Source organism: Pseudomonas sp. CHM02 (genome assembly GCF_000612585.1).
GTDB lineage: Bacteria > Pseudomonadota > Gammaproteobacteria > Pseudomonadales > Pseudomonadaceae > Aquipseudomonas.
This window is the reverse complement of the sequence record NZ_JFCA01000011.1, coordinates 1-57,671: the sequence shown is the minus strand read 5'-3', so window position 1 is coordinate 57,671 and position 57,671 is coordinate 1. Positions and strand designations below refer to the sequence as shown.

47 protein-coding genes, 1 tRNA gene, 1 rRNA gene and 1 pseudogene are annotated in these 57,671 nt (G+C 61.1%); 12 read left to right on the top strand and 38 right to left on the bottom strand.

What is annotated here, in order from left to right:
- Nucleotides 1-26: 26 nt before the first annotated feature.
- The gene (locus BM70_RS0107785) at nucleotides 27-1,028 is read left to right on the top strand and encodes a sensor domain-containing diguanylate cyclase (RefSeq protein ID WP_025855481.1); all 1,002 of its coding nucleotides are present in this window, start codon (nucleotides 27-29) and stop codon (nucleotides 1,026-1,028) included.
- A 91-nt stretch (nucleotides 1,029-1,119) separates the two neighbouring features.
- Here the strand turns inward: BM70_RS0107785 and BM70_RS0107780 are convergent, their stop codons facing one another.
- The 3 genes from BM70_RS0107780 to gabD all read right to left on the bottom strand — a co-directional run bounded on the left by BM70_RS0107780 (nucleotide 1,120) and on the right by gabD (nucleotide 5,386).
- Complete coding sequence (locus tag BM70_RS0107780) at nucleotides 1,120-2,328, bottom strand: HDOD domain-containing protein (RefSeq protein WP_025855479.1); 1,209 nt, start codon at nucleotides 2,326-2,328, stop codon at nucleotides 1,120-1,122.
- A gap of 139 nt (nucleotides 2,329-2,467) precedes the next feature.
- Nucleotides 2,468-3,745 carry a 4-aminobutyrate--2-oxoglutarate transaminase gene (gene gabT, locus BM70_RS0107775; RefSeq protein ID WP_025855478.1) on the bottom strand — a complete coding sequence of 426 codons (1,278 nt, stop codon included), beginning with the start codon at nucleotides 3,743-3,745 and terminating at the stop codon, nucleotides 2,468-2,470.
- Nucleotides 3,746-3,943: 198 nt separating this feature from the next.
- Entirely contained in the window at nucleotides 3,944-5,386 is a 1,443-nt protein-coding gene (gene gabD, locus BM70_RS0107770; RefSeq protein WP_025855477.1) for an NADP-dependent succinate-semialdehyde dehydrogenase, read from the bottom strand.
- Nucleotides 5,387-5,757: 371 nt separating this feature from the next.
- On the opposite strand from gabD, the gene BM70_RS0107765 reads away from it, so the two are divergent.
- Nucleotides 5,758-5,834, top strand: a tRNA-Arg gene (locus BM70_RS0107765).
- A gap of 56 nt (nucleotides 5,835-5,890) precedes the next feature.
- Here BM70_RS0107765 and BM70_RS0107760 read toward each other — a convergent pair.
- The 24 genes from BM70_RS0107760 to BM70_RS0107640 form a co-directional block, all read right to left on the bottom strand.
- The gene (locus BM70_RS0107760; protein ID WP_025855476.1) at nucleotides 5,891-6,484 is read right to left on the bottom strand and encodes a hypothetical protein; all 594 of its coding nucleotides are present in this window, start codon (nucleotides 6,482-6,484) and stop codon (nucleotides 5,891-5,893) included.
- On the bottom strand, nucleotides 6,481-7,053 hold the full coding sequence (locus BM70_RS0107755) for an RNA polymerase sigma factor (RefSeq protein ID WP_025855475.1): 573 nt from the start codon (nucleotides 7,051-7,053) through the stop codon (nucleotides 6,481-6,483). Before BM70_RS0107755 ends, BM70_RS0107760 begins: the two co-directional genes overlap by 4 nt.
- 151 nt (nucleotides 7,054-7,204) lie before the next feature.
- Nucleotides 7,205-8,845, bottom strand: coding sequence for a VWA domain-containing protein (locus BM70_RS0107750; RefSeq protein ID WP_025855474.1), 1,641 nt, complete (start codon nucleotides 8,843-8,845; stop codon nucleotides 7,205-7,207).
- Between the two features lie 291 nt (nucleotides 8,846-9,136).
- Nucleotides 9,137-9,787: a DUF799 domain-containing protein gene (locus BM70_RS0107745; RefSeq protein WP_025855473.1), complete on the bottom strand. Its 651-nt coding sequence runs from the start codon at nucleotides 9,785-9,787 to the stop codon at nucleotides 9,137-9,139.
- Nucleotides 9,784-10,146, bottom strand: a complete 363-nt coding sequence (locus BM70_RS0107740; protein ID WP_025855472.1) for a DUF4810 domain-containing protein — start codon at nucleotides 10,144-10,146, stop codon at nucleotides 9,784-9,786. The genes BM70_RS0107745 and BM70_RS0107740 overlap by 4 nt, the downstream gene beginning before the upstream one ends.
- A gap of 29 nt (nucleotides 10,147-10,175) precedes the next feature.
- Entirely contained in the window at nucleotides 10,176-10,856 is a 681-nt protein-coding gene (locus BM70_RS0107735) for a CsgG/HfaB family protein (protein ID WP_025855471.1), read from the bottom strand.
- 38 nt (nucleotides 10,857-10,894) lie between these two features.
- Entirely contained in the window at nucleotides 10,895-11,476 is a 582-nt protein-coding gene (locus BM70_RS0107730; protein ID WP_025855470.1) for a hypothetical protein, read from the bottom strand.
- Between the two features lie 453 nt (nucleotides 11,477-11,929).
- Complete coding sequence (locus BM70_RS0107720; RefSeq protein ID WP_025855468.1) at nucleotides 11,930-12,811, bottom strand: tetratricopeptide repeat protein; 882 nt, start codon at nucleotides 12,809-12,811, stop codon at nucleotides 11,930-11,932.
- 58 nt (nucleotides 12,812-12,869) lie between these two features.
- Complete coding sequence (locus BM70_RS0107715) at nucleotides 12,870-13,565, bottom strand: hypothetical protein (protein WP_025855467.1); 696 nt, start codon at nucleotides 13,563-13,565, stop codon at nucleotides 12,870-12,872.
- A 79-nt stretch (nucleotides 13,566-13,644) separates the two neighbouring features.
- Complete coding sequence (locus BM70_RS0107710) at nucleotides 13,645-14,037, bottom strand: DUF2846 domain-containing protein (RefSeq protein ID WP_025855466.1); 393 nt, start codon at nucleotides 14,035-14,037, stop codon at nucleotides 13,645-13,647.
- Nucleotides 14,038-15,000: 963 nt separating this feature from the next.
- The gene (gene pgaD, locus BM70_RS0107705) at nucleotides 15,001-15,483 is read right to left on the bottom strand and encodes a poly-beta-1,6-N-acetyl-D-glucosamine biosynthesis protein PgaD (protein WP_025855465.1); all 483 of its coding nucleotides are present in this window, start codon (nucleotides 15,481-15,483) and stop codon (nucleotides 15,001-15,003) included.
- Between the two features lie 2 nt (nucleotides 15,484-15,485).
- Nucleotides 15,486-16,826 carry a poly-beta-1,6-N-acetyl-D-glucosamine synthase gene (gene pgaC / locus BM70_RS0107700; RefSeq protein WP_025855464.1) on the bottom strand — a complete coding sequence of 447 codons (1,341 nt, stop codon included), beginning with the start codon at nucleotides 16,824-16,826 and terminating at the stop codon, nucleotides 15,486-15,488.
- A 2-nt stretch (nucleotides 16,827-16,828) separates the two neighbouring features.
- Entirely contained in the window at nucleotides 16,829-18,826 is a 1,998-nt protein-coding gene (pgaB, locus tag BM70_RS0107695; RefSeq protein ID WP_025855462.1) for a poly-beta-1,6-N-acetyl-D-glucosamine N-deacetylase PgaB, read from the bottom strand.
- Between the two features lie 12 nt (nucleotides 18,827-18,838).
- Entirely contained in the window at nucleotides 18,839-21,319 is a 2,481-nt protein-coding gene (gene pgaA, locus BM70_RS0107690) for a poly-beta-1,6 N-acetyl-D-glucosamine export porin PgaA (RefSeq protein WP_025855461.1), read from the bottom strand.
- 298 nt (nucleotides 21,320-21,617) lie between these two features.
- On the bottom strand, nucleotides 21,618-23,114 hold the full coding sequence (locus tag BM70_RS0107685) for a YdgA family protein (protein WP_025855460.1): 1,497 nt from the start codon (nucleotides 23,112-23,114) through the stop codon (nucleotides 21,618-21,620).
- Nucleotides 23,115-23,260: 146 nt separating this feature from the next.
- Nucleotides 23,261-23,893: a hypothetical protein gene (locus BM70_RS0107680; protein WP_025855459.1), complete on the bottom strand. Its 633-nt coding sequence runs from the start codon at nucleotides 23,891-23,893 to the stop codon at nucleotides 23,261-23,263.
- An 81-nt stretch (nucleotides 23,894-23,974) separates the two neighbouring features.
- Complete coding sequence (locus tag BM70_RS0107675; RefSeq protein ID WP_025855457.1) at nucleotides 23,975-25,417, bottom strand: efflux transporter outer membrane subunit; 1,443 nt, start codon at nucleotides 25,415-25,417, stop codon at nucleotides 23,975-23,977.
- Complete coding sequence (locus BM70_RS0107670) at nucleotides 25,414-26,304, bottom strand: efflux RND transporter periplasmic adaptor subunit (RefSeq protein ID WP_025855456.1); 891 nt, start codon at nucleotides 26,302-26,304, stop codon at nucleotides 25,414-25,416. The genes BM70_RS0107675 and BM70_RS0107670 overlap by 4 nt, the downstream gene beginning before the upstream one ends.
- Nucleotides 26,301-26,510 carry a DUF1656 domain-containing protein gene (locus BM70_RS0107665; protein ID WP_025855455.1) on the bottom strand — a complete coding sequence of 70 codons (210 nt, stop codon included), beginning with the start codon at nucleotides 26,508-26,510 and terminating at the stop codon, nucleotides 26,301-26,303. The genes BM70_RS0107670 and BM70_RS0107665 overlap by 4 nt, the downstream gene beginning before the upstream one ends.
- Entirely contained in the window at nucleotides 26,507-28,585 is a 2,079-nt protein-coding gene (locus BM70_RS0107660; RefSeq protein ID WP_025855454.1) for an FUSC family protein, read from the bottom strand. Before BM70_RS0107660 ends, BM70_RS0107665 begins: the two co-directional genes overlap by 4 nt.
- A complete protein-coding gene (locus BM70_RS0107655; protein WP_025855453.1) occupies nucleotides 28,582-28,992 on the bottom strand; it encodes a MarR family winged helix-turn-helix transcriptional regulator in 411 nt (136 codons plus the stop codon). The genes BM70_RS0107660 and BM70_RS0107655 overlap by 4 nt, the downstream gene beginning before the upstream one ends.
- Nucleotides 28,993-29,346: 354 nt before the next feature.
- Nucleotides 29,347-30,819, bottom strand: a complete 1,473-nt coding sequence (locus tag BM70_RS0107650; RefSeq protein WP_025855452.1) for a Fic family protein — start codon at nucleotides 30,817-30,819, stop codon at nucleotides 29,347-29,349.
- A gap of 101 nt (nucleotides 30,820-30,920) precedes the next feature.
- Nucleotides 30,921-31,166 (bottom strand): DUF2789 domain-containing protein, encoded by a 246-nt coding sequence (locus BM70_RS0107645; RefSeq protein WP_025855451.1) that lies wholly within the window; start codon nucleotides 31,164-31,166, stop codon nucleotides 30,921-30,923.
- A 33-nt stretch (nucleotides 31,167-31,199) separates the two neighbouring features.
- The gene (locus BM70_RS0107640) at nucleotides 31,200-32,804 is read right to left on the bottom strand and encodes a glycosyltransferase family 39 protein (protein ID WP_025855450.1); all 1,605 of its coding nucleotides are present in this window, start codon (nucleotides 32,802-32,804) and stop codon (nucleotides 31,200-31,202) included.
- A gap of 168 nt (nucleotides 32,805-32,972) precedes the next feature.
- Here BM70_RS0107640 and BM70_RS0107635 point away from each other — a divergent pair, with 168 nt between their 5' ends.
- Nucleotides 32,973-35,141 carry a hypothetical protein gene (locus BM70_RS0107635; protein ID WP_025855449.1) on the top strand — a complete coding sequence of 723 codons (2,169 nt, stop codon included), beginning with the start codon at nucleotides 32,973-32,975 and terminating at the stop codon, nucleotides 35,139-35,141.
- Nucleotides 35,138-35,842, top strand: coding sequence for a DUF3142 domain-containing protein (locus BM70_RS32210; protein WP_081782045.1), 705 nt, complete (start codon nucleotides 35,138-35,140; stop codon nucleotides 35,840-35,842). The genes BM70_RS0107635 and BM70_RS32210 overlap by 4 nt, the downstream gene beginning before the upstream one ends.
- On the opposite strand, the gene BM70_RS0107625 is transcribed toward BM70_RS32210, so the two are convergent.
- The 9 genes from BM70_RS0107625 to BM70_RS0107585 all read right to left on the bottom strand — a co-directional run bounded on the left by BM70_RS0107625 (nucleotide 35,742) and on the right by BM70_RS0107585 (nucleotide 45,406).
- Entirely contained in the window at nucleotides 35,742-37,292 is a 1,551-nt protein-coding gene (locus BM70_RS0107625) for an efflux transporter outer membrane subunit (protein WP_025855447.1), read from the bottom strand. The two genes, BM70_RS32210 and BM70_RS0107625, sit on opposite strands and share 101 nt — an antisense overlap.
- Entirely contained in the window at nucleotides 37,289-38,347 is a 1,059-nt protein-coding gene (locus tag BM70_RS0107620; protein ID WP_025855446.1) for an HlyD family secretion protein, read from the bottom strand. The genes BM70_RS0107625 and BM70_RS0107620 overlap by 4 nt, the downstream gene beginning before the upstream one ends.
- A 15-nt stretch (nucleotides 38,348-38,362) precedes the next feature.
- Nucleotides 38,363-39,898: an MFS transporter gene (locus BM70_RS0107615; RefSeq protein WP_025855445.1), complete on the bottom strand. Its 1,536-nt coding sequence runs from the start codon at nucleotides 39,896-39,898 to the stop codon at nucleotides 38,363-38,365.
- A gap of 162 nt (nucleotides 39,899-40,060) precedes the next feature.
- The gene (locus BM70_RS0107610; protein ID WP_025855443.1) at nucleotides 40,061-40,981 is read right to left on the bottom strand and encodes a LysR family transcriptional regulator; all 921 of its coding nucleotides are present in this window, start codon (nucleotides 40,979-40,981) and stop codon (nucleotides 40,061-40,063) included.
- A gap of 52 nt (nucleotides 40,982-41,033) precedes the next feature.
- The gene (locus tag BM70_RS0107605) at nucleotides 41,034-41,627 is read right to left on the bottom strand and encodes a TonB family protein (RefSeq protein ID WP_177326538.1); all 594 of its coding nucleotides are present in this window, start codon (nucleotides 41,625-41,627) and stop codon (nucleotides 41,034-41,036) included.
- A 132-nt stretch (nucleotides 41,628-41,759) separates the two neighbouring features.
- Nucleotides 41,760-42,608 (bottom strand): ABC transporter permease, encoded by an 849-nt coding sequence (locus tag BM70_RS0107600; protein WP_025855441.1) that lies wholly within the window; start codon nucleotides 42,606-42,608, stop codon nucleotides 41,760-41,762.
- A gap of 11 nt (nucleotides 42,609-42,619) precedes the next feature.
- Nucleotides 42,620-43,471: an ABC transporter ATP-binding protein gene (locus BM70_RS0107595; RefSeq protein ID WP_025855440.1), complete on the bottom strand. Its 852-nt coding sequence runs from the start codon at nucleotides 43,469-43,471 to the stop codon at nucleotides 42,620-42,622.
- Nucleotide 43,472: 1 nt separating this feature from the next.
- Nucleotides 43,473-44,498 carry an ABC transporter substrate-binding protein gene (locus BM70_RS0107590; RefSeq protein WP_025855439.1) on the bottom strand — a complete coding sequence of 342 codons (1,026 nt, stop codon included), beginning with the start codon at nucleotides 44,496-44,498 and terminating at the stop codon, nucleotides 43,473-43,475.
- Nucleotides 44,499-44,512: 14 nt separating this feature from the next.
- Nucleotides 44,513-45,406: a TauD/TfdA family dioxygenase gene (locus tag BM70_RS0107585; RefSeq protein WP_025855438.1), complete on the bottom strand. Its 894-nt coding sequence runs from the start codon at nucleotides 45,404-45,406 to the stop codon at nucleotides 44,513-44,515.
- 332 nt (nucleotides 45,407-45,738) lie between these two features.
- On the opposite strand from BM70_RS0107585, the gene BM70_RS0107580 reads away from it, so the two are divergent.
- The 5 genes from BM70_RS0107580 to BM70_RS0107560 all read left to right on the top strand — a co-directional run bounded on the left by BM70_RS0107580 (nucleotide 45,739) and on the right by BM70_RS0107560 (nucleotide 52,341).
- On the top strand, nucleotides 45,739-46,437 hold the full coding sequence (locus BM70_RS0107580) for a GntR family transcriptional regulator (RefSeq protein WP_025855437.1): 699 nt from the start codon (nucleotides 45,739-45,741) through the stop codon (nucleotides 46,435-46,437).
- A 354-nt stretch (nucleotides 46,438-46,791) separates the two neighbouring features.
- On the top strand, nucleotides 46,792-47,550 hold the full coding sequence (locus BM70_RS0107575) for a DUF3050 domain-containing protein (protein WP_025855436.1): 759 nt from the start codon (nucleotides 46,792-46,794) through the stop codon (nucleotides 47,548-47,550).
- Complete coding sequence (locus tag BM70_RS0107570) at nucleotides 47,547-48,494, top strand: diiron oxygenase (RefSeq protein WP_025855435.1); 948 nt, start codon at nucleotides 47,547-47,549, stop codon at nucleotides 48,492-48,494. The genes BM70_RS0107575 and BM70_RS0107570 overlap by 4 nt, the downstream gene beginning before the upstream one ends.
- Entirely contained in the window at nucleotides 48,491-51,862 is a 3,372-nt protein-coding gene (locus tag BM70_RS0107565) for an amino acid adenylation domain-containing protein (RefSeq protein ID WP_025855433.1), read from the top strand. The genes BM70_RS0107570 and BM70_RS0107565 overlap by 4 nt, the downstream gene beginning before the upstream one ends.
- Before the next feature lie 20 nt (nucleotides 51,863-51,882).
- On the top strand, nucleotides 51,883-52,341 hold the full coding sequence (locus BM70_RS0107560) for an SRPBCC family protein (protein ID WP_025855432.1): 459 nt from the start codon (nucleotides 51,883-51,885) through the stop codon (nucleotides 52,339-52,341).
- Between the two features lie 41 nt (nucleotides 52,342-52,382).
- Here the strand turns inward: BM70_RS0107560 and BM70_RS0107555 are convergent, their stop codons facing one another.
- Entirely contained in the window at nucleotides 52,383-54,263 is a 1,881-nt protein-coding gene (locus BM70_RS0107555; protein WP_025855431.1) for a methyl-accepting chemotaxis protein, read from the bottom strand.
- 279 nt (nucleotides 54,264-54,542) lie between these two features.
- Between BM70_RS0107555 and BM70_RS0107550 the strand changes: the two genes are divergently transcribed.
- The 3 genes and pseudogenes from BM70_RS0107550 to BM70_RS31145 form a co-directional block, all read left to right on the top strand.
- Nucleotides 54,543-55,058 carry a sigma-70 family RNA polymerase sigma factor gene (locus tag BM70_RS0107550; RefSeq protein ID WP_051556743.1) on the top strand — a complete coding sequence of 172 codons (516 nt, stop codon included), beginning with the start codon at nucleotides 54,543-54,545 and terminating at the stop codon, nucleotides 55,056-55,058.
- A complete protein-coding gene (locus BM70_RS0107545) occupies nucleotides 55,055-56,035 on the top strand; it encodes a FecR domain-containing protein (protein WP_025855429.1) in 981 nt (326 codons plus the stop codon). The genes BM70_RS0107550 and BM70_RS0107545 overlap by 4 nt, the downstream gene beginning before the upstream one ends.
- Nucleotides 56,036-56,130: 95 nt before the next feature.
- A pseudogene (locus tag BM70_RS31145) lies at nucleotides 56,131-57,308 on the top strand (TonB-dependent siderophore receptor); the annotation flags it as partial.
- Between the two features lie 184 nt (nucleotides 57,309-57,492).
- Here the strand turns inward: BM70_RS31145 and rrf are convergent.
- A 5S ribosomal RNA gene (gene rrf, locus BM70_RS0107530) occupies nucleotides 57,493-57,608 on the bottom strand.
- Between the last annotated feature and the right edge of the window lie 63 nt (nucleotides 57,609-57,671).

The window sequence follows — 57,671 nt, the reverse complement described above, 5'->3', positions numbered from 1 at the left end:
CGGCGCGCCCAGAGAGAGTTGTGCCGATGGTTCACGAAAAGTCCTCCTTGATCGACGCCCCCACGACTGAGCATTCCCGCCCAGCCGCGGCTGCGACCCTGCTGGCGCTGATGCATGCCCAGGGTGAAGTCGAGCGATTGAGCGAGCGTGAGCAGTTGCTGAGCTCAATGCTGGTCAGCGTTAACGCCGTGCTGTGGGCCATCGACTGGGAAACCCGCCGCGTGCTGTACGTGAGCCCGGCCTATGAGCGGGTGTTCGGCCGCTCTGCCGCCCTGCTGCTGGCCGACCATCGGGAGTGGCGCAACAGTGTTCACCCCGAAGACCTCGACTACGCCGAACACAGCCTGGCCCGTGTGCTGGAACAGGGCGCCGTGGAAGACCGCGAGTACCGCATCATCACGGCCGACGGGCAGATTCGCTGGCTGAGTGACAAGTGCTATATCAATCAGCAAGTCGAGCCTGGTGAGCCGTTGATCGTGGTAGGCATGGCCGAGGACATCACCGAAAAGAAACAGATGGAGCTGGAGCTGCACCGCCTCGCGACCACCGACGTGCTGACCCAGAGCAGCAACCGCCGGCACTTCTTCGAATGCGCCAACCAGGCCTTCGACAGCGCCTGCGCCCAAGGGGCGCCGCTGTCTTTCCTGTTGCTGGACATCGATGACTTCAAAGACGTCAACGACACCTACGGGCATTTGGAAGGCGATCAGGTGCTACGGCGTATCGCCGAGAGCGGACGCGGGGTGCTGCGCCGTGGTGACCTGTTCGGGCGCATTGGCGGCGAAGAGTTCGCCGCTGTGCTGCCCGGCTGCGCACCAGAAATGGCGTTGCAAGTGGCCGAACGCCTGGGCAAGGAGATTCAGGCGCTGAGTTTCAACTATGAAGGCCAGGCCTTCGGCGTGACCATCAGCCAGGGCCTGGCCAGCCTCACCGAAGCAGACTCGACCCTGGACAGCCTGTTCGCCCGCGCCGATGCGGCCATGTACGAAGCCAAGCGTCTGGGCAAGAACCGCGTCATAGCGGGCTAACCCCGATCAACGTAGGAGCCGGCTTGCCGGCGATGGCGACTGACATATCGCTATCGCCGGCAAGCCGGCTCCTACAGGGTTGGTGTGAGCTTCAGGATTTGCGTACTCGGGTCAGTTCGGACAAGCCCACTTTGAGCAACCGCGCCGTCTTGCTGTTGGCAAGTTCTTCCAGCCCTTCATGTTCGGTCAAGCGCGCCATTTGCGCCGCGAGGTTCATCACCAGCGCATCGCGCCCGTACACACCGCCTTCCAGGGAATAGGTCGCCGCGATCAACTGGCGCAGCTCCAACGGCAACCGCCATCGCGCGCGCAGCGCCGAGCCATAGGCAGCGCCGAAGGTGTAGAGAGACTCTCCAATCGCTTCGTCATCCAACGCGCCGCCGCCCTGGCGCCAGTCCTCCAGGCAACGCAACAATGCCAGGTCACCCAACCGATGGAGGATACCGGCGCTGTAGCAGCGCTCATGATCCAGTTCCAGCATGCGTGCCAGGCGCCGGGCGTAGTCGGCCGTGTCCAGGGACAATTGCCAATAGCGCTCGGCATAGGCCAGCAGCGCTGGATCACCCAGCACCACGTTGTGCTTGAGCGCCAGGCCGAGAATCAGGTTCATGCTCTGCCCCGGCACCAGTTTATGCAGGGCGGCGGGCAGGGTTTGCACGGGCGTGCCGTGATGGCCGGCGCTGTTGGCGGCGGCGATCAGCACGGCGGTGATTTGCGGGTCCATGCGCACCTGGTCTTCCAGGTGCCTGAGGTTCAGGCCATCCGGCCCGAGGCTGTGTTGCACGGCGGCCTTCACGTCGACCCGCAATGGCGCGCCGTCGGAGGCTTCGCGGCGGCGCTCGAGGAACACCGGCAACGTCATGCCGGGCGCCAGCGGCGGGATCTCGCAGTACACCGTCTCGCCTTCGTTGAGCAGCAGGTCTTGCAGACGCTGCGTCAGGCCTTCCATGTTCAGGGGTTTGCTCAGGTAGGCGGTGGGCGCCAGGGGCAAGGCTTCGCGCACGCTGGCGCTGTCATTGCGACTGCTGAGCAGAATGAACGGCAGCGCGGGCGAGCGGCGCTTCTGGCGCACGCTGCGCAGCAGGCTCAGGCCGTCGATGCCCGGCAGCTCCCAATCCGCCAGGATCAGGTCGTAGGTCTTTTCTCTCAGCAACGTCGCCGCTTGCTGGCCGTCGGCACACACATCCAGCCGCGCGTCGCAGCGCACATTCAACAGCACTTGCTTGAGCAGATCCCGCGACCAAGGGTCCGCCTCGGCTATCAACACACGGGGTACAGCGGGTAAATCAACAGCAGTCATCCAGCACGCTCCATCGGCAATGCTGCAACCTTAGACAATGGAGCCGCCTACGTACAATGAACAAGGCCTGAATGTGCGGCAATGGGCACAAAAAAACCCGCCGAAGCGGGTTTTTTCTGTCGATCAGGTCAGCATCCGCTTACAGCTCGGAGAAGCACTCTTCGATGATCGCCAGGCCTTTGTCCAACTGCTCGTCCGGCGAGGTCAGCGGGACCAGTACGCGCAACACGTTGCCGTAGGTGCCGCAGGACAGCAGGATCAGGCCCTTGTCACGCGCCTTGGCCACCACGGAGGCAACGGCAGCAGCGTTTGGCTTATGGCTGTCGCCATCTTCGAACAGCTCGACCGCGATCATCGCGCCCAGGGCACGCACTTCGCCGATCACCGGGTACTTGGCCTGGATGGCTTTGAGCCCGGTAACCAGACGCTCGCCGACAGCTTTGCAGCGGTCCAGCAGGTGTTCTTCTTCGAACACTTCCATCACCGCCAGCGCGGCCGCGCAAGCAATCGGGCTACCGGCGTAGGTGCCGCCCAGGCCGCCTGGAGCGATGGCGTCCATGTATTCCGCCTTGCCACACACACCGGCCAGCGGGAAGCCGCCAGCGATGGATTTGGCGAAGGTGGTCAGGTCGGCGGCAACGCCCATCTGTTCCATGGCAAAGAAGGTACCGGTACGGCCGGCACCGGTTTGCACTTCGTCGGCGATCAGCAGGATGCCGTGCTTGTCACACAGCTCGCGCAGGCGCTTCATGAAGGCTTTAGGCGCGACGTAGAAACCGCCTTCGCCCTGCACCGGCTCGATGATGATCGCGGCAATATCGCGCGGCTCGGCATCGTTCTTGAAGATGCGTTCGATGCTGGCGATCGAGTCGTCCACGCTCACACCGTGCAGTTCGTTCGGGTACAGCGCGCGGAACACGCCGCCTGGCATCAAGCCCATGCCGGCCGAGTAAGGCACGACTTTACCGGTGAGCCCCAGGGTCATCATGGTACGGCCGTGGTAGGCACCGGTGAACGCGATCACGCCGGCGCGGCCAGTCGCGGCACGGGCGATTTTCACGGCGTTTTCAACGGCTTCGGAACCGGTGGTGACCAGCAGGGTTTTCTTGGCGAAATCACCTGGGACCTTGGCGTTCACTTTCTCGCACAGCTCCACGTAAGGCTCGTAGGCCAAGACCTGGAAGCAGGTGTGCGTCAGCTTGTTCAACTGCTCGGTCACGGCCGCGATGATTTTCGGGTGCACGTGGCCGGTGTTCAGCACGGCGATACCGCCGGCGAAATCGATGAACTCGCGACCTTCAACGTCGGTCACGGTGGCGTTCTTCGCGGATTCGGCGAAGATCGGGTGGATCTGGCCAACACCGCGCGGTACAGCGGCTTCGCGGCGTTTCATCAGGGATGCGTTGGTCTTGCTCATAAAGTCCTCATTCGCCACTCATCGGGTGGCGTGGTCCAAGGAATACGTGGCGGGGAGGCAACTACGGCAGCATGCGATGATCGACTGCCACAGCTTTCCCGGCCACTACGAATTACGGGGTGAAACACGCAAAGGGTCAGCGCTCTCGTGCCCTTTGCGTTTGCTGCAATGCCTTGCCGGGTTTAACCCTTACAGCGCTTAGATACCCAGGCAGAGGTATTTGATTTCCAGGTAATCCTCGATCCCGTACTTGGAGCCTTCACGGCCCAGGCCCGAGGCCTTGATGCCGCCGAACGGCGCCACTTCGTTGGAGATCAACCCGGTGTTGACGCCGACCATACCGTATTCCAGGGCTTCAGCCACACGGAACACACGGCCCAGGTCACGGGCATAGAAGTAGGAGGCCAGGCCGAACTCGGTGTCGTTGGACATCGCGATCACTTCGGCTTCGTCTTTGAAGCGGAACAGCGGTGCCAATGGGCCGAAGGTTTCTTCCTTCGCCACCGCCGCGTCTTTCGGCACGTCCACCAGGATGGTCGGCTCGAAGAAGTTGCCTTCCATCACCTTGCCACCGGCCAACAGCTTGGCGCCTTTGCTCAGCGCATCAGCAATGTGCTCCTGGACCTTGGCCACGGCTTTTTCGTCGATCAGCGGGCCAGTGGTGGTGCCTTCCTCCAGACCGTTGCCGATCTTGAGCTTGGCCACGGCCACTTTGAGTTTTTCCGCGAACGCGTCGTACACCGAATCCTGGATGTACAGGCGGTTGGCGCAGACGCAGGTCTGGCCGTTGTTGCGGTACTTGGAGATGATCGCGCCTTCGACGGCCTTATCCAGGTCCGCGTCGTCGAACACGATGAACGGCGCGTTGCCGCCCAGTTCCAGGGAGACTTTCTTGATGTCCTTGGCGCATTCGGCCATCAACTGGCGACCGATTTCGGTCGAGCCGGTGAAGGACAATTTGCGCACGATCGGGTTGCTGGTCAGCTCGCCGCCGATGTCGCCAGCGCTGCCGGTCACCACGCTCAGCACGCCTTTCGGGATACCGGCACGGTGCGCCAGCTCAACCAGGGCCAGGGCCGAGAACGGTGTTTGCGAAGCTGGCTTGATGACCATGGTGCAACCGGCGGCCAGGGCCGGGCCGGCTTTACGGGTGATCATCGCGGCCGGGAAGTTCCACGGGGTGATCGCGGCGGTCACGCCGATCGGCTGCTTGATCACGATCAGACGTTTGTCCGGCTGGTGGCCAGGAATCACGTCGCCGTAGATGCGCTTGGCTTCTTCGGCGAACCATTCGATAAAGGACGCGGCGTAGACAATCTCGCCCTTGGCTTCGGCCAGCGGCTTGCCTTGCTCGAGGGTCATCAGGCGACCGAGGTCTTCCTGGTTCTCGATCAGCAGCTCGAACCAGCGGCGCAGCTTGTTGGCGCGCTCCTTGGCGGTCAGTGCGCGCCAGGCCGGCAGCGCCTTGTCGGCAGCTTCGATGGCGCGGCGGGTTTCAGCGGCGCCCATCTTCGGCACGGTGCCGAGAATCTCACCCGTGGCCGGGTTGTTGACCTTGATGGTCTGACCATTGTCCGCATCGACCCAAGCGCCATCGATAAAGGCTTGTTGGCGGAACAACTGGGTATCTTTGAGCTGCATGTCGGCTTTCCTTAACAGCACCGCGCGCACGCGGAGCGAATTAGAGTTGTTGAAAGGCGCCTTGTGGGCTGCCGTCAGGGAAATCAGCCCCAGCGCGCGGAAGTGAGTGAACAGCGCACGGGAGACAGAGCGTTTGAAATCTCAAACGAATCCTAGGATCAATGGGGGTACAGGGCAATAGTCTGTTCGAAAAAAAGAACGAAAACGGCGCATTTGCCGAAACTTTCTGATCAGCGTGTTTGGCCCGGGTTCCAGCGCACCGATCATCGGCCCCCGGCACAGGGCCTTCGCGGGGCCAATTCCTACGTATAAACGGCCAAAGACCAGCATGGACGCCCAAGGTCGACATGGGTATGATGTCGCCCGCACAAGCATCCGTAGCTCAGCTGGATAGAGTACTGCCCTCCGAAGGCAGGGGTCGTGGGTTCGAATCCCGCCGGGTGCACCAAACATGATGAAAAAGCCCCAGGTCGAAAGACCTGGGGCTTTTTTGTGGGCGACGATTTAATGTTTCTGCAACGTCTCCAACAGCGCTGGTAAATCCTCGCCAGGAAACCGCTTGTGCAACGCCAGCAGCTTCTCATCCGCCGCCTTGCTTTCTCCGCCTGCACGCAGGTTCACAATCTCCTGCAACCCCTCCTCCAACTCCGGCAACGCCACCGGCGCGCGCTTGCTGAGCGTGGCGCTCGATTCATCCGCCATCGAGCCCATGACTTGCGCATGCTCGGCCTTGGGTGCCATGGCCAGTCGGGCCACCGGCGCAGGCGCGGACATGGGTGCCGGAGCGGGACGTGCGGCTTCCTCATGAAGCGCGGAGAAGTTCGCGGTGGAGATTTCGGGTTGCGGCACGGGCTCGCGCATCACCACGCCGATCATCAACGCCAAGCCTGCGACGGTGGCGAATGCCATCTGCCAGCGCGGCCGTTGGCAGGCTTGCAGCCAGCGTTGCCACAGGCTCGGCTGCGGCGCCGGGGCTTCGCGGCGGGCGGTGGCGAGGATGAAGGCGTCGAGGGACGCGGGCGGTTCGCCGGTGCTGTGTTGACGCATGTGCTGGAGCAGCACGTCGTCGGGGTCCGGGGTGTGTCGGGAGTCGGTCATGCGGGTATCTCCTCGGCCAGCAGGCGGCGCAGTTTCTGCTGGGCGTAACGCAGGCGGCTTTTGACGGTTTCCAGCGGGGCGCCCGTGAGGGCGGCGATTTGCGGCACTTCGAGGTCGCCGTGCAGGCGCAGCAGGAAGACTTCGCGCTGGTCTTCGGGCAGGTCTTGCAGCGCGGCGTCGAGCCGCGCCTGGTCGCGGCTGAGGCTCAGTTGCTGCTCGGGGCCGGCGCTGTCGTCGGCCTGGGCGTGCAGTTGCTCGTCATAGCTGTCGTGCAACGGGTTATGGATGCCGTGCTTGCGCCAATAGTCGATCAGGCGGTTGCGGGCGATCTGGAACAGCCAGGTGCGAAAACTCGCCCGGCCTTGTGGCTGGGTGGCGCTGCGGATCAGGCTGAGCCAGGTCTCCTGGTAGATTTCCTCGGCCAGTTCGGCCTTGTTACTCAGGGACACGAGGAACCGGTACAGGCCCTGTCGATGCCGCGCGTACAAGGCTTCGAACGCGGCACTGTCGCCGGTTCGGTAGCGGGCCAGCAGCGCTTCGTCGCTGGGTGAATCATCGGGTACGGCCATGTAGGTGGCGAACTCCTTTCGATGGATCAATGCACATTCCTGTGGGAGCCGGGCTTGCCCGCGATGCAGACGCTTCGGTGTTTCAGTCACACCGCATTGATGCTATCGCAGGCAAGCCAGCTCCCACATTGGATCGACGCTGCCGGCAAATTCAGTGTTTGAGGCTTTGAGCCAATTCCACCAGTTGCACAAACTCGTTACGCAGGCCGAACGGGTCATCGCCTCGGGCCGAGCGGGCCAGTGCGGCGGTGTCCTGCAGGCTCATGTTGCCAGTGTAGCGGCCATCGCCCTTGAGCTGTTGGGCGAAGGCGGCCACTGCCGACGCGAAGCGTAGGTCGTCGCTGGCCTTGGAGGACTCGTTGCTGATGGGACGTTCGATCAGTTGGCTGTCACCGCCCGCCGCCGACTTGTAGCGCACACGCAGCATCGCCAGCTCAGCGGATTTGTCCGCGGTCGCAGGCGCAGCGGCGTAGCGCAGAGGCTCCAACCAGCCCTTCTCGCCCTTGGGCACAATTTCGTACAGCGCCGTGACTGTATGCCCTGCGCCGATCTCACCGGCGTCGACCTTGTCGTTGTTGAAATCCTCACGCTTCAGGGCGCGGTTTTCATAGCCAAGCAGGCGATATTCACTGACCCGCGCCGGGTTGAACTCCACCTGCAACTTCACATCCCGCGCGACCACGGCAAGCGTGGAACTGAGTTGGTCCACCAGCACCTTGCGGGCTTCGCGCAGGTTGTCGATGTAGGCGTAGTTGCCGTCACCGGCGTCGGCCAGTTGTTCCATCAGGTGTTCGTTGTAGTTATCCACACCGAAGCCCAGGGTGGTGAGGGACACGCCACTTTTGCGCTTTTCTGCGGCCATCTGCTTGAGGCTGTCGAAGTCGCTGATGCCCACGTTGAAGTCACCGTCGGTGGCCAGCAGGATGCGGTTGATGCCGTTGTCGATAAACCCTTCGCGCGCCATCTGGTAGGCCAGCTCGATGCCGGATGCGCCCGCCGTGGAGCCGCCGGCAGTGAGCTGGTCGATGGCGTTGCGGATCGTCACCTTGTCGCGCCCCGAGGTGGGCTTGAGCACCACCCGGGATTCTCCGGCATACACCACCAGCGAAACGCGGTCCTGTTCACGCAGTTGATCCACTAGCAATTTCAGCGTGCTTTTGACCAGCGGCAGACCTTCGCGACGGTCCATGGAGCCGGACACATCCACCAGGAACACCAGGTTGGCCGGCGCCAGCTGTGCCACGGCACGGTCGGAGGCCTTGATGCCAATGCGCAGCAGCTGGGTGTGCGGGTTCCAGGGTGTGGCGGCTACCTCGGTGGTCACGCCAAAGGGCGAGCCATCGGTGGGCAGCGCGTAGTGGTACGGGAAATAGTTGACCATTTCCTCGAGTCGCACAGCGCCTTCGGGCGGCAGGCTGCCTTGATTGAGGAAACGCCTGACGTTGGCGTAGCTGCCGGTGTCGACGTCGACGCTGAAGGTAGAGACAGGCGTTTCGGCCACCCGATGCACGGGGTTGTCCGGCAGGCTTTCGTATTGTTCGCGGGATTCGCTGCGGTATTCCATTGCCGCCGTGTCTTGTCTCAGCATTTTCGCGCTCATGGGCGCAGGCACAGGCATGCGTTTAACCAGCGCGCCTTGCACGGGGACGCTTTGCAGCTCGGCGACAGGCGCTGCTTCGGCAGGCGCGGCCACATCATGGGAGGAAGACAGCCCACAGCCGGCCAGCGTCACCAGCACGGTAACGGCGAAGCCCTGGGCAGCAGGACGCAGGAAGAGCAGAGGACGGGACATGGGCTGAACCTCGTGAATGAATGATCCGTTCACAAGGTCAGACGCAAGGTGTGGGATGTTCGGGTTAAAGCGGAGTCGGATAACACTTCAATCAGCGTTGGAGCGGGCTGGCTGTGGTGAGTGGGGCTTGGCTCCCGACGGGTTCACCGGCCGACCCATGGGGCTGCTTCGCAGCCCAGCGCAGGGCAAGCCTGCTCACCACAGCAAGCCTGCTCACCACGGCAAGCCTGCTCACCACAGTACGCCTTGCTCACCAGAGCACGCTTGGTCCCACAGTAGGGCTTGGGTGGATCAGTCGGTGCCGTATTTCGGGTTACGCGGACCGTACAGGATCCCCGCACGTTGCCCCGGTGACAGCAGGCGCGCACTGGTGATACCCGCAATCGGGTGCGCCGCATCGGTGGAGCTGTTGATCACCTGCTTGACCGCCGCAGTGATCAGCATGCCGATGAGCCCGCCACCGTTGTTATTGCCTTCCTCGCTGGAAGCATGTGCCGAGCCGGTCCACAGGGTGGTGCCGGTGCGCAGGTCCACCAGTTTGGCCGAGGCCGTCACGGAGGTGTCGCTGGAGATCAGCATGTACTTGGTGCCGTAATTGGTGACGGTGATGTACAGCGCCGCGTCCGCACCAAAGATGTCATGCAGCTTGGCCGGCGCCACCGCCTGGATATCGTTGGCGGTGGTGAGGCCGTTCTGGCGGAAGGTTTCGTCCACCAGTGCGATCGGCAACACGTAGTAGCCAGCTTCGGCCAACGGGTAGGTCACTTGCGAGACCATGCTGTAGGACGCCTGCACTTCCGGCGATTCATTGATCGGCGGTAGCACCAGGATCGACTTGGGCCGCGCCTGTTTATAGGCCGTGTAGTCGATGGTCTTGGGGGCTGCGCAACCGCCGAGCAAGGCCAGGGCCAGCAAGGCGCCAGTGAGTTTCAACAGGCTCATTTGGTTGCGACTCCGGTCTTGGCGTTTTTCAGCAAAAAGTCCATGTACGAGGCAGACTCGGGGAACAGTGCCTTCTCGGTGCGGAATTCCTGCACCATCTGGTCATCCTTGCCCATGCTCAGGTACAGCATGCCCAGGTGGGCGTGGTAACCCGGCGGGGCCTTGCGGCCGCTGGCGTTGATCTTCTGCAGATCCCGCTCCAGTGCCTCGACCTGCGCTTCCTTGGGCTCGCCCTTGAAGTATTCGTAAACCTGCGGCTGGTAGCTTTCCCATTGATACAGCGGCTGGGGCGCCGTTTGGCACCCGGCGACCGTCGCAACTGCTGTCAGCATCAGCGCCAACTTGACTGCCTTGCTCATCCTTGTACTGCTCCTTGAGGTGCTACTGATCAGTTGCGCGGGTTCCAGGCGCCGGCGTTGATGCCGTCGACGAGGCGGTTGATGGCTTCGCGCATGGCCAGGTCCAGGACCTTGCCATTGAGGGTGGAGTCGTAGCTGGCGGTGCCGCCGAAGCCGACCACTTCACGGTTGGACAGCGCGTACTCACCGGCGCCCTGGGTGGAATACACCACCTCGGAGGTGCTGATGTTGACGATGTTCAGCGCGACTTTGGCGTAAGCCACCTGGGTCTTGCCACGGCCAAGAATGCCGAACAGCTGGCGGTCGCCGGTTTCCTTGCGGCCGAACTCGGTCACATCGCCGGTCACCACGTAGTCAGCGCCCTTGAGCTTCTGCACGGTGCCCTTGATCGCGGCTTCCTGGGAGATTTCGCCCATGTTGTCGCGGTCCAGCACGCTGAAGCGGTTGGTCTGCTGCAGGTGGGTAATCAGGATGGTCTTGGCCTGGCCACCGAGGCGGTCAACGCCGTCGGAGAAGATGCCGCGCATGTAGCTGGAGCGGTTGTCGAACTTGCCCACGGCAATCGGCACGCGCACGCCGGAATAGGCGACGTTGGCGCTGGCGACTTGTTCCACCGGCATCGCGCGGTTGCTCTCCGTGGCACAACCGGCCACGGTCAGCAGCGCTGCGGCGGTGAAGCCGGACAGCAGGATTTTTGACAGTGTTTTCACAGGGTGCTCCTGGGGTAAAAGTTTTTGCAGCAAGTGAACTAGCGGGATGGGATGTTGCGTAAATCATCGACGATGAAGCGGCTCAACAGACCGGTGTAGAACGGCTCTACGTTGGCGTTGCCACTGCGGGTTAGAATCCCGCCGACCGTCTTGAGGTTCTGCCAATGCCCAACCGCGCCGGCAGGCATCAAACCTTCGCGCGCCTGGGCGAAGTGCAGGACTTCGGTATCGCCTTTCCTGACGGTGACTTTGTAGTTGAAGTCCACACCGACCAGGTACTTGTTGTCTTCGATAAGCGGGCTGACCAAACCGCCCTGGGTGTCCTGAATACGCCGGGCGTAGATCACGTCCATATCCAGGATGTAGTCGGCGGATACCTTGCTGGTGGCGTAACGCTTGGCCTTGAGCAGGCGATCGATCAGGTCGACGCCCAGTTGCTGGCGGACTTTGTCATCCGGCAAGAAGCGCTCGTTTTTACCCCTGACCTCAACATCGAAGTTGTCGAGCCAGTAGGTAGCCGTCTTGGGAATAGTGACCGGCGCCGGGGAGATGTAGTAATCCGGCTTGGAGGCACAGCCCGCCATGAGGCAGGCCGCGAGAAATACGGCAAACACACGCATGTCTGAATTCGTCCCTGAAAAGTATCGTGCTTTAAACAATCGCGGCATTTTACGGAGTTGAAAGCCGTTCTCAAGCTGTTTTACAGCCCGAGCGGCGCCGTTTTACCGGCGCTTTGGCCTGCAAGCCCGACAAGCAGCGCTAAGGCCTTGTCCGCAAAACAAAAGAATGATGGCTATACGCCATCTCCCTGCCTGCGTATTGATCACAACCGTCTTGGCCAACCTATCGCCCAGGCGTGTGTGCGACGCCATGAAGATCCACACCCAATCGATGACCACCAGCGCTCCGGAGTTGCGGGCGTAGATCTGCGCCCCCCCTTCCTCAATCGTGCCCGTGTACCCTGCACCAACCGCCATCCCATACCCGCTAAACCTAGCATTCGAACCTCAGGCGTCATGGAAGTCTCATACCGATACGCGCCCGAACGGCCCATGGCATAGGGCTTCAACACGTCAATTCAAACCGACCTTGAGAGACCGTTCGGACGACCAGGAATCCTGGCCTGCCTGCAATAGCGGCTCGGCAGGAATACGGTATTGACCGAATGCGGTGACTACGGCCTGGTCTACCTCAGCGTTGCCCGAGCTTTCGATCAATAGGATTTTCGGCACATTCGAACCCGACTGGCCTTGCACTTGCAGCGTCACCGGCGTGCTCGCGCTGCCGCGTTTGATTTGCTTGTTCAAGGCAATCTCGATGTCCAGTGCCGTACGATTGAGGCTCTTGCGACTGGTGTCAGCCCAGACATCGTTGTAGCGCTGTGTCTGTTCAGGCGTCAGCATCGGTCGTTGAGCGCGAATGCGCTGAAGGCCTTTCCAGGCAACATCGCCGGCATGCTGGCTGGCCTCCACGTAACACATCATGGCCCCGAACAGATCCTGCGGGCCGCCGCGACCCTCTTCCATCAATCGGGCCAAGGCGAGTTTGCTTTTGTCGCTGTCGCTGTTGGTCAGCGCCAACTGATAAAGCCGTCGCGCCTCCACATCGTTGCGCACTTGCCCGTGGCCCTCCTCGGCCATGCGCGCCAGTCTCTCGTAACCGACGCCATCCACGGCGGCGACGGACTCGTAGAGCGATCTGGCCTTGGCAAAATCTTGTGGCACGCCACCACGACCAGATTCGTACAAACCACCGAGCGCAGTCTTACAGCGCATGTTGCCGTTATCGCTGGCTTGACGAATGGACTGAACCTGATCTGCCGTGAGGCTTTTCTCGCCCTCGGACAACATGCATTGAACGTTGGCCAGGCTCTGTTCAAAGGAGCTTGCTGGCCTGGAAGCGTGACACCCTGTGACGAAGCCCGTGATTGCCAGTAGAACAATTGCCTTTTTCATGTGATGCGTCCGTGGAATCGGAAAATAGGGGCAGCCCAGCATTAACGCACTCGCTGGCTTATTTGAGCTCTTTCACCAAATACCCACTGGAGATCTGCGTAATCCCCGTGAGCGCGCGGCGTAACGCCTCGGGGTCGGTGCGATAGGTGAGCGGCGTGTAGCCGTAGACGTTCTGGCCATTGAACGGCGTGACCGCTTCGCTGGTGCGCCAGACCATTTCATCGCCGCGATTCATCTGCGCCAGCACATTGAGGGTGGGGTACACCACACTGCTGAACCCTTGGGTCAGGCGAAAGCCCCACTCGGCCACGGTCAGTTGGATCTGCGCATCAGCGGGTTCGTCATCACCCACCACTTTGAGGGTTGAGGTCTTGGCCAACGCATCGATAAAGCCCTGTTTGAGCAATACGCCCAAATCGATTTTTTCAGCGTCCATTACCGTAAGGATCGCTACCGGCGTCGGCATCTCGGCCAACTGCCCAAGTTTCATACCACCTGCAAACCCCGCGCCGCTCAACGCAGCCGTGCCCAACTTGGATGCACCGCTGGCCATGCCAACGCCCGCGCCAAGCCCGGCCCCCAATGCTGCGCCCCAGGCTTGCTCACGGCCCATGTAGACCATTTGTTGCGACTCCCACTTAACGGGCAGCACCTTGACCGTCTTGATCTGGGCGCGGTGTTCGGGCGTAAGGGGGTGGCTGACGCAACCGCCGAGGATAAGGGTGGTAAAGAGGATGAAGAGGAGGTTTTTCACATCAGTCCTTGAACGTTTTCGCAGGGTAAAAAGTGACTGCCTGCCGGGCCTGGAGCCCAGCAGGCTTCAACGGTTCAACTCACTTGCTTTCTTTTGCCACGGTGCCCAGGGACGCATCCTTGACCAGGTAACGGCCTTCGACGTCGCTCAGCACTTTAAGGCTGTTGCGTGCGATGGCGAAGCCCATTTCGACTTCCTGCTTGAGGTAAACCACCTGACCCGCCTTGACGTCAATCGGCATGTCCGCCCAGTTTTCAGCCTTGGAACTGATCACGTGCTTGCCCGGTGTCACGAAAAAATAGATGTACTGGTTACCGCGGTTGTAACCCATCTCCGAGTCGGCTTCCTTGTCATCCAGGAACACGTTGAAGCGGACCATCATCCCCACGTTGCTCGGGCGGACCACATACACCAAGCCTTTATCGGCGACAGCAGCCTTAGGCAACGAATAGTCCGCCACATCGGCCTGCATCTTCTCCACCGACGGCGTCGAGGAACAGCCAAACAGCGTGGCCAGGGACAGAACAACAGCGGCCTTGCAGAACAACTTGATCATGTATTTCTTCCTTGTGGGTAGCGGTGGGGCGGTTTCGAAAACGCCGACGACGGCCGGTTCACCTTTTTTCTGATGCGTTTGGCCATCGCCAGTGTGTCGGCAGTGGATGGCATTACATGAGGCATTGTGCCATCACCTTGAAGCCTTGCGCGGTTTTGTAAAAAATGTGGTCTGACCTGATGTCCTCCGGTGAGGCCGGCGGTGCTGATATGAAACAGGCTGCTGCCGACGTGCTGGAGAAATAGAGTAGAAAGTAGGGGGAAGACCACAATTAATTTAACTGTCTAGTCCGGAAATAGGTTTACACCTGTTTCAGGACTAGACAAGTTTGCCGCAGAGGCCACTTAGGCGCTCTTACCGAAACCCAATAAGAACCCCGTTAAATAAATAACAAACGACACGCTCGCCAGGACTGTCCGCCCTGCAGGGTTTGCATTTTTACGCTGTTCAGGCTCAAATAAGCGAGTAGGAAAGTGCACAGAACATACCGAGTCCGTGGCAATAACAAAGACATGTTCGATCCGTCGAAAATCAAGGAGCGGCAAACTAACATCGAACTTCCGCGAACTCAAAAAATCGAGTTAGTTGGAAATTCGCACTAGCTAATCACTCAACCCATTGACTAATAACAACTAAAAATAATCAAATAGAAAAACTACTTGTCATCGAAGGTATTATTCCGACCAGCGGCAGCACTATTGATCGCGGCCCGTCAGAAACTTGCAAATAGCCATTGATTAGCCATCAAGTTCTCGCCGAGATAAGTTAGTACCGGAAAAAGAAGAAACGTTCGTGACGCTTTTGTGATTTGGATCCCATTTGTCGGGATTAAGCCAAATCGTTCCCACCGTGCATGGGAACGATCCGATGCGCTCTTTCTCAGCTGGCGTCTTTGTTCTGATCCTTGCCAGGCACCAGTGTGAGCCCCGGTTTTTCCACGTCGCGGGAGATATGGGATTTCACTTCCGCCACACCGCCGTCATCGTCGTTATGGATCACCAGTACCCCAGGTCGGCGCAACTGTTCGAGGTCGCCTTCCCCCAGGCTGAAGCTCTCGCTCAGGTTCTGGTCGCTCAAGGCCTTGCCCTCGGCGCGACGCTGGGCGAACTTGCGGCCTCGGCGTTGCTGGTAGCGCGCCCAACTGATCAGGATCACGGCGTTGAACAGGGCGATCCACAGGTAGATCTGCAGGGTATTGAGCGCGGCAAAAATCGGCGCCTCAAGCCGCGGCCCCCCGTGGGTTTCCAGCATCGAGGTGATCCCCCGCGCCAGCAGCCAGATCAACCCGGCCCAGGCCATCAGGGTCAGGAGCACATCGATGATCCACATCACCGTACGTTGGCGGGTTCTGACCAGTTTCATGATCAGGCCTCCTCTTCAGTGGGTTTGATGCCGCGATCCGGACTGACCCAGCGCGCACGCTTCTGATGCTGGTTGAACAGCACCTTGGGAAAACTGACCAGGGTGGTGAACAGGCTGACCAGCCAGAACACCATCGGGTACCACACGGTCCAGAACAGAGTTTTCCACAGGTCTTTCTCGTAGCGGCGGTCGATCATGATGCTCACCGCAAACTGCACCAGGCACACCATCGCCAGTACCAGCCCGGTAAAGGCCGGCGGTACCAGGGAGTCCACCGCGATGGCCTGTGGCAGCGGAATGAATTTGCCCACGCCCCAGAAGATCACCGACAACAGGAAGGTAAAGGCCCAACCGGTGGACAGGCAGTATTCGAACAACAGCGGCCACAGGTAGCGATGACGCCATTGCCAGATGCCACGGATATTCTTGAACAGCACTTCGGCGCCGCCCTGGGCCCAGCGCAGCCGCTGTTTCCACAGGCCGCCGACGGTTTCGGGCATCAGGATCCAGCACAGGGCACGTGGCTCGTAGAAGATGCTCCAGTGATCGAGCTGCAGCTTCCAACTGACATCGATGTCCTCGGTGATCATGTCGGTGCTCCAGTAGTCGATACGGTCCAGCGCCTTTTTACGGAACGCTACGACCACACCCGACACCGTGAAGATTCGCCCGAACACCCGTTGCGTACGCTTGATCAAGCCGATGATCGAAGAGAACTCACCCACCTGGACCCGGCCGATCAAGGTCGAGCGCGTGCGGATACGTGGGTTGCCGGTCACGGCGCCCAGGCGCGGGTTATCGAGCATCGGCGCGACCATGTAGGCCGCGGCGTTTTTATCCAGCAACGCATCGCCGTCGATGCACACCAGGTACTCGCTGCGCGCGGCGACTGCGCCCATTCGCAAGGCCACGGCCTTGCCCTGGTTCTGCGCCAGGTGCAGCACGCGCAAGCGTGGGTTCTCCAGCGCCAGGGCGTCGAGTACCTCGGCGGTGTTGTCCTTGGAGCCGTCGTTCACCGCGATCACTTCGATGTTCGGGTACAACTGGCCCAGCGCCGCGTGGATGGTGTCGGCCGCGTTATCCCCTTCGTTGTAGCAAGGGATGATGATCGAGATCAGGGGGTTGCCGGCCAACGTTGGCGCCGGTGTGTCTTCTTCCCACGGCCAGTGGCGCTCCCAGTGCAGCCAGAAATACAGGCCGCCTGCGATCCACAACGCCGACATGAACAGCGGGTAGAAAAACACAAAGTCCATCAGGAACTGCCCGGTGACCAGGAAGATCAGGCCCAGGGGCACGCCCAATACCAATGCCAGCACGAATAAAGCCAGGAGTCTGTCGAACATGGTCAAGGGTTCCATTGGTTGGAAAGGGCCGGACGCACAGTCTTCAGGTCCGGGGAGTTTTCCAGGAAGTTGTCCGGGTAGTAACCGAAACTCGTGACACCCTGGCGCTTGAGTACACCCATCCATTCAGCCATCTGCACGGCATCGATATCGGGCGCGGCCTTGGTTCGCCAGTCTTTGGCTTGCAGTTCGAATACGGTGCGCTCCAACGCGCCAGGACGCGCCGTGACCGTCGCCACCAGCTTCTCCAGCCAGGCATTGGAGGTCTTGTACTCCTGGCCTTCCATCAACGGCATGGCCATGGGCGCGGTCCAGTCATAGGTCTGGAGGAAATCATCGAGGTTCTGCGCGAACCAGGCTTCGCTGCCTGGGTTGAGCATAGGCTCGGCAAAGATATTGCGTGCGGTCTGCACCTGCGGCCCACCGATGGCGCGGACCTTGGCGGTCAGCTCATGGGTGAAGTCGATCAGGTAGCGGCTCTTGAAACGCGTCCAGCGCTGCATCACCGCCGGGTCGGCGCGCAGGGCCTCGATCGTGTTCGGCAGGCCGTTGGCGGCATACGCCTTGAGTGCCGCGGGGCTGGCATCTTCAAAGTCGTTGAACACCGCATCGTCGTGGTAGAGCACGCCGTCAAGGTTGCTGTTGCGGGCCAGGTCTTCGTAGATCTCACCGATGATCTTGCGCACCTGAGGGTCAAACGGCGACAGGCGTTGGTATTGGTCCGGGTCCGTGCCCACCTTGCCGGTTTCCGGGTCCCAACGGGTCACGCGCGGCAGTTTGGGGTCGAGGGCGAAACTGAGCACCGGCATCCATGCATACACACTGGCGTGGGCACGGGTGCGCAGTTGCCAGGCGACACGGTTGTACAAGTCGGCACGCACCGGCAAGTGGCGGTTGGGGAAGTACAGCTCATGCACCAGGCCGTCACCCTTGGGGTCGGCAAAGGCTTGCAGGAACACGGTGCCCGCGCCCATGTCCACCACGCGTTGCACCAAACGGTCGAGGTTGCGTGCCTGTTGGGCCGGGTCCGGGTCGTAGACGTTATCCAGGTCCACATGCAACACGCGCAGCGGCGCCTTGGCCTGCACCGCAACGATGCTGTTGGCGAAGTGCTCGCCATCCGGGTCGGAAGCCACCAGGAAGCGCGGGCTGTTCATCAAGTCATTGGAGCTGTCGAGGCCGTCTTCCAGGGTCAGGGCCATCTTGTAGCCCTGCTCGCCGACAATCGCCAGTGAAGTGCCCTTGGCTGCACCGTAGGGCCATACCCACACCCGTGGTTTCTTGCCGGTGACTGTCTGGATCTTGTTGGAGATCGCCACCACATCGGCACGCATCCGTGCATCGAACTGCGCCTGGCTTTCATAACGCCCCGTGGCCGGGTCAAAGCGCAGCGAGGTCGCCGCCGGCTCCAGGTTGCCCTGAGGGTTGGCGAGGATGCCGGTGTGGCTGGCATCGGTGTGCGCCGCGATTTCCACCAGGCCCGACTGGGACACTTCGCGGATCTGCTGCCAGGTGAGGAACTCTCCACGCGGCCGTGGTTGGCCGGCAAAGTCCACGGGCTTGTTCAGCGGCGTATCGATCCAATAGCCCACGGGCGCCAGCAACGCCGGCCAGTGGTAGGCGCGCAGGATCGGCATCACCCGCGTGTAAAAGCTGGAATAGCCGTCATCGAAGCTGAGCATGATGGCTTTGGGTGGCAACGCCGGCCCACCGTTGCGGGCCGCCAGGATCTGGTCGACGCTGACCGCCTGGTAGCCGTTCTCGCGCAGCCAGGCCAACTGTTCGATCAAGCGCTCGGTGCGCACCGCCACCACCGCCTGATCGGGGTCGCGATCCTCGACGTCGTGGTAGGCAATGCCCAGGAAATGGTTTTTCGGCCACGGCGCTTCGTTGGCCGGTGTCGGCCGCTCGGCGGGTGGAGTGAAAGGCGCGGGTTGCTGGGCACAGGCACTGGCCAGCATTACGCCCAGGATCAACAAGCAACGGCTGAGGACGGTCATGGTCAGGCTCTTCTAGAAACGGTAAGTGAGGTCGACGAGCAAACGCAGGTCGCGTTCGCGATCACCGTCGTAAGGTCGGCTGATCAGGCTCAGGTTGGCGCCGGCGTCCAGTACATCGTTCCAGCGAAAACGTTGGCCGTAGCCGACCAGACCGATGCCACCGGTGGAGTAATCCCGCTGGCTATACGTACCCGCACCGACCTGGAACTGCTGACTCCACTGGGTCTCGTAGCGGTGATAGAGCACATGGTTGATGTTGAGGACCGGCAACACGGTGAAGTCCGACTTCGGATTGAAGTAGACCGTGTCTTCCTTGCTGTTGCGACTGGCGCCGACTTCCAGGCCCAGGTCCACTTGCACTTTTGACGAGCTGTAGAGGCCTTCGCGGCCGCTGAGCAAGGCTTCGAAGCGGTCGTTGCCGTCGCTGAAGTGGGACGGGCTGAGGGTCAGTTTCCACTCGCGACTTTCGTTGGCACGCCAGCGGATGAAACCGCTGCCGCCATTGGCCGTAACCCCGTCATTCAACGCCCGCAGTGGCGTGGTGGACAGGAGGTAGCCAAGGCTGCCGCCGTATTGCCAGTTGTCATTGATGTCGCGGGCAATCGACACGGCGGCGCCTTGTTTCGAGCCATCGCCGTAGGAGTGGTTGGAGACCTCGGCTTCAATAGTCATGTCGCGGGTTCGCCGCTCCACGCCGACAACCTGCCAACGGTGCTGGCCGGTGCCCTCTTCGAAATCGGCGCGGGCATAGCCGGCACCGGCGAACACGCGCCAGTCTTCGTCGATGGGCGGCGTGTAGAGACGGCTTTCAATGCCCCAGTCACGACTCCCCGAGACCGCACCCGCATCGCCGTTGTTGCCGCCGCCGAAGCTTTTGCCGGTATAGGCCTCGACCCGCAGCTCGGCCATGTCATGCACATCGCGCAGACGACTGAGGCGCTGCACCTGACGGTTGTCCGGGTTACGTGCGACCACGTCATCGGTCAGCACGTCGAGCTGGCGCCACTCCTGCAAGTCCATGGCGGTGTAGGCCTGGCTCACTTCCAGGCCAATGTCGCGCGGGGCCTGGGCTTCGGTTTCCTTGAGAATGCCTTCGGCGCGCCGTGGCAAGTCGCGGGCGCGGTACATGTCGGCCTGGGCCAGGCGCAGGCCGACATTGCCTGGGGCTTTTGCCACCAGCGCTTCCAGGCCGGCTTCGCTGCCCGGCAGGTCGCCGCCGAAGACGCCAGCCTGGGCTGACAGTTGCTGCGCGTCCATCCACGCATCGCTGGGGTTGCCGATGGGCAAGCCCTTGAGTTCGACCCGTGGGCTTTGGCTTTTGGCCAGGGTGTTGGCGACCTCGCGAGCGTCGTCGGCTTTGTCGCTTTCCTGCAAGGCGTAGAACAACGCGGTGGTGTCTTCGACCCGATCATCGGGTTCGGCGTCGGGTGCACTCAGCGCCTGGCGGTACAACGGCTCGGCTTTTTCCGGCTGGCGTTGGTCGAGGTAGGACGCCGCCACCCAACGCACGGCATAGGTGGGCAACTGCACACCTTCGGCCTTGAGGGTTTCGTACTCGCGGATCACGTCAGCGGTGCGCGCCCGTGCCTTGAGCGCGCCCAGGCGGTCGATGCGCCAGGTCAGCACGTCATCATGGGCCGTGGCGTCCGGGGTCCAACGGGCGAGGAGCTGGTCGTAGCCCTGCAAGGCCCGGTCAGCGATGACATAGCGTTCTTTCTCGCTGCGCGTGGCGAACTCGGCCATGCGCACGCGCTCGGCGGCCAGGTCACCTTCCAGGCGACGCTGGGTCACAGGGTCCACAAGCCCCGGACGCTGGGCCGACAGGCGCAACGCAGGTTCCGGTAAACGGGCCTTTTGCAGGGCGACGATGTATTCGCGGGCCACTTCAGGTTTGTCGCCGGCGCGGATAAACGCCTGGTCGAATTCATGCAGCGCGTCGAACTGCAAACCGGCGCGCGTCAGCGCGTAGCCGAGGGCCATGCGCCGGTTGGGGTCATCGGGCTTGGCGGCCACCAGCGCGCGGGCGCGCTGCACCGCCTCGCTGGCTTTACCACCGTCAGCCTGAGTGAGGGCCAGGCCCAATTGCAGATCGACATTGTTCGGCTCACGCAGCAACGCCTTGCGATAGACCGCCTCGGCCTGCGCCCACTGCTTCTGGTTTCGATACGTGCGCGCGACCGTGGCCAGCGCCTGGGCGGTCAAGTTGCGATTCTGCCCCTGGGCCTCGTACACCTTCAGCACTTCGGCGTCCTGACCGGCCCAACCGGCGATCACCACATGATCACTGATCTGGCCTGGTGTCTGGCGCTCGGCAGGCAATTGGCGCAATTGAGTAAGGGCGGGTGTGAAGTTGCCGTTGCGCGCCTGGATGATCAGGGCGTCATAGGCCGGGTCGGCCATGGCAAAGGTGGGCATCAGCAACTGGCTGCACAAGGTTACCCCGATGAGCAGCCGTAACCGGCCTGAGGCACTGAGTGGAATGTTTCGCAGCATATCGTGAGCTTCCTTACACACGGAAAGCTGTAACGATAGGTGGTCCTGAGCGATTTGCATCAGGGCGTCGGCGTCTCGTGACCCGACCTAGCTTTCCTGTAGGAACTATCCCCGACACGTGTACGAAAAAGAACAAATCAGAACAATTGTTCAGAATTGCGTGCACACCTGAAAAACGAATGGGGGAGCGGGGTTACAGGCAATAGGGCGGACCGGACGACACACGCGCCGACCGTTTGACCCTTATCGCCTGCAACCCCGCTCCCCCATTATTTATTTCTGGGCGATGGCGAAATCTTTACTGCGCGCCGCCGACCGCGCCGACTTTGGACATCACGAAGCCAATGAACTGCTCGACGGTCATCTTCTGGCCGTTGAAGGTCACTTCATTGTTGGCGTAATGCAACTTGGAAACCACGTCGCTGCCCACCAGGGTCGCCAATTGCGTGCCAACGGCCATGCCGCTGACCATTTCGCTGGCCATCTGGGATTGCTGCTCGATGGCTTTAGGATCGGTCACGCCGCCAACCTGGGCTTGCAGGGCGGCAACGTCGGCGATCATCGGCTTGGACAGGCTCAGGTTGGCGTCCAGCAGCGAGACCATTTGCTTGCCCAGCTCAACCGGCGGCAATTCCATGGAGGTCGGCTTGGTCAGGTCCAGCACCAGGTTGAACTTGCTTTCACCGTGGGTGGTTTTCAGCGACAGGTTTTCCAGCGCCAGGTGCGGCTTGGCGGCCAGCAACTGGTTGACGTTGGCTTCGGCCAGGGCTTGCTCGGCTTCGGTCAGTTGCAGCTCCGGCACCGGTTGGCCGGCAGCAGCAGCGGCTTGCACTGGTTGCATCTTGTCCTGGTACAGCTTGGTCAGCACCAGGCCTGACGGCACATCGATGTTCTTCAAACTCAGGGCCATGGCGGCGGAGCCGACTGGTTTGCCCTGGTAGCCGATCTCGTCGATCTTGTAATCGACACGGCCGGCCATGTTGTTGTCTTTGACCTCGCTGGAGTCTTTCTGCTCGAAGCCTTTAAGGGTCAGCACGGCTTTCTGCGGGCCGAAGGTGAGCTTGGTGTCGCTCAGCTCCACGGTATTCTGCCCGGTGTAGAAGCCGAAGGTGGATTTCTCCAGGTTGCTGGCGACGGTCAGGCCAGCGAACTCAGCATCGAACGGCGCGCCATTGGCATCGACCACCGCCAGCTTGAGGCTGTTCATGTAGCCATCGACCTTGACCTTCTTGCCCTCGGCGGTGCTGTCGAAGTCCAGGTTCAGGCCGGAGAAGCTCGCAGAAGAGGTGTCGTCCTTGAACTCCAGCGGCAGCAGTTCAAGGTTACCGCTCACCGAACGGCTGTAGCCGATATTGGCCACGCCTTTGAGTGGCGGCACGTCTTTGGCGGCGGCGAACCATTTTTCGGTGGTGGCGTTCTTTTCCAGTTCGTAGTGACTGGTGGCCATGACCGGCAACCACTTCAGCGACACCAGGCGCGAGAACGGCAGCGGGCCGTGTTCGATATGGTCGACGATCAGCAGCTCGGGGTTCGGGTTCTGCTCGCCGAAGAACGAGCCCTGGCCCTTGAGGCGATAGTGCGCGGTACTGCTGAACAGGCCACGGTCCAGGGACACCAGCTCCAGGGCAACGGTGCCGTCGACACCGGCCATGGAACGTTGCAGTTCCTTGTTGGCGTCCTGCACGGCGGTTTGCAGTACCGGCTCCAATTGCTTACCGGTGTACCAGGCACCGCCTGCACTGACGACGCCCACGGCGACAACGAAACCCAAAAGAACAACGGCTGGCTTATTCATGAAGTGACCTGATCAAATCCTGTGAGAAGTGGGCTGTCTTCCTTGACCCCCGAAGGGATTGGCTCAAGCCCGCCGAAAACGGGGGAAGATTAGCACTGGCGGCCGCGAACGGCCCAGCTTTTCAGAGGGATCAGTTCAGTAGTAGTTCAGGAATACTCCAGCTCAATTTCATCCAGTTGGTGGTCGAAACTCTTCAGCCGCGCCGTCCAGGTGTACACCAGCACCTCAAATTCGCGGTGTATCACGGCATTGCCGGGGGTGTCGGCCTTGGGGTCGCAGAAGTCCAGTTGGTAGCGCTCGCGGGCCATCTGGGTTGCCACATCGGACAATTCCCGCGCGTTATTCAGCCAATGCCTGCCGTCGGCGACTTGCCGATCGAGGACCACGCACTGTTTTTTCAGGACTTCGAGGCTTTTTTCCAGGGGGGTGCCGGTGAGGTCACCCATGACTTCCTGGAAGGTCCGCCCCGGCTGCCAATAGCTGCCCCAGAAATAGCGATCGAACACCGTCTCGACCCGGCGCAGTGCGACTTTGGTGTCCCAGATCGCCACACGGGTCTTGCCTTGTTCAAGAAGCTTCTTTTTCACCCGTTGATTTTGGTAAGAGGCCCAGGCCACGACGCCGATGGACAGGGTGCCGATCACCAGGCAGGCGCTGTCGAGAAATACCATGGCCTTGTCGAGTTGGTGAGCCAGCATGACACCGTAGAAATAGGTAGCCGAGAGCAACACCAGTGCGAAACACACGCACCAGAAAGCGGGAGCATAAGGGTTTTTCATTATTGGAATCCCCATGAGCAAACGCGAGCAGTGACAGGTAGAGCGTCACGGCGCTCCACCTGTCAAAGCATAGTCATTCGCTCAGGGTTTGCCGGGCTGTGACGCTTGCGTTCGTCCGCTTTCCCAACCACCGCCCAGGGCCAGGAACAGATCGATCTGGCTCATGGCAACCTGGGTATTGGCGGCGGCCAGTTGCGCGCGCACATCGGTGTAGGTGCGGGTGGCCTGCAGGTCGGCCAGGAACGACGCACGGCCAGCCTGGAAGAAACGGTGGGTCTGGTCCGCAGCCTCCCTGGCAGACTCGCCGGCCTCAGCCAGGGCGTCACGACGTTGCAACTGCGCGGTGTATTGGGCAAGCCCGGTCTGGGTTTCGCGGATGGCGTTGAGCACCACGCCGTCGAAGTGCGCCAGGGCGCCCTGGGTCGCGGCTTCGGCTTCGTGGATACGCGCGCGTGCGCCGTTGGTCGGCACCGACCAACTGATCAGCGGGCCAAAGCCCCAGCGGTTGGTCGCCGGTGCGCCCAGGTCATCGAGGATCCCGACAGTGCCCACCGTGGCGCCGATGCTGATGTCCGGGTACAGCGCCCCGGTGGCCACGCCGATTCGCGCAGTGGCGGCGGCCAGTTGGCGCTCAGCCTGGCGGACATCCGGGCGCCGCTTGAGCAGGGTCGCGCCGTCGCCGACCGGCAGCAACTGGGCGATGTGCGGCAGTTCGGCGCACGTGCCGGTGCCCGCCGGCAGTTGGTCCAGCGGCTTGGCCAGCAGCATCGACAGGCGGAACAGGCCGGCCTGGCGTGCCGCTTCGTAGCGCGGCATGTCGGCGCGCAAGGATTTGTATTGGGTCTGCGAACGGGTCACCTGGGTTTCATCACCCCGCCCGGCGTCGCGCAGGCGCTGGGTGAGCTTGGTGCTTTGGGCTTGCAGGTCGAGGGACTCGTTGGCAATCGCCAGTTCTTCGTTGGCCGCACACACCTGTGTATAGGAACGCACCACATCCGCTACCAACGTGATGCGGGCGATGTCGGCAGCAGCCTGGGCCGCATCGGCGCTGGCCTGGGCGCTTTCGATGCCGCGCTGCAGGGTGCCGAACAAGTCGAACTGGTAGGACGTGCTGATGCTGGCGCTGCCAATATTGGCCACTGGGACTTTTTCTGTCAGCAGAAAGGCTTCGCCCGACTCTTGCAGGCGCTGGGCCTCAGCCTTGGCGCCGGCGCTCCAGCCGCCTGCGGACTCCGCTTCCTGGGTCTGGAAACGCGCGCGTTGCAGGTTGGCGGCGGCCACACGCAAGTCGGTGTTGGAGGCCATGGCCTGGCGTACCAGCTCGTCCAGGCGCGGGTCTTTATAGAGTTTCCACCAGTCCGCCGGCACCGGCGCCGACACCACGTTATTGCCTTCACCCGCGAGCGGCCCTTGCAGGTCGCCACGGTTGACGGCCGACGTTTCCGGCAACTTGTAATCCGGCCCCACCACCTGGCAGGCCGACAGCAACAACCCCAGCGCAGCGGTTGCCAGCAGTTGCTTCATGGCTGGTCTCCGTCTTTGGCCTTGTCGCCGATGATCGATACCGTGGCAGTGCGCCCGGCGATCATGCGGAAGTCCGCCGGCACATCATCAAAGGCGATACGCACCGGAATCCGCTGGGCCAGGCGCACCCAGCTGAACGCCGGGTTGACGTTGGGCAGCAGGTTGGAGCCGCTGCTGCGGTCGCGGTCTTCGATACCGGCGACGATGCTCTGCACATGGCCACGCAGGCGGGCGTTGTCACCGATCACGCGGATGTCCACGCCCATGCCGACGTGGATGCCGTCGAGCTTGGTTTCTTCGAAATAACCATCGATATGGAAGGAATTGCTGTCGACCACCGACAGCACCGGGCGACCGGCGGTGACGAACTCCTGGGTGCGCGGCGCACGGTCGTTGACGTAACCGTCCACGGGGCTGCGGATCACCGAGCGGTCGAGGTTCAGTTGGGCGGAATCCACCGTCACCTGGGCTTCGGCCAGGGCCGACTGGGCACGGGCGACGCGGGACTGGCTTTCTTCCAGTTGCTCGCTGGGCACCAGGTTGCCGAGGCCACGGTTACGCTTGTACTCGCGCTGGGCCTGGGCCAGGGTTTCCTGGCGGTCGGCCACGGCGGCCTGGGCTTGGCGCAGGGCCAGCTTGAAACGGTCCTGGTCGACGGCGAACAGCACCTGGCCCTTGGTCACCAGTTGGTTGTCGCGCACGGCCACCCGCTGGATCAGCCCGGACACGTCCGGGGCAATCTGCACGATGTCGGCACGGATGTGGCCGTCACGGGTCCAGGGGGCAAACATGTAGTACATGACCATGCGCCACACCACGACGATCGCGAACGTCACGATCAACAGCGTCAGGACTACACGGCCGATGGTCAAAAAAGGTTTTTTCATGTCATCAGGTATCGACTGAGTGAGTCCACCGCGCCCAGCAACAGCGCGTAGAGCCCCAAATTGAACAATGCCCGGTGCCAGACCAGGCGATAGAAGTGGACGCGGGTCAATAGCCCATGCACCACCAGGAACAACACGTACGTAATGCCCATCAGCACCAGCAGCGTGGGCAGGAACACCCCGCTGATATCCAGATCACCGATCATAAAGGCGCTCCATCAGGTAGCGGCGCTTCCATTTCGGTGCCGCCAATAAATTCCACGCCCGGCAACAGCGACAAGCGCAGCCCGGCCAACGCATGCAGCAGGTGCAGGCGAGTGTCGTCTTCGTCTTGCAGGCCCTGGCCGTTGAGGGCGCGGCGCGTGCGGTCCAGGGTCATCAGCAGACCGCTGGGCGCCGGCAAGCGTTCACCGGCCTTGAGGCAAGCCTTGAAATAGCCGCCCACGCCTTCCACCACCTGGTTGAGCAGCACCCTTGGCACGCCGAGGATGCGCGGCGAGTAGGCCAGCAGGTCGAGCAGGTTCAGCGCCACGCGCAAATCGCGCAGGGCGGTACCGGTGTCCTGGTTGATCAGGGCCAGGCGCGGCAGGTGCTGCATCAAACGGTCGAGCATCTGCACGGCCATGTGCCGGTGTTCGGCCAGGGTCGCGGGCTCGGTAAGGCTGACGATGTCGCGCCAGCTGAAACGGGTCAGGCGCTTGGCCGCCAGCTCAGCGCCGAAGGGCCGTGCGATCAGTGTCCACACAAACGCAAACAGCAGGCCCACCGGCCCCGCCAGGTTGACGTTGGCGAAGTTGAGGAAGTCCGCGTCATAGGCGCCCTGGATGCTGATGAACGACGAGGTGTTCACCAGCGTCAGCAACATGCCCAGGTAGAAACGCGGCTGCACGGTGAGTGTGCCAATGCAGATGAACGGCACCGCGAACGCCAGCACCAGCATCGGGAAGTCATGCAGGTTGGGCAGCACCAGGAACAGGTAGAGACTGGCGAACAGCACCGACATGGCGGTCCAGAAAAAGAACCGGTAGATCTGCGGCGCCGGGTCGTCCATCGAGGCGAAAAAGCTGCAGGCGACGGCGGCCAGGATCACCGCGCTGCCGCCGTCAGTCCAGCCGAGCAGGATCCACAGCACCGAAGCGACAATGATCGCAGTGACGGTGGAGAACGCCGAGTAGAACATCAACCCACGGTCGAGGAACGGCGTGAGCCGGCCCAGGCGCCAGTGACGGTACACGGCGCGCCAGGTGTCCTGGCTCTCGCACTGAATGGCGACTTGCAGGCTGCGGCAGTCTTGCCACAGGTCGATCCACTCCGCGAGGCGGTATAGCGCATTGGAGAACAGCAGCGTGTGGCGGTCGTCCAGCGCTTCGCCCTGGGGTTGAGCGGCATCGACCTGGTCGCGCAGCGCGCGCCAGCGCTCAAGGGGCGCTGTTTCGGTGGTGCTTTCCAGCCAGGCGTTGGCGGCTTCCAGCAACGGCGTGAGCTGATCGACGAACTCCGGTGCGCGGTGTTCGATGGCGTACACCGCGTCATCCAGGGCATCGATCACCGGCAGCAGGTGGATCATGCGCCCGCGCAATTCCTTGGTATTGCGCACCGTCTGCGGCCGTGCGCCCTCGTGGGGCAACTGGCCGATCATCAATTCAAGGGTGTTGAAGGTGGCGACCATACCGCCGCGCAGGGTGCTGATTTCTTCAGGCTCGACTTTGCGCGTGAGAAAACGCTGGCTGTAGACCTGGGCGTCGGAAAACCACTTGGCCACCGAGCCATCGAATACCGGCATCAGCCGGCGCGGCCAGAACATCGCGCCCACCACCGCTGCCACGGCGATGCCGAGGAAGATTTCTTCGGTACGCGCCTCGGCTACATCCCAGACAGCCAGGGGGTTATCCACCACCGGCAAGGCGATCAGCGGCAAGGTATAGCCGGCGAGCATCAGTGCGTAGTTGTTCGCGGTACGCAGGTGCATGGAGAGAAACAGCAAGGTGCCCGTCCACAAGGCAATCACCACCACCAGCATGTAGGGCGACTGCACGAACATCGGCACAAAAATCACCGCCGCCGCCGCCCCCATGAACGTGCCGATGGCGCGGTACAGCGCTTTGGAACTGGTAGGGCCGACAAACGGGCTGGACACGATATACACGGTAGCCATCGCCCAATACGGACGCGGCATTTGCATAAGCATGGCGATGTACAAGGCAATCATCGAGGCCGCGAAGGTACGGACACCGTAGAACCAATCACGGGCGGGCGGGAAACCGGTAAAAAATCCGTTCAAAGCGACGCCGCCTCGAAAGCGCGCAGCACACGCAGCGCGGCTTCCATATCACCTTGGGTCATGTCGGCCAGCACGTCCTTGCGCAGGCGCACCAACTGCGCCTCCACCGCTTGCACCAGCTCACGCCCACGCTCGGTGAGGCTCAGGGCCTTGGCGCGACGGTCGTGGATATCTTCGGTACGGCACACGTAGCCGTCGGTACACAGCCGATCGAGCAGGCGCACCAGCGACGGGCTTTCCATCCCCGACGCCTGCGCCACTTTGACCTGGTGCACACCGTCGCCCAGGCGGCCGATCATCAACAACGGCACGGCGCAGGCTTCGGAGATGCCATAGCTCACCAGCGTGGTCTGGCAGATTTTGCGCCAATTACGGGCGCCCACCACCATGCTGCTGCTGAGGTTCATCTGGAGTTGTTCGAGGGATTGAGGCACTGGAAAGTTCGCATACAGTTAGTTTGCTAACTATCAATATGGTGGATGGATCCAAATGCGTCAAGTTTTGAAACAATTTTGCGGATGGGTGGTGGTAGGGGTAAGTAAAGCGGGTTTGGGGGTGGATGCAGCATTTTCTGACGCTGCAAATGCCTGTGGGAGCTGGCTTGCCTGCGAGGCGGTGGTCCAGTCGAGATAGAGGCCGACTGGCACTTCGCAATCGCAGGCAACCAGCTCCCACAGTTCGATCAATTTAAGTTTCAGGACTGCTGTTCGCCTGGCCGTCCAGGCGGTGTTGGATTTCGCCCAACATGTCCAAGCGCCCTATTACTCCCCTATTAACCTCAGGGTCTCCTCCTCGATAAACTCAAACACCTCCTCCGCCACGCTGTACTGAAACTGCTTGCGCCGATGCTTCGAAACCTTGCCCTCGTTATCCAGGCACATCATCACCAGCTTCGACAGATCACTGCCACGCACGTCATAACGCTGGTTCACGGCCTTGATCACGCGGTCGTAGCGGTCGAGAAACTCGGTTTCTTCACGCAGTTCCACTTCCAAGGCGCGGTGGGCCATTTGCAGGGTGAATCCGACGCAGCGGGTGGCGTCCCAGTAGCGGTAGATCGAAGGGTGGCCGATGAAGTCGAAGGCCATTTGGTCGCCGTCCAGCCAAGTGACGTTCCAGAATTCCCGCGAGGGTTGGGAGAAGGCTTTGAGGGCTTCCAGATAGGCTTGCTCTTCATGTTTCATCGCGACGGAAACAGGCAGCAACAAGCCGTTTTCCAGTGCACCGTAGTGACAGAGCGTCTGATGGATCAGGAAGCGAGAAAGGCGCCCGTTACCGTCCATGAACGGGTGCAGGAACACAAAGCCGAAAGCAGTGACAGCAGCCGCGACCAATGGATCAACCTCTCTCACAGGCTGATTGGCGAATGCCATCAATTCTTCCATCAGTTCCTGACAGAGCGCCGGCGCAGGCGGCACATAGCTGACGCCCGCCGCGCCACGCAGGCCGTTATGCAGGTGGTTTTGTTCGTGGCGAAAGGCGACGGCTTTATCGAAGGGGTTGGAGACGGTGCTGTTTTGCAGCTCGACCAGGTAGTCCTCTGTCAGCAGGCGGCCTTCATGAGCCTGGCGTAAGAGTTGTACGAAGCGGCGGGATTTCTCTTCACTGGGTTGTTCTTTTTCGATGGCGAACGAGTCGCGGGTTTCGTGGAGATAGGCCCACTGGATCGCGCGGTCCATCATTTCGGGTGGGAGCGTGGCCATGAAGGATTTGGCGCGATCCAACACATCTAGCGCCAATAACGCATCCACCTCAGGTGTTCGCTCTACGGTGGCGCAGTAATGCAGAGAACCCAACCCGTTGAAATCCACCCGCCAGCGGCTATTGCGAATACTGGGGCCGGTGACATAGCGTTCGGGATCGAACAAGGCAACGACACGCCCTCGCACCGGGACAGCATGATCCAGAGTCTGTCCGGTAAAACCTTCCCATAGAAAGCAGGCTTTACGAATAAACGCACCATTGGGGGAGGCTGCCAACCCAGCCAGAAATGGCTCCGGACCAAGACGTTCAAAAACCTGGGCAAGTATGGCGAGATTCACACCCTCATGCTTGAGTGCGAACAGCACGTGCTCAAACAGGGCATGTTGCGCAGGTGCGACGGCATGCGGAACCGCCAGGCAGTTGCCGATCAAGGTGATTCTGGTCACGGGTTTAATCATCGCGACGCGGTGAGGCGGGATGACTTTTAAATCCAGCGATTCGCAGAGATGGGCATATCCGACTGTCGCCAAGGTGAGCTTCCCCAGAAAAAATTCACTTGAGCGATTAAAGCCCAGTTTTTTTTACCTCTCACCATTTTTTTTTACATTATCGTGTTTCGGCAAAATTTTTTTTACACCCCTCGCCCACCCCGCAACATCAGATTCAACTCATCCACCACCTCAGCCCAATCCGCATCCTCCAGAATCTCCTCGCGCAAAAACGCCCTCTGGCTGTCCGTCCAGAAAAACGCATCCGCCAGTTTCAGCTCCGGCTTGAGCGGCGAATGAACCGCCACAAACTTCTCGATACTCACCGGGTCATGCGGCAGACCCAGCTGTTTGAACAGTGACGGCAAGCTATGCACGGGCGATTCCATGATGGGCTCCTGATAGAACGGCATTAACCCAGTCTAGCGGCAGCCCTCGGGTTGCGCCGACGGTATGTTGCACACTACGAACAAGCGCGCCCTGGCACCGCCGCCATCCTGACGACTGAGTTCGCGCCAGCCTTCGGGCAGCGGGGCGAAATCGTCCGGTGCTTCGTTGCTGCTGATCAGCCACACGCGGCGGGTTTCGGCGGGCAGTGCCGACAGATGGTCGAGGTAGATGCGCCCGCCGTCCTGGTCGACCAGGGTGCCGAAGCCGTAGGCATTCGGCCGGGTGGGCGTGCCGTCGGGTTTTGGCGGGGTGTAGAGCTGCAGTTGGGCGTCGGTCTGGTCGTAATACACGTAGCTGAGGTACCACATCATGTCGCTGAGGACGATGCGGTCGTCTTCCTGGTAATTGCGGTTGACGAATTCCACCGGCACGTTGAACTGGTCGTGCTCGTCCACGGTGAAGTTGTTCTTCAACCCCACCAGTTCAACGCCGACAAACAGCACGAACAACGCCGCCCCCAACAGTGCAAACCGAGACGGCAGGCGGTCGATAGCCATCGCCAACAGGATAGGCAAACCCAGGGCGTACACCGTCAGGTAACGCTCGATAAATACCGGGGATATGAACGACACGCCGTAGACCAGCAGCAGTGGCAACAGGAAAAACAGTGCCAGGAGGCTGGCCGGTCGGTGGCGTTCGCGATCACGCCAGGCCGTGATGGCGACGACCGCTACCAGCAGCAGCGGAAACAGCCAGAACAGCGGCGCCCAGAAGCCGACGCCTTCATCCTGGAGCACGAACTGCCAGATCATCGACGGCAGGGAGAACAGGCTGACCGGCTCTTCCCAGCCAATGTCGCCGCCCACCTTGAGTTGTTCGACGTGTTGCACCAGGTCCAGCAGGTTCGGCAGCCACGGCAGGTACAACAGCACAATCGTCACGTTGGCCAACCACCAGGCCGGGCGCAGGATAAGGCGCTGGCCGCGCGGCGCCGCGCCACACAGCACACCCAGCCAGGCCCAATGCACCAGCACGCACAGCGCGGTGAAATAATGGGTGTAGAAACCGGCACTCATCAACACGACATACGCCGCCAGATAACGCGTGCGCTCGGGTTGACGCACCCAGTACACCAGCGCCAGCGTGGCGCCCAGCAACCACACGCCCAGCAGCGAGTACATGCGCACTTCCTGGCTGTAGCGCACCGCTGTCGGCAACAGCGCCAGCAGGATCCCCGCCAGCACCGCCGCCCGCCGACTGGACAGTTGCCGGGTCAACCAGATGCCCAGGCCCACGGCGACCACACCAGGAATGGCGCTCATGCCGCGAATCGACCAGATGCTGTCGCCGAACAGCTCGATCCAACCACGCAGCAGAAAAAAATACAGCGGTGGGTGCACGTCGTGCGCCGCGTGGAACCACAGGTCTCCCAGGGCGTATTCACTGAGCAGCAGGCTCGAGCCCTCGTCGCCCCATATCGCTGCCGACGTCAGGTGGTAAAAACGCAGCGCCATGGCCAGCGCCAGGATCGGTACCCACCATAGTCGGCTGATCCAGCCGGCGCCTTCCCACGTGAGGCGATTAAGTGCGGGCAACGTCCCGACCTTTTCGTTTTGCTCTACCACAGACCGACGCACCTCAATTCCCCTGATTGCCCAAGCGCAAACACCGCCACTCTAGGACAAAAGCCCCGGATCCGCTGCTGGAATCGGACAAATCAGCAATTTGTGCAGGGCTTCTCCGAAGCGACCCCAGGAACACGCTATTATTGCCCCCCTCCAAGGACTCAGGATCAAGGACACGTCATGCGCATCGGTTTTCTGTCACCCCTGGCACTGGCACTGCTCGCGGGCATCTCCCAACAGGCCCAGGCCAGTTCCGACGACTCGTGCTACCCCGACTGGCGGGTCTCGCGTGACAGCCTCGACTCGTGCAGCAACCTGCCCTTCCTCAGCCCGGGCAACGACAGTCGCGTCAACCTGCGCCTTTTGCTGGCGGATAAAAAAGCGGCGCCGCTGACACCGAACGCCTTGAGCGAAGACGACCTGGCCCAAGGCTTTGGCCCGGTGCCCTTCCCGGTCTACCGCCTCGCGCCCATTCCCAGCACAAACGAAGAACCCGACAACAAGCCGGACGACTCGCGCACCGCCGAACTCGACACCTTGCTCCAGCCCCTGGGCATCAAGCGCGACGAATACAAAACCGCAGGCGAAGCGTTCCTCAATGGCGAAGGCAGCCGCTGCCGCAGCAATGATGATGACAGCGCGACTGCGTTTATCCGCCAGGTGATCAAGGCTGACATGCCGGCGGCCGAGCGCGAGTTGCTGGTGAAGGCGCGCTTGCAGTTGCTGACGGCCTGCGCTTGGGAAGGCCAACTGGTGGACGCCCAGCAGATCCAGTCCACCGACGGCCAACTGTTGCGCACTTACCTGCAAGCCGCGGCCGACTTCTACAGCGGTCGCTTCAGTGAGGCCGAACGTGGTTTTGCCGCCGCCAGCAGCAGCAACGTGCCTTGGCTGCAGGAAACTGCGCTGTACATGACTGCGCGCACCTCATTGAACCAGGCCCAGGCTGAAGCCTTCGACGAATACGGCATGCCGCGTCTCGAGCATGTGGATAAGTCTGCCCTGGGTGACGCCGAAGCAGGCTTTCTCAACTACCTGAAAACTTATCCACAGGGCGATTACGTAGCCTCCGCCCGTGGCTTGTTGCGTCGCGTTTACTGGCTGGCAGGCGACAATGCCAGACTCGCCGAGGCCTACGCCTGGGCGATGACCCAGGCCACTGACGCGCAGCGCAATGTGTCGGTGGATGAACTGGTGGAGGAAGCCGACCTCAAGCTGTTGATGGTCAATAGCGAGACCGTCACCACGCCAATGATCCAGCTCGTCAGCGACCTGATGGTGATGCGCGGTGGCAACCAGCCTGCCCTCTCCCGTGCCGACCTGGAGAAGCAAAAAGCCGCGTTCGCCAGCGAGCCGGAACTGTATGACTACCTGCTGGCGGTCAATGCGTTGTACAGCGAACATCAACCGGACGCCGCCTTGAAGCTATTGCCCCAAAGCGTGCCGTCGCACCTGAATTACTTCGCCTTCAGCCAACAGACCCTGCGCGCCCTGGCCCTGGAAGCCAAGCAAGACTGGAAAGGCGCCGAAGCGCTCTGGCTGCAATTGCTGCCACTGGCCAAACTGCCGCTGCAACGCGACCAGTTGGAATTGGCTCTGGCGATGAACTACGAAAGCAGCGGCCAGTTGGCCAAGGTGTTCGCCGCCGACTCGCCGATCAGTGCCAAGCAGGTGCGCAACATCCTGCTGCGCAACGTGGCAGGCCCCGAGCTGCTGCGCCAGCAGATCGCCCAGGCCAGCGACCCGCCGGAACGCCAGACCGCACAATTCGTGCTGCTCTACAAAGACCTGCTGCGCGGCCAGTTCGCGACCTTTGCCGAAGACCTCAAGCAACTGCCGACCCAAACACCGGAAGACAAACTGGGCACCAGCCTGGGCTACGTCTACAGCGCCAGCCAGACCTTGAAGCTGTTCCAGTGGAATGGCGACAAAGCCGAATCCGGCTACGCCTGCCCGAGCATCGCGCAAACCGCCGCGACCTTGCAGGGCGATGGCAAAAACCCACAGGGCCTGAACTGCCTGGGTGAGTTCATCCTGCGCAACGGCCTGGACGGCATGCCACTGGAACAGGCACGCGCCGCCGGCAGCCTGGGCAGCACCGCGTCGGACTTCAAGGGGGAAACCTTCTCGCGCCTGGATGGCTACAAACAGGTGATCGGCAACGCCAAGGCGCCAAAAAATGACAAGGCCTACGCACTGTTCCGCGCCATCAACTGCTACGGGCCGTCGGGCTACAACAGTTGCGGCGGCGTCGACGTGGAGCCGGCCGTGCGCAAGGCCTGGTTCCGCCAGCTGAAAACCAGCTACGCCGACACCCAGTGGGGCAAATCGCTGCAGTACTACTGGTGAAACACCTTTGGCTAGGCTTGCTGTTGCTGGCAAGTCCGGCCTTCGGCGCCGTTGACGCCCGCGACTATGACGCCTTCTGGCTGTGGAGCGGCGTCACCCCGCAACCGGTGCTCAAACAGGCGAAAACCCTGTACATCCTGCAGGGCCAGATCAACTCCACGCGCCGCGCTCCCCAGCGCAGTGTTCAGATGATCGCCCAAGGCATCAGCGTGCCGCGCCTGACCCAGGGCGACATCTGGATTGTCTATCGCGCCCACACCCTGCACTGGCCCGAGCAGGTCTACAGCCAACTGCTCGGCCAGGTGCAACGCTGGCGTGACGCGGGCAACCCGGTGGTCGGCATCCAGATCGACTTCGACGCCCGCACCCAGCACCTGCATGAATACGCCAGCTTCCTGCGCGACCTGCGCCAGCGTTTGCCGACCGACCTGCGCTTGAGCATCACCGGCCTGATGGACTGGAGCAGCAATGCCGACCCGGCCGCCATCGCCCAGCTCAAGGGCGTGGTGGATGAGGTGGTGGTGCAGACGTACCAGGGGCGCCACAGCATCCCGGATTACGCGGCGTACTTGCCGCGCATGAATCGGCTGGGGCTGCCGTTCAAGATCGGCTTGATTCAGGGTGGGGAGTGGGCAGAGCCGGGGTATTTGCAGGGGAGCGAGTGGTTTCGGGGGTACGTGGTGTTTTTGCAAAATCCGTAACCTGACCCGCACGCACCGTCTGCAATGGATACACCGATTCCCAGCCGCCACCCAACGCTTTGTACAAGCCAACCATCGCCAGCGACACGCCGGTCGAGCTTTCCACCCATTGCTCCTGCGTGGCCAGCAGCGCGCTCTGCACGGTGAGCACGTTGACGAAATCCACCACACCTTCCACGTACTGCTGCTGTGCGGTGCTCAGGGCAATCCGGTTCTGGCGCACGGCTTCGGCGAGGCTGTCGCGGCGCAGTTGGCTGGCGTTGTAGCGGGTCAACTGGTCGTCGATCTCATGCCAGGCACGCAGCACGGTTTGCTGGTACGCGAGCGCCGCTTCCTGTTGCTGGGCTTCGCGCAGGTTCAACATGCCTTGCAGGCGCCCACCATTGAACAGCGGCAGGCTGAACTGCGGGCCGAAGGCAAAGGCACGGGAGCCCCAGGAACCGAAATCCGAGAGTTGCATGGCCTGGGAGCCAAGGCTGCCGGACAACGTGATGCGCGGGTAGAAGTCGCCCTTGGCCACACCGATGCTGGCGGTGGCGGCGTGCAGGCGTGCCTCGGCCTGGCGAATGTCCGGGCGGCGCTCGGCCAGCTCCGACGGCAGGCCGATCGCGACCTGACGCTGGGTTTGCGGCACGGCGGCGTCCTTGGACAACTGCGCGTGCAGGGCCTGCGGCGGCTCGCCCATCAACAGGCTGAGGGCGTTGATCAGTTGGTCCTGGCGCTGTTGCAGGTCCGGCAGGCGCGCTTCGATGGCGGCGACCTGGGCGGCGGCTTCGGCGACGTCCAGATCGGTCGCCACACCGTCCGCCAGGCGCAACTGCGAGAGCTTGAGGCTGTGGCGGGCGACGTCGAGGTTTTGCTCGGTGACGGCGCGGGTGTTCTGTACACCGCGCAGTTGGATGTAGTCCTGGGCGGTCTCGGCGAGCACCGACAACAACACCGCGCGGCGGTCATCTTCGGCCACTTGCAGGGTGGCGTCGGCGGCTTCGGTTTCGCGTTTTACCCGGCCCCAGAAGTCCAGCTCCCAAGAGGCTGAAAAGCCCATGTCCCACTGGTTGAACGCCGAGCGGCCGTTGTTGCCGGACGGGTCGCTCAAGCCTTTGCCGCTGTTGCGTTGGCGCAGGTAGTCACCGTTGGCGTTGACGTTGGGATAACGTTCGGCGGTGGTTACCTGGCGCACGGCGCGGCTTTGCTGCAGGCGGCTGCTGGCGAGTTTCAGGTCGAGGTTATCGGTGAGCGCACGCCGTGTGAGGGCCGAGAGTCGCGCGTCGTGGAACACGTCCCACCAGCGCTCCTGCAAAGGGTCGCTGACGGCACGGCTGGCCGCCTGGCGGCCCTGGGGCTCGCTCCACTGCGCTACCTGCGGGCTCTGGGGTTTGTGGAAATCCGGACCGACCGTGCAGGCGCTCAGGCTGATGAGGCTCAAGGTGAGCCAGGCCACTCGTTTCATTGCTGGGCCACCTCACGCTGCGTCGCCACTGACTGGGTGTCGACGCTGGCTTCCACCGACATGCCGACCCGCAGGCGCTCGGTGTGCGCCTGGTTGGGTTCGAGGACGATCTTCACCGGAATGCGCTGCACCACCTTGGTGAAGTTACCGGTGGCGTTGTCGGGTTTGACCGAGGCAAAGGTCACGCCGGTGGCAGGCGCGAGGCTTTCCAGATGGCCGTAGAGCAACTCACCGTCAAGGCTGTCGACGCGCACCTGCACGGCCTGGCCGGCGTGCATATGGGAGAGCTGGGTTTCCTGGAAGTTGGCCACCACGTACGCCTCTTCCAGCGGCACGACCGCGAGGATCTTGCTGCCCGGCGTCACATAGGCGCCCACCCGCACCGCACGCTCGCCGACCATGCCATCCACCGGCGCGACAATGCGCGTGTACGACAGTTGGTAACTGGCCAATTCCAGCGCAGCCTGGGCGCGCTTGAGCCCACCTTCGGCGGCGTCGCGCTGGGCGGTGAGGATTTCCACTTGCTTGCGTTCGGCCGCCAGCACCGCCGTGGCATTCGCCAGCCGCGCGGTGGCCTGGTCGATGCGGGTCTTGGCTTGCTGGGCGTTCTGCACGGTGCCGGCGCCGACACCGGCGAGGTGGTTGTAGCGATTGAGTTCGTGTTCGGCGAAGGCCATTTCGGCACGGTCCGCCGCGACAGTGGCCTGGGCCTGGGCGATCACCGAGCTTTGGCGCTCGAGGGTGGCGGTGGCGTTTTTCAACTGAGCCTGCGCCACCAGCGCATCCGCATCGGCAGCCTGGGCGGCGGCGCGGAAGTCGCGGTCGTCGATCAGCGCCAGCAGTTGCCCGGCCTTGACGCGCTGGTTGTCCTCCACCAGCACCTCTTTGATGAAGCCGGCCACACGCGGCGCCACCAAGGTGAAGTCAGCGGCGACGAAGGCGTCGTTGGTGGTCTGGCGCTTGCTGCCGAGCACGCCCGGCGCGACCAGGTACACCAGCACGCCGACGGCGAATACCGCGATAACGGAGACGGCAATTTTATCTTTGCGTTTCATGAGCAGTCCTTTCAATCAAGTCGGTGCACGAGGCGGAAAAATCCGCGTGGGCATCCAGAAAATCAGCAGGATCAACGCCACCGCGACCGCGGCCATGACGTAATAGAGATCCGAAGAAGTCAGCACCACGGCCTGCTCGTGCAGGCGGTGCGCCAGGCCAGGCGCATCGCCGTCGGCCAGGGGTGAGTTGCCCAGGCGGTCGACCAGCATGGTCGAGTGAAAATGCAGGCGCTGGGTGGTCAAGGTATCGAGCACGCCGGTGGCAATCACGGCGGCCAGGCCCTTGATGGTGTTGAACCAGGCCGAGGCGAACGGGCCGTCCATGGGCTGGATGCTGCCGGTGGAGAGCATCAGCAGCGGCAGCACGGCCATCGGTTGCCCGAAGATTTGCAGCAGGTACAGGCCGTAGAAATCGTCGCGAATCCATTCCGAAGTGAGATGCGCACTGCCCACGCAGCACAGCACCAGCATGCCCAGGCCGATCCCCAGCACCCAGCGGCAATCGACCCAACGCAGGTTGCACAGCGCCGCCACCAACGGCAGCGCGATCAATTGCGGGATCGCCATCAGCAGCATCACCGGCGCGGTTTGCAGCGGACGATAACCCTGAACCTGAGCGAGAAAACTCGACGGGATGATGATCACCGAGGTCAGCACCATCAGCACGCCCGCCAGCACAATCAGGGCGAACGACAGGTTGCGCAGACCGAGCATCTGCAGCTTGAAGAAGGGTATGGGCTGCGACCACTCGTTCACCATGAACAGCACCAGCAACACACTGCCGCCACCCAGCAGGAAGGTGATCAGGCCTGACTCGAACCAGTCCAGACGGTTGCCTTGCAGAATGCCGATGACCAACATGCAGATCGCCGGGAAACCCAGCAGCAAGCCGCGCCAGTTGAACTGCCTGAAGCGCTCCAGGCGCAGTGGGTCCTGCGGCAGCCCGTAGGCCACGGCGACCATGGCCAACAGGCACGGCGCGACGATCTGCCAGAACGCCCACTGCCAACCGACATACTCGGTCCACAGCGCCGCCAGCGGCGTGCCCAGGCTCGGGCCAAAGGTGGCGGTGAGCGCATAGCCGGCCAAGCCATAGAGCTTGACGTTCGCCGGCAGGAACCGCAGCGCCACGGTCATCAGCATCGGCGGCAACGCGCCGCCGGCCAGGCCTTGCACAGTGCGCAGCACCAACAGGCTTTCGTAGTTCGGCGCGAATGGGCACAGGATCCCCAGCACCGTGAACAGACCGATGGCGCACAGGGTGAAGCGGCGCAGGGAAAAGGTCACCGAACACCAGGGCGCAAACGCCATGGCCGACACGGAGGTGGCGGTGTAGGCCGCGACCAGCCAGGTGCCTTCGTCGAAACCGATGTACAGCGCGCCGCGAATATCCGCGAGGGCCACTTTGGTGACCATCTCGTTGAGACCGGAGACCAGCACCGCCAGCAGCACGCCGACCAGCCCGATGATGATGCGCGGGCTAAATACGGGCGGGGTCATGGCAGTGGGCTTGGCTGCGGCCTGGAGTGCGGGGGCAGCGAGGGACGTCATGAACAGGTAACTCGGAATGGTAAATACCCGAGCAGTTTAATCAGGCGCAAACATGCCAAAAAGTTACTTGTTGGCAGGATATAACTGCACCAGACGCAATCCTGAGCTCACTCTGATTTCGTGTAGGAGCCGGCTTGCCGGCGCCTACAGGGGTCGTGGGTGTCAGGTGGGCTGGGCTTCTAGCCAGGAGGCTTGGCAACTTTCGCGCATGGTTTCGCGTAGCCATTTGTGGGCGGGGTCTTTATCGAATCGTGGGTGCCAGGACTGGGCCAATACCAGCGTCGGCAGCGAGATCGGCAAGGCGAATGCACGCAGTGGCAGTTTCAGCCGATTGGCGCTCAACAGCGCTTCCTTGGGCACCGGCAGCAGCAGGTCGGAATCCGGCAGCATGAACATCGCGCCGTGGAAGCCCGGGGCGATCATCGCCACGCGGCGCTCCAGCCCCTGGGCATTCAGTGCCGTGTCGATCGGCCCTCGGGCGATGCCGCGCCGCGAGATGCTGATGTGCGAGTAGCTGGCAAAACGGGCCGCGGTGATTTCTTCGTCGAACAATGGATGGTCTTCCCGCGCCAGGCCGACGAAGGTGGTGGAGAACAGGTTCTGCACCTTCACTTCGGGGCTGACCGGCATGGTGTTGCTCACGCGCAAGTCAAGGCGTCCTTCACGCAGGGCCTCGTCGTCGGTGTCGCCTTCGGGCACGAAGCACAGCTCGCACAGTGGGGCCATGCGCTCCATGGTGTCGAACAGGCGTCCGCCATACACACCGATGAAAAAGTCATTGGCGCGCACGCTGAAGCGGCGGCGCAACGTACTCAGGTCCACTTGGTCCGCCGAGCGAAACAACAGCGCCGCCTGCTCCACCACGTTGCGCACCTGGCCTTGCAACTGCAGCGCCTTGGGCGTGGGCACCAGGCCACGACCGGCACGCACCAGGATCGGGTCGCCGACGGCGTCGCGAATACGCGTCAGGGTACGGCTCATGGCCGCCGGGCTCAGGTTCATCCGTCGCGCGGCGCCGACCACGCTGCCCTCGTCGAGCAACGCGTCGAGGGCGACCAGCAGGTTCATGTCCGGTAGTTGCATGCCAAGCACTCGTGATCAACAGGGCGTGAATTGAGCGCAATCGTAGCAGGCTTTACAGGTAACGCTTCACGTTGCGGGGCAGGTAGTCCGCAAAGGCGGCTTTGGGATGGGCCTGGCATTTGCGCACGATGTCCGGCAGGGCATTTTCCAGTTCGTCGGCGCGGGTCAGGCCTTCGTTGTAGTCGCTCTTACCGCTCAGCGCCGGGAACATCACCGCGACTCGGGTAATGGCAAAGCTCTTCATTGCGATCAAGGGGCGCGTGGGATGTTCGCGACGGAACTGGCTGACTTCTTCGGTCAGCGCGCTGCAGGATTGGTAGGTGGTCTGGGTAAAGGTCAGTTGAGTGGTTTCCTTTCTCACCGGTTCGGGTGTGAACACCATATCGTTTTGCGCCTCGAGCACTGCGGGCCGATCGGCCTCTACCGTCCAGGGCTTGAAACGCCATAGCGTGGCCGCCGCCACGGCGGCTTCACCAAACGCCGGCTTGGTGGCGCTGAGCGCTTTGACGTCGCTGACCGTACCGTCGTTATGAATGTTCAGGCTGATGCGTGCGTGCCCCTGGGTGGCTATCAGGTGGCTGGGGTACAGCGGCTTGGACATGGTGACCACTTCAGGCACGAATTCCGCCAGAACCGAAGTCGACAAACACAAAGCCGCCGCCAAAACAAAAAACCGCATCGTCGTAAATCCTTTTACCGGGCACACCTGACGCCAGGGCGACGTCAGATTTGGCCGGCATTATCGGGTTCACGGCGGACAAAGAGCAATCATTCCTGTTTAGCGCTGCATGCCCCAGCGCTTCACGGTCATGCGCTCGAACGTATCAAACACCAGGTTTTCCACAAGCAGCCCGATCAGGATCACCACCGCCAACCCGGCAAACACCTTGTCGGTATACAGCTCGTTGCGGTTCTGGAAGATGTACCACCCCAGGCCACCCTTGCCGCTGGTGGCGCCGAATACCAGTTCGGCCGCGATCAGCGTGCGCCAGGCAAATGCCCAGCCGATCTTGAGGCCCGCGAGGATCGACGGCAGCGCCGCCGGGATCAGGATGAACAGCACAAACCGCATGCCCTTGAGGCCATAGTTGCGCCCGGCCATGCGCAGGGTTTCGGACACGCCGAGGAAGCCTGAGTAAGTGTTGAGCGCCAGCGCCCACAACACCGAATGCACCAGCACGAAAATCAGGCTGTTCTGCCCCAGGCCAAACCACAGCAGCGCCAGCGGCAGCAAGGCAATCGCCGGCAGCGGGTTGAACATCGAGGTCAGGGTGCTCAGCAGATCGCGGCCCAGTTGGGTCGATACCGCCAAGGTGGTCAGGGCGAACGCCAGTACGATGCCGATCAGGTAACCCTTGATCAGCACCACCAGCGAGATGCTCACCTTGCTCAGCAGTTCGCCACTGAGCAGGCCGTCGTACAGTGCGTGAGCGGTCTGCAGAAAACTCGGCAGTAACAGGTCATTGTTCTGATACCGCGCAACGGCTTCCCAGAGGATTGCGAGCACGATCAGGATCAGGCCCTTGCGCAGCCAGCCTTGTTGCCACAAACGTTGGCGCAGCGGCAGCTCGCGTTCCACGGGGACACTGAGCAACGGCTCGAGGGTGATTTCGTATTCCTGGCGCATGGGTTGTACCTTCAGTAAGCGATGCGGATATCGGCGAAACCCAACTCACGTTCGGCCTCGGGCGCTTCATCGAACAGCAGGCGATGAATGCGCCGCGCCGACGCCTGGAAGTCCACACCGCCGAGGCTGTGCAGGTCGTATTGATGGCTGTGGATTTCCGCGCGCACCCGCCCTGGATGAGGCGACAGCAACAGGATGCGATTGCCCACCACCAATGCTTCTTCGATGGAGTGGGTGACGAACAACAGGGTGAAGCGCACCTCTTCCCAGAGCAGCAGCAACTCTTCCTGCATCTTGCGCCGGGTCAGGGCGTCGAGGGCGGCGAAGGGTTCGTCCATCAGCAGGATTTTCGGCTGCATGGCCAGGGCTCGGGCGATGGCGACGCGGGCTTTCATACCGCCGGAAAGGGTGTGTGGATAGGCGTCGGCAAAGGCCGTGAGGCCGACTTTGTCGAGGTAGTGCAATGCACGTTCTTCGGCTTCGGCGCGCTTCAGGGTTTTCGAGGCCAGCAGCGGAAACATCACGTTCTGTTTGACGGTTTTCCACGGTGGCAGTTGGTCGAATTCCTGGAACACCACGATACGGTCCGGGCCCGGTTGGTCGACCTTCTGCCCCAACAGGCGGATCTCGCCTTCGCTGGGTTTGATAAACCCGGCGATGGATTTGAGCAAGGTGGACTTACCGCAACCCGAAGGTCCGAGCAGCACATAGCGGTCGGCCGGGTCGATCTCGAAACTCACCTGGTGGGTGGCCCGCACCACGCGCTCGGGGGTGCGGTATTCCAGGCTGACGTTATCCACCGCCAGCAACGGGGCAGTGGTGTGCAGGTTGCTGGCCGTGTGGCCTTGCAAGGGCGCGTTCATTTCAACTTCCTTGCAGGGGCTTGGCGTCCTGGAAGAAATAGTCCTTCCACGATTCAGGCTTGTTCTTGATGGCGCCGACGCGGTAGAGGAATTCCGCCAGCGGGTAGGTGTTTTTCGGCGTGACGCTGAATTCGAACTGCGGGTTGTCGATGATTTTCAGCAGCTCGGCGCGGTCGATCTTGGCTTTGGTGACGCGGATGTAAGTGTCGGCCGCGGCGCCTTTATCGTTCTGGGCGAACTGCGCCGCTTCGGTCAATGCCTCGACGAACGCCTTGTAGGTTTTCGGGTTGTCGTTGCGAAATTTCTCGGTAGCGAACAGCACTGTCGGCGAGTTCGGGCCGAGCAGGTCGTAGGTGTTCAGCACCACATGCACGTTCGGGTTGGCCAGGGCCTGGTCCTGGAACGGCGGGTTGGAAAAGTGCCCGGTCAGTTCAGTGCCGCCAGCGATCAGCGCTGCGGTGGCATCCGGGTGCGGGACGGCAACGGTGTATTTGTCGAGACGATTGAATTCCTTGTCACCCCATTGCTTGGCCGCCGCGTATTGCAGGAAGCGTGACTGCACCGACACGCCCACCGCCGGTACGGCAATGCGGTCCTTCTCGGTGAAATCGGCGATGGTCTTGACCTTGGGGTTGTTGCTGACCAGGTAGTACGGGAAGTTGCCCAGGGAAGCGACAGCCTTGACGTTCTGCTTGCCGTGGGTGCGGTCCCAGATGGTCAGCAGCGGGCCGACACCGGCACCGGCAATGTCGATGGAGCCGGAGAGCAGCGCGTCATTGACGGCGGCGCCACCGGACAATTGGGTCCAGTCGACCTTGATGTCGATGCCTTCCTGCTTGCCGTATTTCTCGATCAGGTTCTGGTCGCGCACCACGTTGAGCAACAGGTAGACGATGCCGAACTGCTCGGCAATGCGAATCTCACCTTCGGCCTGCGCAGCCGCTGGCGCGACCAGGCTGCCGGCCAGCAGGCTGATACCCAGGCCGACGGACGCGGCCAGCCGTGCAAATGGAATGTTCCTGGACATGGTCATGCTCCGAATCAGAAAGGCGCATCGCCCTGGATGGTGGTGCGGTACAGTTTGCGGCGCAGATAGCTCGGGCAACCGGCGGCCAGGTGGATCAGCGAGCGGTTGTCCCAGAACACCAGGTCGTGGGGCTGCCATTGGTGGCGGTAGATGTTTTGCGGCAACACGCTGTGGGCATAGAGTTGGGCCAGCAGGTCGCGGCTTTCGTCTTCCGGCAGGCCGACGATACGGGTGGTGAAACCTTCACTGACGAACAGCGCTTTGCGGCCGTTTTCCGGGTGGGTGCGCACGACGGGGTGCACGACTTCCGCTACCTGGGCAAGCTGCTCGGGGGTCAGCGTGGGGCGCCAGTTGCCTTCGAATTTGGTTTCGCTGTAGCGCGCGGTGTAGGAGTGGGCGGCACTGCGGCCTTCGACGGCTTTGCGCAGGTGCTCGGGCAATTGGTCCCAGGCTTTGTGCATATCGGCGAACAGGGTGTCGCCGCCTTCAGAGGGCAGCTCCTGAGCGTGCAGCATCGAGCCCAGGCTCGGCAGTTCTTTATAGGACAGGTCCGAATGCCAGAATTTGCCCGCGTCACCCAGGCCGATGGATTGGCCGTTTTCGATGATGTTGGAGACGATCAGGATTTCCGGATGGTTGGCCAGCAGGAACTGTTTGAGCACGTGGATCTGCAGCACGCCGAAGCGACGGCTGAAGGCGATCTGTTGCTCGGGAGTGATGCGTTGGTCGCGAAAGACCACGACATGATGGTCCAGGTGCGCACGGTGAATGCGTGCGAAATCTTCGTCGTTAACCGGACGGGTCAAGTCCAGGCCGATGATCTCGGCGCCGACGCTGCCGGGAAGTGGGCGAATCTCGAAGGTTTGGGTGGCAGGGATCGCTGTTGGAACAGTAGAGGCGGCGGACATGAGTACACTCCCGGTCAGACAGGAGAGTGACTTTATAGATATAAGAGCGGCATTTTAAATACCGTTAGTGAATATCCATAGACAGGAATGTTCCGGCGAGAACTCGGTGTTGGCGTCCGTCATGGAATAAATCCGCGAAGCGGAACGTTGAGTTCATAGCAACATGACATCGGGCTGTAAGACGTCGCAGAACCACTGCGTGGGCGCCAAGAGCCGCGTGTTTAGCCGCTTACAAGCCGAAAACCTTGCCCGTTTGACAAGCCGGAAGGCAGTCTCTAGTGTGCATTGGATCCAATTAGCCAGCTCATTTTAATAAGGAGGATAGCGTAACCGTGACGCAGAAGCCGAACCCTTTGAACAGCATCAAGATCAGCGGTCCTATTCCCGCCCACCTTGCTCGCTCCGTGATTGAAGAAACCTTGCGCAACGCCATTCTCGATGGCCGGTTGCCGTGTGGTACCGCCATGCGCCAGCAAGAACTGGCCAGCCTGTTCGGCGTCAGCCGAATGCCGGTGCGCGAGGCTTTGCGCCAACTGGAAGCACAGTCTTTGCTGCATGTGGTGACGCATAAGGGCGCTGTGGTTGCACCGCTGATCGAAGACAACTCGGCTGAGACCTACGCCTTGCGCATGCTGCTGGAGTCCGAGGCGTTGCGCTTGTCGGCGCCGTTGCTGACCGCCGAGGATATTGCCGAGGCGGACGCCTATATCGATGCCCTGGAGCGAGAAAAAGACTACGCCGAGATCGGCCGCCTCAATCGACTGTTCCACATGGTCTTGTATGGCAAGGCCCCCAACCAGCGGCTGCTCAAACTGGTTGAGCACGGCTTGAATGAAGAGGAGCGCTTTTTGCGTTTCAACCTCGAGGCGATGGGGCTGGGCGAGACATCCCAGGAAGATCACCGCGAACTGCTGAACCTGGTGGCGCAGAAGAAGATCGACGAAAGCATCCTGACACTGCGCAATCACCTGACGCGTGGGATGGAGGTGATCGCCCACTATCTCAGTGGCCTCGAAACGGCCGACAAATAGGTCTCCCAACGCACTGCATTGCGGAGCCTCCACGCCTCAGTGAGCGCTCCGCGTCAATACGCTCTATTTAACAACTCGCTTAAAATAAACTCACTTGTTTCCGGGAAACTTCCCACGATTAAAAGCAACTTGCTCACCGCACGTAACTTCTCGAAAAAACATCTCATACACTTATAAGCTCATCCAAACGTTTAACCAGCTTATTATCTTGCGCTGATCATCAAACATCTCAACTGACCGTGCCAGCCCATGGCGCGCCATGCGCGTGGCTGGGTTGAACGCTACCTGTCTACTTCCGGCTGCAAAAGCCATTACTGCTTCAAGAGCAGTTGCGACAACTTATAGGCATCAATCATGTATCAAACTTTGCTTGAGCAAAAAAAACAGCAGTTATGCAGCCATCTGTTATTTGAAGAAATAACTTCACTTGGTAAGTTACAACTTTTCATGGAGAGCCATGTATTTGCGGTTTGGGACTTCATGACCCTCACCAAACGCCTGCAACAGGACCTGACCTGCACGCGGCTACCGTGGTTTCCCCCGGCCGATCCCCACGCCGCCCGCCTGATCAACGAGATCGTACTGGCCGAGGAGTCGGACGAGCATCCTCAGAGAGGCTATTGCAGTCACTTTGAGCTGTACCGGGAAGCGATGGTCGAAGTGGGCGCCAGCACCGCCGCCATCGATACCTTTATCACGCTGCAACGCCAGGGCGTGGATGCCCTGGCGGCCTTGCAACAGATCGATGCGCCACATGGCGTGGCCCGCTTCGTCGAGAGCACCTTGTCCATCGCATTAAACGCCCCTACCCATTGTGTGGCCGCAACGTTCCTGCACGGCCGTGAAAGTGTCATCCCCACCCTGTTCGAACGCCTTTTGCACGGCAACGGGATCATCGACCGAGAGGCGCCCATCCTGGGCCATTACCTGAACCGCCACATCGAGTTGGACACCCAGGGCCATGAGCCGGCGGCGCAACAGTTGCTCCAACGCCTGATTGGCACCGATGCGAACCGCAAGGATCAAGCCGATAGCGCCGCACTCGACGCCGTAGAAAGCCGCATCACCTTTTGGGACACCGTGCGGGCCTCGTTGCAAGGGGAGCACCCATGAATGCCTCTGACTACCGCCCCATCGCCGAGGATTGGGAGCGCCGCGCAACCATCCGCACACGTCCTCGCCGCATGCTGGAAAACGACAGCAAGCTGATCTACCCACTGTGTCGTCAGCCACTGGTAGCCAGTGCGACGTTTCTCGAACACTGCTCGCAATGGCGCGATTTTGTGCTGGTGCAAAGCTTCTACAAATTCATCAATGACGTAGTGATTTTCGAAACCGAGATCGTCGACAAGACCGCCCGCAGCATTGCCAAGAATCGCTTTGCCGTGCCCTTTCCCCTCGCCTGTCGCTACGACGCGATGACCATCGTGGTGGACGAGGATTACCATGCCCTGGTCGCGCTGGACTTCCTCCAACAGACCGTGGAAACCACCGGTATACAGCCACTCGACCTCCCGGCGCAGATCGAACTCAGCCGTGCCCTGCCGGCAGCACAGGCGCAGGCACCGGCGCACCTGCGTGACGCCGTTGAACTGATTGGCGTGGCCATTGCCGAGAACACCGTGACTCATGACGTGGCCGCATTCGCCAAGGACGAAAGCGTCAAGCCGTCGGTACGCGGGATGATGGCCGATCACCTGTCGGACGAAGGACGTCATGCGCAATTCTGGACACGCCTGGTGCGTCTCTACTGGCACTCGGCGAGCCCGGAGGATCGCGACAGCATCGCCCTTGTCCTGCCGACATTCATGACCCACTACCTGACCAACGACCTGCAGAAATCTTTCGACCTGCAACTGATCGAACACCTGGACGTCAGCCCCGGCATCCGCCATGCACTGCGGGGAGAAATAAACGCGCTGTATTTCCCCATCACCCGACATCACCCACTGATCGGCAACATCATCGGTTTTCTGCACCACAGCGGTTTGCTGCAGACGCCAAGTGTGACGCAGGCACTGGGCGACTATTTGCCAACGGCGGGGAGAGCGGCATGAGATACCTCACCATTGGATGGGTCGGTGTCAGCCAGGCCCTGGATAACGTGAAACGAATGCTGGAACAGTACGGTCATGGGTCGGGTGATAAGAACGCCGACCTGGTAGTCGACGACGGCAGCCTGCCGGTGCCGACGCGCCTTGCCGACGCCCCGCGCATCAGCCTGCGCCTGGGTATCGGACCACTGACCGAACATGGATTGCCAACCGTGCAATTGCGCGGATATGACCGTAACCGGCGCGTGCTTGCAGCGCTTGACCTGGCCGAAGAGCCCAGTGGTAACGGCCAGCGGCTGCGCCTGCAAGCAACACACGTACTGGCGGAATGGGTTGCCCTGCACATCAGCCGTTTCGCACGCGACCCAGCGTATTTGCCTCCAGCGTCTTGCGCCAATAGCTGGCCAGAGCAAGGCATGCAGGAACTGGAGGCAATAGCGTATCTGCATCGGTTCAACTGCACGGCGGACCCAGCCGTGTTGCAGGCCGCCCAAGTGCCGATGATCGAACGCGTACAGGCCAGCCTTGTCACTTTCGCCGAGCGACCTGCGCTGAATATTGCGGGCAACGTGATGACCTACCGGCAACTGCAGGTTCAGGTCCTGGCCATCCAACAGCATCTGGAACCGCTGCTGGTGGGCATCGAAGCCCCAGCCGTGGTCGGTGTCTGCCTGGAGAAATCCACTGCGTTGTACGCCAGCATTCTCGCGGTGCTCGGCTGCGGCGCAGTGTACCTGCCGCTAGGTCCGGAACACCCGCCCCAGCGCCAGCAGGCCATGCTGGACAGCGCGGGTGCCCGCGTGTTGCTGGATGACGGCTGCCATCCATTGCGTGAACACTTTGTTTCGCTGGATGTGGGCTGCATCGGCCCACCAGACACTGCCAGACCGTCGCGCCCCCCGCGGGTGGACCTTGAAGCAGCGTGCATGGTGCTCTTCACGTCGGGCACTACGGGACGGCCAAAGGGTGTCCTGCTCAGTCAGGCCAACCTCGCCCACTTCAGCGCGTGGTTCGGTAGCCAAATGGCGCTGAGCGAGCAGAGTCGTGTGCTGCAGTTCGCCTCGGTAAATTTCGATGCATCGCTGATGGACATTTTCCCCAGCCTGATCGCCGGCGCTGAGTTGATCATTCCCAGCGAGGCACAACGGCGCGATCCGCTGCAATTGGTTGAATTGATCCGCCAACAGCGCATCAGCCATGCGTTCCTGCCACCGGCGTTGCTCAGCATCCTGCCGCTGGATCAGCCCCTGGGCTTGACGCACCTGTTGACCGGAGGCGATGCCTGCGAGCCCTACGTGATCGAGCGTTTGGCAGGCCAATGCCACCTGCACAATCTCTACGGTCCCACCGAAGCTACGGTACTGGTCACCCACCGAACCCTGCTGCCTGGAGACAGCAATCGCAACCTGGGACGCCCCATCGCCAACAGCCAGGTGCTGATCCTCGACGATAACCTGCAACCGGTGGATGAACAGGTGGTGGGCGAACTGTACATCGTCGGCCCGGGCGTAGGCCTGGGGTATTTGAATGCAGCGCCGTTGCTCGACGCCCCCTTCGTGGCGCTGGCCTTGCCGGGTGGGCAGACCTTGCGGGCCTATCGCAGCGGCGATCTTGCGAAGTGGACTGCCGACGGTATCGCACTGGGCGGACGGCGGGACGCGCAGGTGAAGATCCGCGGAATTCGGGTCGAGCCTCTGGAGATCGAACAGTGTCTGCGCGATAGTCGGCTGTATCGCCAGGTGGCGGTGGTCATTGACGCCGAACGCAGGATTCGTGGTGTCGTCGCCCAACCGGAACCAGGCGCCACGCTGAACGATTTGAAGCAGTATGCACGGCAGTGGCTGCCTGATTATCTGCAGCCTGACAGGTGGGCCGAACGCCCCAGCCTGCCTTGCTCCAGTAATGGCAAAGTCGACCGCCTGGCCTTGTTGGCGTTGCCGGCCCAACCGACATTGAATAGCGATGGGCACGCTGCACAAACACCTCTGCAAATGCAATTGGTGGCGTTATGGCGTGAGGTGTTGCAGGTGCCTGTGGGAGGGCTGTCGATTGATGACAGTTTCTTCAATCTCGGCGGGCACTCCTTGTTGCTGTCGACGCTGCTGTTGCGCATTCGCGAGCAGTTTGGCCGCAGCCTGCCCTTGAACCGCTTCTTTGAGACACCAACGATTCGTACCCTCGCACTGCTGATGGAGGATGGTGCGCTGCCTGATGCGCCTTCCAGCCAGGCGGTTCGGGATGCACAACGGCAAGACGTTGTGCAGGTACTGCCTGCAGACCGTGCCGGTGATAGACACAAAGTGATCGTGACAGGCGCCAACAGTTTTATCGGTGTGCATATCGTCGAGGCGCTGCTGGCCAATGGCGCAACGCAAGTGGCGTGCCTGGTGCGTGAGCTGCCGGGCCAACCGGCAATCGCACGATTCGCCCAGGCATTGTACGAGCACCGTCTTGAACACCTGGACCTGAGCCGGGTTCAGGTCTATGCCGCAGATATCAGCCAGCCACGCCTGGGCCTGGCGGGTGATACGTATGAGCATCTTGCCCGCAACTACGGTGTGCTTGTGCACAACGCGGCGCGGGTCAATCACGTGATGGACTACGCCTCGCTGGCCAAGGACAACGTCGACCCGGTGTTGGAATGCGTGCGCCTGTGTGAGACGCACTGCAAGAAAGTCCTCAATTTCATCTCGACGCTGTCGGCATGCAGCGGCATCGACGCCGAAGGCCATGCCCTCGAAACGCCTGCGACGAGCGCCCTGCCGATCTACATCAAGAATGGCTACAACTTGTCCAAGTGGGTCGCCGAACGCTGGCTGGGACGCGCGGTGGAGCAAGGCGCCTGGGTGAACATTCACCGCCCGGGCAACATCAGTTTCAACAGTCGCAGCGGGGTTTGCCAGCCACAGAAGAATCGCTTGATGCTGATGCTCAAGGGCTCACTGCAATTGGGCTTGGTGCCGCGGTTGGAGGTCAACTTCGACCTGATGCCTGTGGACTTCTTTGCTGGTTTTGTTGCGTTCCACTGCAGCCGTTTTGAAGCGCAGCGAAATGTATTCAACCTGCATAACCCACAGCCTTTGAGCTGGGACCAGTATCTCGATGCGTTCAGCCGGGCGGGCCATGTATTCGAGCGGGTCAGTGTCGCGCATTGGCAACGAGCACTGCGAACGGTAAGCCGCGAAAACGCGCTGTTTGGCGTATTGGGCTTTTACCTGGAGGGGCTGGGTGAGGACATTGGCGATACCTCCATGATCCGCTGCGACAACGCACGCCGGGGCGTCGAAGAAATGGGCGCTCACTATCCCGAGAAAAGTCCGTCGCTGCTGCGAAGGGGCTGTGACTACCTCAAGACCATCCACTTTCTTTGAATTGTTTTCAGGACAACCTCATGACACCGCTGCAACCCGACACATTGATCCGCAACCCTGCCGGCACACCCGTAGTCGCTTCTGTCACCGTCGATTGCGAGGCCGCCCGACTGTGGGATCTGGTGGGTCACTTTGCAGGCTTCGACGCCTTTATTCCGGCCCTGTCGCACATCGAAATGATCGGTGACGGCGTGGGAGCTTTGCGCATCAAGTTTTTTCACGATGGTCATCGCGTCGTGGAGCAACTCAACAGCCGCGACGACGAAGCGATGTGCATGACCTGGACCACGATCTACAACACGTTGGGTGTCGCTCGATTGTGGGCGGCAATGCGTGTGCAAGCACTTGGATCAGCCGGCGCCAGGGCCACCTGGACGCTGATCGGCGAACCGGTCGAAATGGCGCCGGCCGCCTTTGAGCAGTTTTTACAAACGTTCGCTGACAGTGCATTGGCGAATGTGCGCCAACGGCTTGGCTGAACAATAGGAGCGAGAGGCTCGCTCCTATTCATCATTCAGGTTCAGATCTTGAAACTGTCGACCAGTTGTTTCAAGCGGCTGGCCTGTTGGGACAACGCGTCACAGTCCTTCAACGTTTCGTTGAGATTGGCCACGCCTTGCTGGTTCAACAGGTTGATCTGGTTGATGTCGACATTGAGGGTTTCCACCACGGCAGTCTGTTCTTCGGTAGCGGCAGCGACCGATTGGTTCATGCCATCGATTTCAACAATCCGTTGCGTCACGCTGATCAATCGCTCACCGGCCTGGTTGGCCACCTCGACGCTTTCTTCGCTGGAAGTCTGGCTGGCGTTCATGGTGGTTACCGCTTCACGCGAACCCACTTGCAGCGAAGTGATCATCTTGTGGATCTCCTCGGCCGACTCCTGCGTACGGTGGGCCAGGTTACGCACTTCATCGGCGACCACGGCAAACCCACGGCCGGCTTCCCCGGCACGGGCGGCTTCGATCGCGGCGTTCAGCGCAAGCAGGTTGGTCTGCTGGGAGATGCCTTTGATTACATCAAGGATGTGGCCGATGTTGTCGGTGCTGGCGTTCAGCGTCTCGATCTGGGTGCAGGACAGGCTGATCTTTTGTGACAGTTCCGACATCGCCAGAATCGTTTGCTCAACCACCTTGCGCCCATCGTCAGCCTGTTCGCTGGCGCCGCTGGCGTGTTGCGAAGCATCGGCAGCATTACGCGCGATTTCCTGAGTGGCGGCACCCAGTTCGTTGATCGCGGCAGCCACGCTGTTGGTGCGCGCACTCTGTTCGTCGGAGCCGATGATCGAAGCGTTGGACGATGCCATCACACGCTGGGACAAGTCATGCACTTGGCGTGTTGCCGAGGACACCTCGGAAATGGACGCGTGGATGCGCTCGACGAACTGGTTGAACGCACTGCCTACTTCGCCAAATTCGTCCTTGCTGGTCACATCCAGGCGGCGGGTCAGGTCGCCCTCGCCTTGGGCAATGTCCTGCATGGCAACGCCCATGGTGGTCAGGGGCCGCAGCAAGACTTGAATCAACAGACTCAAGAGCACTGCAATCGCCACCACGGCAATCAGCATGGCAATCAATGCTGATGTACGGAATTTACCCAGCGGTGCGTAGGCCTTGTCTTTGTCGATCGACAGGCCGATGTACCAGTCCGCACCGGGCAAGCCGCTGATAGGGGTGAACGACAAGATCCGATCCTGGCCATTGAGGACGACATCCTGACTGACTTTCTCGATACGCACGCGAGTGCCGGGGTAAATGTCCTTGAGGTTTTTCATCACCTGGTCTTGGTCCGGACTGACGATGACCTGTCCGTCGCCACTGACCAGGAACGCATGGCCGATGCCGCCGAAGTCCACCGAGTTGATGATCTTCACCAAGGTTTGCAGGCTCAGGTCACCGCCGACTACGCCCAGCAGTTCGCCGTTCTTTTTCACCGGCAGTGCGATAGTCACGATCTGCCCACCCACCGCCGCCATGTAGGGCGGGGTGAGCATGGTTTTGTCAGCGGCCACGGCTTGCTTGTACCAGGGGCGCTGACGCGGGTCGTAGCCGTCGGGCATCTTCGCATCCGGGCGCTGCGTGAATACGCCGTTGGTTTGGCCGACATAGGTGAACTGGAAGTTTGCAGTGAAGGCAGGTTGATCGACCAGGCCCGGAAGGTCTGCACCGCTGCCCTGGTGGGCAACGTTTTGCGCCAGGCTTTCGAGTACCAGGATCCGACCACTAAGCCAGTTCTGCACACTGCTGGCGGTAAGCTCGCCGGATTGCTGGATGGAGGACTCCAGGTTTTGCTTGATGGTGCTGCGCTGCAGGTAGTCGTTGTAAAGCGTGAATAACGCGAAGGCTAGAACCACGACGCCTGACGCGGCCAACAGAATTTTATGACTGAACTTGAGATTCATTTCATCGACTTCTTTTGCCAAAGGGGGGTGAGCGTGCCGAGTGGAACATTCCATGTAACGCGATAGGCGGACTCTCAGGCCGCTCTATTTCGGTGCACGCATGGCTCGTCAGGCTTTCGGCCAGGCCGCGGCAAATCTTAGAAATTTGTGAGACTCATCTTAATTTTGTGTTGGAAACCGACCGGCGGTAAGCGCGCACGATTCAGAGTTGCAAATTCTTTCATGCTTTCAGACAATGCGACTAATTATCATTTGTGGGGTCTGGCCGAACCCGTGTGCATGCGATCTTTTGAGTACCCGCCGTGTGAAAGTGTTGTGCAGACGCTTTACAGCGCTCATCACAACTGGCTGAACACATGGCTGCGCAGTCGCTTGGGCAACGCCGCCGATGCAGCAGACCTGGCGCAAGACACCTTTGTGCGCCTGTTGCAAAAGACCGAACGCTTCGAACTCAAGGCGCCTCGCGCGTTTTTGCGCACTATCGCGCGGGGCCTGGTGATCGACCACTGGCGAAGCGAAGAAATCGAACGCGCTTATCTCGAGTCCATTGCCCACCTGCCCGAAGCATTGGCACCGGGCGCCGAGGCGCGCGCGCTGGTGCTGGAACTTCTGGAAGACATTTCCCGCCTTTTGGACGGACTCAAACCCAAGGTGCGTAAGGCGTTTCTGTTGGCCCAGTGCGATGGGCTCACGTACAAACAGATCGCCGAGCAAATGGGCGTGTCACTGCGGTCGGTGGAGCGCTACGTCGCCGAGGCGCTCTATCACTGTTACGTTCTGCGTTATGAAACATGACGCCGTTGGATAACGCCGTGCGCTCCGGGCCTGATCCCCAGGTGGTCAAACAGGCCATCAATTGGATGCTGCGCTTGCGTAACAATCGCGCCAACCGGCGGTTGCACGCACAATGTGAAGACTGGCGTGAAGCTCACCACGACCATGAATTGGCCTGGCAACGGGTTCAAGCATTACAACAGGAGTTGAGTGGCCAGTTGGCAGCAGTTCCCGGCGCGCGGCTGGCGCTGGAGACCAGCGCCCAGGGCTTGGGCCGGCGACAGGCGTTGAAGATGCTGTCCGGTGTGGTGCTGGTAGGTTCGGCGGCCTGGATAAGCCGAGACCTGATCGGCTGGCAACGCTGGACAAGCGACCTTACAACCGCCACCGGTGAGCGTCGCAGCGTGCAATTACCGGATGGCACTCGCCTGCAACTCAATACCGACAGTGCAGTAGACCTGGACTTCAATCCACAGCAACGACTGATTACGCTGGTGCGCGGAGAAATCCTGGTGACGTGCGGTGCCTCGTCGGCGCCCTTGCTGGTCAAAACTCGGCATGGATTGCTTGAAGGCATCGACGGGCGTTTCGCGGTGCGCCAAGACAGTGCCTGCACGCGCTTGAGCGTTGTCAGCGGTAACGTGGCCATTCATACACCGCATGGTGCGGACGGGCTATCGATCCAGGCCCATGCAGGAGAAAACTACCTTGTACGTCAGACCCAAGCCACCCTCGCTGCACCGATGAACATGGATGTCGGCGCTTGGGTCGACGGGTTGATCGTTACCCGAGACATGCGACTTGCGGATTTCCTTTCGGAAGTCGGCCGTTATCGGCATGGCTATCTGGGCTGCTCCGCAGATAGCGCAGACTTACGGCTGTCGGGCGTTTTTCGTCTGGAGGACACCGACAAATTGCTGGCTATCCTGCCGCAGACATTGCCTGTGCAGGTGCGCTACCGCACGCGCTGGTGGGTGAGCCTGGAGCGGTCGGCCTGATTTTTTTAGTTTGGCATTCGATATTTTTGACGGCTTTTCTCCGTGAGCCCGGCTTAGACAGTAAGCCTTTCAATCTGCCTTTACCGGCCTCTACGGATCCAGAGGGTGGTTATCACAGCGGCACGCCGGCCGATGGCGCGCTGCATCAACGCAATGGCCAGAGGATCTCGAGTCATTTCTTCGAGGACGAGCCGGGGGTGGATGGGTATAAGCGTGATCAACAATCCTTTGGGTATCAGTTCGAACATCGCTTCAATGATGTGTTTACCGCGCGGCAAAACTTCCGCCACCTGGATTCCAAAGTGCAGCTGGATCAGGTGTATGCCTACGGCTGGACCACACCGACCAGTAACGAACTCAATCGCTATTACTCGGGAGGCGATGAGAAGCTGCACGCGTTCATTATCGATAACATGCTGCAGGCCGAGTTTTTCACTGCGGCGACTAAACATATGGTGTTGATGGGCGCCGATTATCAGCGGCGCAAAACTGTAGTGGACTGGACGAGCGGATCGCTGCAGCCAATCAATGCATTCAATCCTGTGTATGGCAATTCCGCTATCAGCTATTACGGCCCAACCAGTTATCTGCGTCGGCTCGAGCAGACTGGAGTCTATCTGCAAGACCTGATTGAAATGGATAAGTGGCGATTTTCCCTGGGGCTACGCCAGGACTGGGTAGAGACGTCCGACGAAAACCGGATCGCCGAGACGAGCCGGCCGGTTGGCACGCAGATCAGTGATAAACGCACCAAGCTCACCGGGCGTGCGGGGGCGTTGTATCTGTTTGATAACGGCCTGGCGCCCTACGTCAGCTATTCCGAATCCTTCAATCCCAACTCGTATTCAGACAGCGCAGGTAACCCACTGGCGCCTACAGATAGGACGCAGTGGGAGGTGGGCTTGAAGTACCAGCCGCCAGGCACGGACAATCTGTTTACGGCGTCGTGGTTTCGCATCGACCAGGAAAACCTGGCGACCAAGTTACCCCAGGAAAACTTCTATCGTGCTGTAGGAGCTGTTCGTTCACAGGGGGTGGAACTGGAAGCGCATATGCAACTGACCGACAACCTCAAAGTCTTGGGCAGCTATACCTTTACTGATATCAAATACTCCAAATCGATGGTGAGTACTGCGGACAACCTGATCGAGAACAAGGGCAATTCGCCAACAACCTCACCAATGAGACCTATGTGGCGTCCTGTGCCAGCCTGAACTTCTGCTACCTAGGGGAAGAACGCAACGTCAGCGCGACGGTGAGTTACCAGTTCTGATTCACCGATGTTCAAACCAAGCCAGCGCCTGATTTCGGGTGCTGGCTTTTTTATCTTTATCTGCAACCTCAAGCTGCTGCTTATCACTTGAGAGGAGCCAGTGAAGCCGTAAAAGGAGCTATAGCCTGGTCCTTAAACGACAAAACCCCTGTCTGCGCTCGCAGACAGGGGTTTCGGAATTCAATCTTGACGATGACCTACTCTCACATGGGGAAACCCCACACTACCATCGGCGATGCATCGTTTCACTGCTGAGTTCGGGATGGGATCAGGTGGTTCCAATGCTCTATGGTCGTCAAGAAATTCGTGTGTACCAGACCGTTGCGTTAGCAACGTGCCGGTTAAATTCATGGACTTCTACAT

What these genes read in the sequence shown, in the direction of transcription:
- BM70_RS0107785 (WP_025855481.1), top strand. Translation starts at nt 27, where the DNA reads ATGGTTCACGAAAAGTCCTCCTTGATCGACGCCCCCACGACTGAGCAT.
- BM70_RS0107780 (WP_025855479.1), bottom strand. Translation starts at nt 2,328, where the DNA reads ATGACTGCTGTTGATTTACCCGCTGTACCCCGTGTGTTGATAGCCGAG.
- gabT (WP_025855478.1), bottom strand. Translation starts at nt 3,745, where the DNA reads ATGAGCAAGACCAACGCATCCCTGATGAAACGCCGCGAAGCCGCTGTA.
- gabD (WP_025855477.1), bottom strand. Translation starts at nt 5,386, where the DNA reads ATGCAGCTCAAAGATACCCAGTTGTTCCGCCAACAAGCCTTTATCGAT.
- BM70_RS0107760 (WP_025855476.1), bottom strand. Translation starts at nt 6,484, where the DNA reads ATGACCGACTCCCGACACACCCCGGACCCCGACGACGTGCTGCTCCAG.
- BM70_RS0107755 (WP_025855475.1), bottom strand. Translation starts at nt 7,053, where the DNA reads ATGGCCGTACCCGATGATTCACCCAGCGACGAAGCGCTGCTGGCCCGC.
- BM70_RS0107750 (WP_025855474.1), bottom strand. Translation starts at nt 8,845, where the DNA reads ATGTCCCGTCCTCTGCTCTTCCTGCGTCCTGCTGCCCAGGGCTTCGCC.
- BM70_RS0107745 (WP_025855473.1), bottom strand. Translation starts at nt 9,787, where the DNA reads ATGAGCCTGTTGAAACTCACTGGCGCCTTGCTGGCCCTGGCCTTGCTC.
- BM70_RS0107740 (WP_025855472.1), bottom strand. Translation starts at nt 10,146, where the DNA reads ATGAGCAAGGCAGTCAAGTTGGCGCTGATGCTGACAGCAGTTGCGACG.
- BM70_RS0107730 (WP_025855470.1), bottom strand. Translation starts at nt 11,476, where the DNA reads ATGCGTGTGTTTGCCGTATTTCTCGCGGCCTGCCTCATGGCGGGCTGT.
- BM70_RS0107720 (WP_025855468.1), bottom strand. Translation starts at nt 12,811, where the DNA reads ATGAAAAAGGCAATTGTTCTACTGGCAATCACGGGCTTCGTCACAGGG.
- BM70_RS0107710 (WP_025855466.1), bottom strand. Translation starts at nt 14,037, where the DNA reads ATGCAGGCCGATGTGGCGGACTATTCGTTGCCTAAGGCTGCTGTCGCC.
- pgaD (WP_025855465.1), bottom strand. Translation starts at nt 15,483, where the DNA reads ATGAAACTGGTCAGAACCCGCCAACGTACGGTGATGTGGATCATCGAT.
- pgaC (WP_025855464.1), bottom strand. Translation starts at nt 16,826, where the DNA reads ATGTTCGACAGACTCCTGGCTTTATTCGTGCTGGCATTGGTATTGGGC.
- pgaB (WP_025855462.1), bottom strand. Translation starts at nt 18,826, where the DNA reads ATGACCGTCCTCAGCCGTTGCTTGTTGATCCTGGGCGTAATGCTGGCC.
- pgaA (WP_025855461.1), bottom strand. Translation starts at nt 21,319, where the DNA reads ATGCTGCGAAACATTCCACTCAGTGCCTCAGGCCGGTTACGGCTGCTC.
- BM70_RS0107685 (WP_025855460.1), bottom strand. Translation starts at nt 23,114, where the DNA reads ATGAATAAGCCAGCCGTTGTTCTTTTGGGTTTCGTTGTCGCCGTGGGC.
- BM70_RS0107680 (WP_025855459.1), bottom strand. Translation starts at nt 23,893, where the DNA reads ATGAAAAACCCTTATGCTCCCGCTTTCTGGTGCGTGTGTTTCGCACTG.
- BM70_RS0107675 (WP_025855457.1), bottom strand. Translation starts at nt 25,417, where the DNA reads ATGAAGCAACTGCTGGCAACCGCTGCGCTGGGGTTGTTGCTGTCGGCC.
- BM70_RS0107670 (WP_025855456.1), bottom strand. Translation starts at nt 26,304, where the DNA reads ATGAAAAAACCTTTTTTGACCATCGGCCGTGTAGTCCTGACGCTGTTG.
- BM70_RS0107665 (WP_025855455.1), bottom strand. Translation starts at nt 26,510, where the DNA reads ATGATCGGTGATCTGGATATCAGCGGGGTGTTCCTGCCCACGCTGCTG.
- BM70_RS0107655 (WP_025855453.1), bottom strand. Translation starts at nt 28,992, where the DNA reads ATGAACCTCAGCAGCAGCATGGTGGTGGGCGCCCGTAATTGGCGCAAA.
- BM70_RS0107645 (WP_025855451.1), bottom strand. Translation starts at nt 31,166, where the DNA reads ATGGAATCGCCCGTGCATAGCTTGCCGTCACTGTTCAAACAGCTGGGT.
- BM70_RS0107635 (WP_025855449.1), top strand. Translation starts at nt 32,973, where the DNA reads ATGCGCATCGGTTTTCTGTCACCCCTGGCACTGGCACTGCTCGCGGGC.
- BM70_RS0107625 (WP_025855447.1), bottom strand. Translation starts at nt 37,292, where the DNA reads ATGAAACGAGTGGCCTGGCTCACCTTGAGCCTCATCAGCCTGAGCGCC.
- BM70_RS0107620 (WP_025855446.1), bottom strand. Translation starts at nt 38,347, where the DNA reads ATGAAACGCAAAGATAAAATTGCCGTCTCCGTTATCGCGGTATTCGCC.
- BM70_RS0107615 (WP_025855445.1), bottom strand. Translation starts at nt 39,898, where the DNA reads ATGACGTCCCTCGCTGCCCCCGCACTCCAGGCCGCAGCCAAGCCCACT.
- BM70_RS0107610 (WP_025855443.1), bottom strand. Translation starts at nt 40,981, where the DNA reads ATGCAACTACCGGACATGAACCTGCTGGTCGCCCTCGACGCGTTGCTC.
- BM70_RS0107600 (WP_025855441.1), bottom strand. Translation starts at nt 42,608, where the DNA reads ATGCGCCAGGAATACGAAATCACCCTCGAGCCGTTGCTCAGTGTCCCC.
- BM70_RS0107595 (WP_025855440.1), bottom strand. Translation starts at nt 43,471, where the DNA reads ATGAACGCGCCCTTGCAAGGCCACACGGCCAGCAACCTGCACACCACT.
- BM70_RS0107590 (WP_025855439.1), bottom strand. Translation starts at nt 44,498, where the DNA reads ATGTCCAGGAACATTCCATTTGCACGGCTGGCCGCGTCCGTCGGCCTG.
- BM70_RS0107585 (WP_025855438.1), bottom strand. Translation starts at nt 45,406, where the DNA reads ATGTCCGCCGCCTCTACTGTTCCAACAGCGATCCCTGCCACCCAAACC.
- BM70_RS0107575 (WP_025855436.1), top strand. Translation starts at nt 46,792, where the DNA reads ATGTATCAAACTTTGCTTGAGCAAAAAAAACAGCAGTTATGCAGCCAT.
- BM70_RS0107570 (WP_025855435.1), top strand. Translation starts at nt 47,547, where the DNA reads ATGAATGCCTCTGACTACCGCCCCATCGCCGAGGATTGGGAGCGCCGC.
- BM70_RS0107565 (WP_025855433.1), top strand. Translation starts at nt 48,491, where the DNA reads ATGAGATACCTCACCATTGGATGGGTCGGTGTCAGCCAGGCCCTGGAT.
- BM70_RS0107560 (WP_025855432.1), top strand. Translation starts at nt 51,883, where the DNA reads ATGACACCGCTGCAACCCGACACATTGATCCGCAACCCTGCCGGCACA.
- BM70_RS0107555 (WP_025855431.1), bottom strand. Translation starts at nt 54,263, where the DNA reads ATGAATCTCAAGTTCAGTCATAAAATTCTGTTGGCCGCGTCAGGCGTC.
- BM70_RS0107550 (WP_051556743.1), top strand. Translation starts at nt 54,543, where the DNA reads ATGCGATCTTTTGAGTACCCGCCGTGTGAAAGTGTTGTGCAGACGCTT.
- BM70_RS0107545 (WP_025855429.1), top strand. Translation starts at nt 55,055, where the DNA reads ATGACGCCGTTGGATAACGCCGTGCGCTCCGGGCCTGATCCCCAGGTG.